The organism is Paenibacillus sp. FSL H7-0442, assembly GCF_038593105.1.
Classification (GTDB): Bacteria; Bacillota; Bacilli; order Paenibacillales; family Paenibacillaceae; genus Paenibacillus; species Paenibacillus polymyxa_D.
Map to the genome: position 1 here is coordinate 185,001 of NZ_CP151963.1, position 57,671 is coordinate 242,671.

The 57,671-nt window shown below is 46.0% G+C and carries 51 protein-coding genes, 9 tRNA genes, 1 rRNA gene and 1 other RNA gene (2 of these 62 cut by a window edge); 57 read left to right on the plus strand and 5 right to left on the minus strand.

The window, feature by feature from the left end:
* The 34 genes from MHH57_RS00775 to MHH57_RS00940 all read left to right on the plus strand — a co-directional run.
* A 23S ribosomal RNA gene (locus MHH57_RS00775) occupies positions 1–1,630 on the plus strand; it begins 1,299 nt to the left of the window's first position.
* Between the two features lie 128 nt (positions 1,631–1,758).
* Positions 1,759–1,850: transfer RNA gene (locus tag MHH57_RS00780), tRNA-Ser, on the plus strand.
* A 31-nt stretch (positions 1,851–1,881) separates the two neighbouring features.
* Positions 1,882–1,958 (plus strand) — tRNA-Met (locus MHH57_RS00785).
* Positions 1,959–1,968: 10 nt separating this feature from the next.
* Positions 1,969–2,044, plus strand: a tRNA-Val gene (locus MHH57_RS00790).
* 4 nt (positions 2,045–2,048) lie between these two features.
* A tRNA-Thr gene (locus MHH57_RS00795) sits at positions 2,049–2,124 on the plus strand.
* Positions 2,125–2,147: 23 nt separating this feature from the next.
* Positions 2,148–2,224: transfer RNA gene (locus tag MHH57_RS00800), tRNA-Asp, on the plus strand.
* A gap of 78 nt (positions 2,225–2,302) precedes the next feature.
* A tRNA-Phe gene (locus tag MHH57_RS00805) sits at positions 2,303–2,375 on the plus strand.
* Between the two features lie 9 nt (positions 2,376–2,384).
* A tRNA-Tyr gene (locus tag MHH57_RS00810) sits at positions 2,385–2,470 on the plus strand.
* A 7-nt stretch (positions 2,471–2,477) separates the two neighbouring features.
* A tRNA-Lys gene (locus tag MHH57_RS00815) sits at positions 2,478–2,550 on the plus strand.
* A gap of 160 nt (positions 2,551–2,710) precedes the next feature.
* Positions 2,711–3,853, plus strand: coding sequence for a helix-turn-helix domain-containing protein (locus MHH57_RS00820; protein WP_342434706.1), 1,143 nt, complete (start codon positions 2,711–2,713; stop codon positions 3,851–3,853).
* A gap of 103 nt (positions 3,854–3,956) precedes the next feature.
* Positions 3,957–5,081 carry a sn-glycerol-3-phosphate ABC transporter ATP-binding protein UgpC gene (gene ugpC, locus MHH57_RS00825; RefSeq protein ID WP_029519022.1) on the plus strand — a complete coding sequence of 375 codons (1,125 nt, stop codon included), beginning with the start codon at positions 3,957–3,959 and terminating at the stop codon, positions 5,079–5,081.
* 337 nt (positions 5,082–5,418) lie between these two features.
* On the plus strand, positions 5,419–6,357 hold the full coding sequence (gene hprK, locus MHH57_RS00830; RefSeq protein ID WP_029519020.1) for an HPr(Ser) kinase/phosphatase: 939 nt from the start codon (positions 5,419–5,421) through the stop codon (positions 6,355–6,357).
* A 43-nt stretch (positions 6,358–6,400) separates the two neighbouring features.
* Entirely contained in the window at positions 6,401–7,456 is a 1,056-nt protein-coding gene (gene lgt / locus MHH57_RS00835) for a prolipoprotein diacylglyceryl transferase (protein WP_029519019.1), read from the plus strand.
* Positions 7,453–8,106, plus strand: a complete 654-nt coding sequence (gene ppaX / locus MHH57_RS00840) for a pyrophosphatase PpaX (protein WP_029519017.1) — start codon at positions 7,453–7,455, stop codon at positions 8,104–8,106. The genes lgt and ppaX overlap by 4 nt, the downstream gene beginning before the upstream one ends.
* The gene (locus MHH57_RS00845; RefSeq protein WP_029519016.1) at positions 8,103–8,597 is read left to right on the plus strand and encodes an acyltransferase; all 495 of its coding nucleotides are present in this window, start codon (positions 8,103–8,105) and stop codon (positions 8,595–8,597) included. The genes ppaX and MHH57_RS00845 overlap by 4 nt, the downstream gene beginning before the upstream one ends.
* Positions 8,598–8,744: 147 nt before the next feature.
* Positions 8,745–9,896 carry an acyltransferase gene (locus tag MHH57_RS00850; protein WP_069012131.1) on the plus strand — a complete coding sequence of 384 codons (1,152 nt, stop codon included), beginning with the start codon at positions 8,745–8,747 and terminating at the stop codon, positions 9,894–9,896.
* A 231-nt stretch (positions 9,897–10,127) separates the two neighbouring features.
* On the plus strand, positions 10,128–11,375 hold the full coding sequence (locus MHH57_RS00855) for an ATP phosphoribosyltransferase regulatory subunit (RefSeq protein WP_342434707.1): 1,248 nt from the start codon (positions 10,128–10,130) through the stop codon (positions 11,373–11,375).
* Entirely contained in the window at positions 11,329–11,973 is a 645-nt protein-coding gene (gene hisG / locus MHH57_RS00860) for an ATP phosphoribosyltransferase (RefSeq protein ID WP_061830205.1), read from the plus strand. Before MHH57_RS00855 ends, hisG begins: the two co-directional genes overlap by 47 nt.
* A 69-nt stretch (positions 11,974–12,042) precedes the next feature.
* On the plus strand, positions 12,043–13,356 hold the full coding sequence (gene hisD, locus MHH57_RS00865) for a histidinol dehydrogenase (RefSeq protein ID WP_069012128.1): 1,314 nt from the start codon (positions 12,043–12,045) through the stop codon (positions 13,354–13,356).
* Positions 13,340–13,948, plus strand: a complete 609-nt coding sequence (hisB, locus tag MHH57_RS00870) for an imidazoleglycerol-phosphate dehydratase HisB (RefSeq protein WP_029519009.1) — start codon at positions 13,340–13,342, stop codon at positions 13,946–13,948. The genes hisD and hisB overlap by 17 nt, the downstream gene beginning before the upstream one ends.
* Before the next feature lie 3 nt (positions 13,949–13,951).
* On the plus strand, positions 13,952–14,581 hold the full coding sequence (hisH, locus tag MHH57_RS00875; RefSeq protein ID WP_029519007.1) for an imidazole glycerol phosphate synthase subunit HisH: 630 nt from the start codon (positions 13,952–13,954) through the stop codon (positions 14,579–14,581).
* Positions 14,582–14,676: 95 nt separating this feature from the next.
* Entirely contained in the window at positions 14,677–15,408 is a 732-nt protein-coding gene (gene hisA, locus MHH57_RS00880; protein WP_318628133.1) for a 1-(5-phosphoribosyl)-5-[(5-phosphoribosylamino)methylideneamino]imidazole-4-carboxamide isomerase, read from the plus strand.
* A gap of 11 nt (positions 15,409–15,419) precedes the next feature.
* On the plus strand, positions 15,420–16,178 hold the full coding sequence (hisF, locus tag MHH57_RS00885; RefSeq protein ID WP_318628134.1) for an imidazole glycerol phosphate synthase subunit HisF: 759 nt from the start codon (positions 15,420–15,422) through the stop codon (positions 16,176–16,178).
* Entirely contained in the window at positions 16,175–16,915 is a 741-nt protein-coding gene (hisIE, locus tag MHH57_RS00890; protein WP_069012126.1) for a bifunctional phosphoribosyl-AMP cyclohydrolase/phosphoribosyl-ATP diphosphatase HisIE, read from the plus strand. The genes hisF and hisIE overlap by 4 nt, the downstream gene beginning before the upstream one ends.
* Positions 16,916–16,951: 36 nt before the next feature.
* Positions 16,952–17,776 (plus strand): histidinol-phosphatase HisJ, encoded by an 825-nt coding sequence (hisJ, locus tag MHH57_RS00895; protein ID WP_069012124.1) that lies wholly within the window; start codon positions 16,952–16,954, stop codon positions 17,774–17,776.
* Positions 17,777–18,011: 235 nt separating this feature from the next.
* The gene (locus MHH57_RS00900; protein ID WP_165149358.1) at positions 18,012–19,781 is read left to right on the plus strand and encodes a tetratricopeptide repeat protein; all 1,770 of its coding nucleotides are present in this window, start codon (positions 18,012–18,014) and stop codon (positions 19,779–19,781) included.
* Positions 19,782–19,820: 39 nt separating this feature from the next.
* On the plus strand, positions 19,821–20,774 hold the full coding sequence (trxB, locus tag MHH57_RS00905) for a thioredoxin-disulfide reductase (RefSeq protein WP_029518998.1): 954 nt from the start codon (positions 19,821–19,823) through the stop codon (positions 20,772–20,774).
* A gap of 291 nt (positions 20,775–21,065) precedes the next feature.
* Entirely contained in the window at positions 21,066–22,016 is a 951-nt protein-coding gene (locus MHH57_RS00910; RefSeq protein WP_029518997.1) for an ROK family glucokinase, read from the plus strand.
* Positions 22,017–22,081: 65 nt separating this feature from the next.
* Positions 22,082–22,981, plus strand: a complete 900-nt coding sequence (rapZ, locus tag MHH57_RS00915; RefSeq protein WP_013308254.1) for an RNase adapter RapZ — start codon at positions 22,082–22,084, stop codon at positions 22,979–22,981.
* Positions 22,982–22,993: 12 nt separating this feature from the next.
* The gene (locus MHH57_RS00920) at positions 22,994–23,980 is read left to right on the plus strand and encodes a YvcK family protein (protein WP_023986485.1); all 987 of its coding nucleotides are present in this window, start codon (positions 22,994–22,996) and stop codon (positions 23,978–23,980) included.
* Positions 23,981–23,985: 5 nt separating this feature from the next.
* Positions 23,986–24,930: a DNA-binding protein WhiA gene (gene whiA, locus MHH57_RS00925; protein WP_029518996.1), complete on the plus strand. Its 945-nt coding sequence runs from the start codon at positions 23,986–23,988 to the stop codon at positions 24,928–24,930.
* Positions 24,931–25,066: 136 nt separating this feature from the next.
* Entirely contained in the window at positions 25,067–25,336 is a 270-nt protein-coding gene (locus tag MHH57_RS00930; protein ID WP_013308257.1) for an HPr family phosphocarrier protein, read from the plus strand.
* Positions 25,337–25,607: 271 nt separating this feature from the next.
* Positions 25,608–26,369 (plus strand): SIMPL domain-containing protein, encoded by a 762-nt coding sequence (locus tag MHH57_RS00935; protein ID WP_342434708.1) that lies wholly within the window; start codon positions 25,608–25,610, stop codon positions 26,367–26,369.
* A 242-nt stretch (positions 26,370–26,611) separates the two neighbouring features.
* Positions 26,612–27,718, plus strand: a complete 1,107-nt coding sequence (locus MHH57_RS00940) for a DUF4163 domain-containing protein (RefSeq protein ID WP_069012119.1) — start codon at positions 26,612–26,614, stop codon at positions 27,716–27,718.
* A gap of 127 nt (positions 27,719–27,845) precedes the next feature.
* On the opposite strand, the gene clpP is transcribed toward MHH57_RS00940, so the two are convergent.
* Positions 27,846–28,442 (minus strand): ATP-dependent Clp endopeptidase proteolytic subunit ClpP, encoded by a 597-nt coding sequence (gene clpP / locus MHH57_RS00945; RefSeq protein WP_013368815.1) that lies wholly within the window; start codon positions 28,440–28,442, stop codon positions 27,846–27,848.
* A gap of 210 nt (positions 28,443–28,652) precedes the next feature.
* Positions 28,653–28,727: transfer RNA gene (locus MHH57_RS00950), tRNA-Arg, on the minus strand.
* Between the two features lie 269 nt (positions 28,728–28,996).
* Between MHH57_RS00950 and MHH57_RS00955 the strand changes: the two genes are divergently transcribed.
* From MHH57_RS00955 to MHH57_RS01015, 13 genes are all read left to right on the plus strand, one after another.
* Positions 28,997–30,034, plus strand: a complete 1,038-nt coding sequence (locus tag MHH57_RS00955; protein WP_029518990.1) for a sugar-binding domain-containing protein — start codon at positions 28,997–28,999, stop codon at positions 30,032–30,034.
* Positions 30,035–30,128: 94 nt separating this feature from the next.
* Complete coding sequence (gene gap / locus MHH57_RS00960) at positions 30,129–31,139, plus strand: type I glyceraldehyde-3-phosphate dehydrogenase (RefSeq protein ID WP_023986488.1); 1,011 nt, start codon at positions 30,129–30,131, stop codon at positions 31,137–31,139.
* Between the two features lie 120 nt (positions 31,140–31,259).
* Positions 31,260–32,441 carry a phosphoglycerate kinase gene (locus MHH57_RS00965; protein WP_029518988.1) on the plus strand — a complete coding sequence of 394 codons (1,182 nt, stop codon included), beginning with the start codon at positions 31,260–31,262 and terminating at the stop codon, positions 32,439–32,441.
* A gap of 59 nt (positions 32,442–32,500) precedes the next feature.
* Entirely contained in the window at positions 32,501–33,253 is a 753-nt protein-coding gene (gene tpiA, locus MHH57_RS00970; protein WP_023986490.1) for a triose-phosphate isomerase, read from the plus strand.
* A 1-nt stretch (position 33,254) separates the two neighbouring features.
* On the plus strand, positions 33,255–34,799 hold the full coding sequence (gene gpmI, locus MHH57_RS00975; protein WP_013308265.1) for a 2,3-bisphosphoglycerate-independent phosphoglycerate mutase: 1,545 nt from the start codon (positions 33,255–33,257) through the stop codon (positions 34,797–34,799).
* A 63-nt stretch (positions 34,800–34,862) separates the two neighbouring features.
* On the plus strand, positions 34,863–36,149 hold the full coding sequence (gene eno, locus MHH57_RS00980) for a phosphopyruvate hydratase (protein WP_013308266.1): 1,287 nt from the start codon (positions 34,863–34,865) through the stop codon (positions 36,147–36,149).
* A 340-nt stretch (positions 36,150–36,489) separates the two neighbouring features.
* Positions 36,490–36,723 carry a preprotein translocase subunit SecG gene (gene secG / locus MHH57_RS00985; RefSeq protein ID WP_103048372.1) on the plus strand — a complete coding sequence of 78 codons (234 nt, stop codon included), beginning with the start codon at positions 36,490–36,492 and terminating at the stop codon, positions 36,721–36,723.
* Between the two features lie 189 nt (positions 36,724–36,912).
* Complete coding sequence (rnr, locus tag MHH57_RS00990) at positions 36,913–39,534, plus strand: ribonuclease R (protein ID WP_342434709.1); 2,622 nt, start codon at positions 36,913–36,915, stop codon at positions 39,532–39,534.
* Positions 39,535–39,813: 279 nt separating this feature from the next.
* Positions 39,814–40,293: an SsrA-binding protein SmpB gene (smpB, locus tag MHH57_RS00995; protein ID WP_013308270.1), complete on the plus strand. Its 480-nt coding sequence runs from the start codon at positions 39,814–39,816 to the stop codon at positions 40,291–40,293.
* Positions 40,294–40,543: 250 nt separating this feature from the next.
* Positions 40,544–40,908, plus strand: a transfer-messenger RNA (tmRNA) gene (gene ssrA / locus MHH57_RS01000).
* Between the two features lie 237 nt (positions 40,909–41,145).
* Positions 41,146–41,373 carry a DUF896 domain-containing protein gene (locus MHH57_RS01005; protein WP_029516934.1) on the plus strand — a complete coding sequence of 76 codons (228 nt, stop codon included), beginning with the start codon at positions 41,146–41,148 and terminating at the stop codon, positions 41,371–41,373.
* A 66-nt stretch (positions 41,374–41,439) separates the two neighbouring features.
* Positions 41,440–41,838, plus strand: coding sequence for a DoxX family protein (locus MHH57_RS01010; protein WP_029516933.1), 399 nt, complete (start codon positions 41,440–41,442; stop codon positions 41,836–41,838).
* Positions 41,839–41,912: 74 nt separating this feature from the next.
* Positions 41,913–42,863, plus strand: coding sequence for a ring-cleaving dioxygenase (locus MHH57_RS01015; protein ID WP_165149352.1), 951 nt, complete (start codon positions 41,913–41,915; stop codon positions 42,861–42,863).
* Positions 42,864–42,938: 75 nt separating this feature from the next.
* On the opposite strand, the gene MHH57_RS01020 is transcribed toward MHH57_RS01015, so the two are convergent.
* Positions 42,939–43,271 (minus strand): helix-turn-helix domain-containing protein, encoded by a 333-nt coding sequence (locus MHH57_RS01020; RefSeq protein ID WP_340931164.1) that lies wholly within the window; start codon positions 43,269–43,271, stop codon positions 42,939–42,941.
* A gap of 175 nt (positions 43,272–43,446) precedes the next feature.
* On the opposite strand from MHH57_RS01020, the gene MHH57_RS01025 reads away from it, so the two are divergent.
* Positions 43,447–44,094, plus strand: coding sequence for an NAD(P)H-dependent oxidoreductase (locus MHH57_RS01025; protein ID WP_165149348.1), 648 nt, complete (start codon positions 43,447–43,449; stop codon positions 44,092–44,094).
* A 46-nt stretch (positions 44,095–44,140) separates the two neighbouring features.
* Here MHH57_RS01025 and MHH57_RS01030 read toward each other — a convergent pair whose 3' ends face one another.
* The gene (locus MHH57_RS01030; protein ID WP_165149346.1) at positions 44,141–44,647 is read right to left on the minus strand and encodes a tautomerase enzyme; all 507 of its coding nucleotides are present in this window, start codon (positions 44,645–44,647) and stop codon (positions 44,141–44,143) included.
* A 284-nt stretch (positions 44,648–44,931) separates the two neighbouring features.
* On the opposite strand from MHH57_RS01030, the gene MHH57_RS01035 reads away from it, so the two are divergent.
* Positions 44,932–45,489 (plus strand): PadR family transcriptional regulator, encoded by a 558-nt coding sequence (locus MHH57_RS01035; RefSeq protein ID WP_165149344.1) that lies wholly within the window; start codon positions 44,932–44,934, stop codon positions 45,487–45,489.
* Between the two features lie 190 nt (positions 45,490–45,679).
* Here MHH57_RS01035 and MHH57_RS01040 read toward each other — a convergent pair whose 3' ends face one another.
* Positions 45,680–46,831 (minus strand): glycosyltransferase, encoded by a 1,152-nt coding sequence (locus tag MHH57_RS01040; protein ID WP_342434710.1) that lies wholly within the window; start codon positions 46,829–46,831, stop codon positions 45,680–45,682.
* A gap of 353 nt (positions 46,832–47,184) precedes the next feature.
* Between MHH57_RS01040 and MHH57_RS01045 the strand changes: the two genes are divergently transcribed.
* From MHH57_RS01045 to MHH57_RS01080, 8 genes are all read left to right on the plus strand, one after another.
* Positions 47,185–47,907, plus strand: a complete 723-nt coding sequence (locus MHH57_RS01045) for a GntR family transcriptional regulator (RefSeq protein WP_043882022.1) — start codon at positions 47,185–47,187, stop codon at positions 47,905–47,907.
* 294 nt (positions 47,908–48,201) lie between these two features.
* Complete coding sequence (locus MHH57_RS01050; RefSeq protein ID WP_069010176.1) at positions 48,202–50,586, plus strand: phosphoketolase family protein; 2,385 nt, start codon at positions 48,202–48,204, stop codon at positions 50,584–50,586.
* Positions 50,587–50,859: 273 nt separating this feature from the next.
* Positions 50,860–51,702, plus strand: coding sequence for an aldo/keto reductase (locus MHH57_RS01055; RefSeq protein ID WP_342434711.1), 843 nt, complete (start codon positions 50,860–50,862; stop codon positions 51,700–51,702).
* A gap of 183 nt (positions 51,703–51,885) precedes the next feature.
* Complete coding sequence (locus MHH57_RS01060; RefSeq protein ID WP_342434712.1) at positions 51,886–52,506, plus strand: PspA/IM30 family protein; 621 nt, start codon at positions 51,886–51,888, stop codon at positions 52,504–52,506.
* A 27-nt stretch (positions 52,507–52,533) separates the two neighbouring features.
* The gene (locus tag MHH57_RS01065; protein WP_342434713.1) at positions 52,534–53,568 is read left to right on the plus strand and encodes a TFIIB-type zinc ribbon-containing protein; all 1,035 of its coding nucleotides are present in this window, start codon (positions 52,534–52,536) and stop codon (positions 53,566–53,568) included.
* Positions 53,565–54,359 carry a TPM domain-containing protein gene (locus MHH57_RS01070; protein ID WP_342434714.1) on the plus strand — a complete coding sequence of 265 codons (795 nt, stop codon included), beginning with the start codon at positions 53,565–53,567 and terminating at the stop codon, positions 54,357–54,359. Before MHH57_RS01065 ends, MHH57_RS01070 begins: the two co-directional genes overlap by 4 nt.
* A 141-nt stretch (positions 54,360–54,500) precedes the next feature.
* Positions 54,501–55,493 carry an SPFH domain-containing protein gene (locus tag MHH57_RS01075; RefSeq protein ID WP_341071499.1) on the plus strand — a complete coding sequence of 331 codons (993 nt, stop codon included), beginning with the start codon at positions 54,501–54,503 and terminating at the stop codon, positions 55,491–55,493.
* A gap of 223 nt (positions 55,494–55,716) precedes the next feature.
* Positions 55,717–57,671, plus strand: partial view of an alpha-L-arabinofuranosidase C-terminal domain-containing protein gene (locus tag MHH57_RS01080; RefSeq protein ID WP_342434715.1) — the 5' portion only. 1,795 nt of this gene lie beyond the right edge of the window; the window shows 1,955 of its 3,750 coding nt (coding positions 1–1,955); its start codon is at positions 55,717–55,719; its stop codon lies off the right edge, out of view.

Below are 57,671 nucleotides of genomic sequence, written 5' to 3' on the forward strand. Positions count from 1 at the left end.
GCCGGTATGAGTAACGAAAAGATCTGTGAGAATCAGATCCGCCGAAAGCCTAAGGGTTCCTGAGGAAGGTTCGTCCGCTCAGGGTAAGTCGGGACCTAAGGCGAGGCCGATAGGCGTAGTCGAAGGACAACAGGTCGAAATTCCTGTACCACCGTAATCCGTTATGAGCGATGGGGTGACGCAGTAGGGTAGTGACGCGGACTGATGGATGTCCGTCTAAGCAGTGAGGCTGGTGTGTAGGCAAATCCGCACATCGTTAAGGCTGGGCTGTGATGGGGAGCGAAAATTGTAGTAGCGAAGGTCATGATCTCAGACTGCCAAGAAAAGCCTCTAGCCAGGAGAAGGTGCCCGTACCGCAAACCGACACAGGTAGGCGAGAAGAGAATTCTAAGGCGCGCGGAAGAACTCTCGTTAAGGAACTCGGCAAAATGACCCCGTAACTTCGGGAGAAGGGGTGCCTCGGTAGGGTGAATAGCCCGAGGGGGCCGCAGTGAAAAGGCCCAAGCGACTGTTTAGCAAAAACACAGGTCTGTGCGAAGCCGCAAGGCGAAGTATACGGGCTGACGCCTGCCCGGTGCTGGAAGGTTAAGGGGAGTGGTAAGCCCTTCGGGGCGAAGCTATGAACCGAAGCCCCAGTAAACGGCGGCCGTAACTATAACGGTCCTAAGGTAGCGAAATTCCTTGTCAGGTAAATTCTGACCCGCACGAATGGCGTAACGACTTGGGCGCTGTCTCAACGAGAGATCCGGTGAAATTTTAATACCTGTGAAGATGCAGGTTACCCGCGACAAGACGGAAAGACCCCATGGAGCTTTACTGCAGCTTGATATTGAATTTGGGTACGATCTGTACAGGATAGGTGGGAGCCGTCGAACTTTGAGCGCCAGCTTGAAGGGAGGCATCCTTGGGATACCACCCTGATCGTATCTAGGTTCTAACTTGGTACCGTAATCCGGTGCGAGGACAGTGTCAGGTGGGCAGTTTGACTGGGGCGGTCGCCTCCTAAAGAGTAACGGAGGCGCCCCAAGGTTCCCTCAGAATGGTTGGAAATCATTCGAAGAGTGCAAAGGCAGAAGGGAGCTTGACTGCGAGACCTACAAGTCGAGCAGGGACGAAAGTCGGGCTTAGTGATCCGGTGGTACCGCATGGAAGGGCCATCGCTCAACGGATAAAAGCTACCCTGGGGATAACAGGCTTATCTCCCCCAAGAGTCCACATCGACGGGGAGGTTTGGCACCTCGATGTCGGCTCATCGCATCCTGGGGCTGAAGTAGGTCCCAAGGGTTGGGCTGTTCGCCCATTAAAGCGGTACGCGAGCTGGGTTCAGAACGTCGTGAGACAGTTCGGTCCCTATCTGTCGTGGGCGTAGGAAATTTGAGAGGAGCTGTCCTTAGTACGAGAGGACCGGGATGGACGTACCGCTGGTGTACCAGTTGTTCCGCCAGGAGCACCGCTGGGTAGCTATGTACGGAAGGGATAAGCGCTGAAAGCATCTAAGCGTGAAGCCCCCCTCAAGATGAGATTTCCCAGTATGTAAGACCCCTTGAAGACGACGAGGTAGATAGGTTGGGGGTGGAAGTGCAGTAATGCATGGAGCTGACCAATACTAATCGGTCGAGGGCTTATCCTAAGATAAAACGCAATGAGTTTCGGATCCAGTTTTCAGGGTGTAACCTTGAAATTGCGCTTGATATTCCAAATCACTTTGTTGAGATACAGAATAACTTGCGGAGTTTTGCTAAGTGAGTCCATTTATATGGAGAGATACCCAAGTGGCTATAAGGGGACCCTCTGCTAAGGGGTTAGACTGCGAAAGTGGTGCGAGGGTTCGAATCCCTCTCTCTCCGCCATTTAGGACAAGCTAGCGAAATATTATGTTATGGCGGTGTAGCTCAGCTGGCTAGAGCGTACGGTTCATACCCGTGAGGTCGGGGGTTCGATCCCCTCCGCCGCTACCATACATACCCAGGAGGCTTAGCTCAGCTGGGAGAGCATCTGCCTTACAAGCAGAGGGTCGGGGGTTCGATCCCCTCAGCCTCCACCATTGTGCCGGTGTAGCTCAACTGGTAGAGCAACTGACTTGTAATCAGTAGGTTGGGGGTTCAAGTCCTCTCGCCGGCACCATTTTTGAATTTTGAAAAATTCAGGGAACTGTGGTGTAGAGGCCTAACATGCCTGCCTGTCACGCAGGAGATCGCGGGTTCGAATCCCGTCAGTTCCGCCATTTTTCAATTCAATAGTTTTACCGTACTAAAGTGGGAAGGGGTATCCCTCCGCACTTTATTTTTTTGTTAATGGATATGGCTCGGTAGCTCAGTCGGTAGAGCAGAGGACTGAAAATCCTCGTGTCGGCGGTTCGATTCCGTCCCGAGCCACCTTTATATGGAGGATTAGCGAAGTGGCCAAACGCATCAGACTGTAAATCTGCTCCCTTACGGGTTCGGTGGTTCGAATCCATCATCCTCCACCAGTTTTACGAGCCATTAGCTCAGTTGGTAGAGCACCTGACTTTTAATCAGGGTGTCGAAGGTTCGAGTCCTTCATGGCTCATCAGAAGTCATCAACTATAGGTTGATGGCTTTTTTTGTATTGTTTTAAGTTATGTTTTTATATAGCTTTTTTATTTTACGGTATCGACAGGTTATAATGAGTTCATTATGTTCGCTTAGTGCTTATTCTATATTCTAAAAAAAAGTGAAGTGGTGATCGCGTGACTCTGGATACAGAATGGATTCAGCAACAGCTTCAGAATATTATTCAAGCGCCTTTTACCATAGTGCCTTGGTGCCCGGAAATGATGGCAGAGGGAGAGACAGCCGATTCAGTTATTCCGGATAGATCGTTTGTCCGTGACAACAAGTTATATTTTCCATTTCGTGCGTCGGCAGGTGAACTGGCTGCATTTGTGGTAGAGGCCAGATATTTGACGGATCGAGAACGGAAACTGGTAGAAGCGCTATTGGGGAACATGGAGCAGGTCTGGCAGAACGGTCCACAATTGTCGGATAACCCGGTTTATAGCGAGGAAGAGCGCATGAATCGTTATGGACAATGGCTTATACAGCAGGCTGCCAATCTAAACAAGGAAGAAGAGATTCCAGATGAATTGCAGCTTCGTGATTCGCTATCAGCGTGTATGGTTCCGATTTTACTGAATGGCGAGGGAACACAGGAGGGGGCTATTACTTATACCCAGCTCCATCGATTGTTCGCGAGCTATTTTGGAGGGGATGTGCTGCTTACTCCATTGGACAAACAGTCTTGGCTGATTATGGCTAAAAAGGAGCTTTTATTAGGAGCGGACGATGAACGGGATAAAGACACTGAGTCCAGGGATGCAGATTTTACGGAATCGTTGGAGGAGGTTCTCACGGCTTTTAGCTTGGGTCTATATGAGCTTATTGCGAATGAGTGGGTGGGTGTATTCCATTTGGCGGTTTCTAAGCCTTCAATCCCTTTGCAAAGTCTTCCCCAAGAGCTGAATTTGTTATGGGAGACCATACATTTGGGCAAGATTTTTCATGTAACAGAGCACATCCACTTTTCATGGGAGCTTCATTTGGAAAGGCTGTTAAACCGCATTTCCAAGGAACAACGCGTATTATTTTTAGAGCAGGTAATGAAGTCATCTGTCATACTGGAAGACTCAGAAACGATGGCCACATTAGACATCTTTTTTCAACTGGATTGTAATGTGAGTGAGACAGCTAAGCGTCTATATGTGCATCGAAATACGTTGATTTACCGTTTGGACAAGATCAAACAGGAGACTGGATTGGACGTGCGGACGTTTAATGATGCGGTTTTAGTCAAGCTCTATCTTCTATTGTACAAAGTGACAAAAAGGAAATAGCATTTTTGTGCAGTTTGCGAATAGCCATGCTACGGGGACTAGGATAAGATACAAGTAAGAAATGTATTCGATTTCATAACTTGATCTTAGGGAGGCAAAAGCTATGGCTGGTGTACGTTTAGAGCATATTTTCAAAAAATATCCGGGTGCAGATAAAGCTACGGTTGTTGATGTCAATTTGGACATTCAAGATAAAGAGTTTCTCGTGTTGGTTGGTCCTTCCGGTTGTGGTAAATCTACTACGCTCCGTATGATCGCTGGTCTAGAGGAAATTTCAGACGGTAAATTGTACATTGGAGATCGTGTTGTGAACGACGTGGCTCCAAAGGACCGCGATATCGCGATGGTATTCCAATCCTATGCCTTGTATCCGCATATGAATGTATATCAAAACATGGCTTTTGGTCTGAAACTCCGTAAGGTGAAGAAAGAAGAAATTGACAAACGTGTACGTGAAGCGGCTAAAATCCTTGATATTGAGCATCTGCTGGACCGCAAGCCGAAAGCGTTATCAGGTGGTCAACGCCAGCGTGTTGCCTTGGGACGTGCGATTGTGCGTGACCCGCAAGTGTTCTTGATGGATGAGCCACTGTCCAACTTGGATGCCAAGCTGCGTGGTCAGATGCGTGCGGAAATCACGAAGCTGGCTAAGCGTCTGGAAACGACTGTTATCTACGTAACCCATGACCAGGTCGAAGCCATGACGATGGGTGACCGGATTGTAGTTATGAAGGATGGTATTATCCAACAAGCTGCATCCCCAGATGAACTGTACAACCGTCCAGTGAATCTGTTCGTAGCTGGTTTTATCGGCTCTCCTACGATGAACTTTATCACAGGTAAGCTGGTTGAAAAAGAAGGTGCATTGCATTTTGCTGCGCCGGGTCTGGATCTGTTTGTACCAGAAGGTAAAGGACAGATTTTAAAAGCGAAGGGCTATATCGGGAAAGAAGTGATCTTGGGTATCCGTCCTGAGGATATTCATGAAGAGCCTGTATTCTTGGAGGCTTCTCCGAATACGATCTTTACATCCACTGTGGATGTAACGGAAAACCTCGGTCATGAAATGCTGTTGTACCTGAGCGGTGCTGGAAATGATACGATTATTGCCCGTGTAGACGGACGCTCCAATACTCGTGATGGTGTCAAAGCGAAGTTGGCTGTTGATATGAACAAGGTTCATATTTTTGATAAGGAATCGGAATTGAGTGTTCTGGTTGGCGAATAAAATTTGCCTCTGGAAGAGAGTCGCAGTTTTCCCCGAGCGGAGAACTGCGACTCTTTTTATATATCGCATACGGCTACTAGCTTCGGCATTGCATTCATTGGAAAATTCCGATACGATGGGTACAATGGACAGGTCTAGATGTAGGTTCGTTGGCAGGAGTCCTAGATGGGATCAACCCAGCTGGCGGAATGGAGCTAGCCTGGAACCATATGTTAAATCAAGTGGAGTGTGCATTGGCGCAGGATAGACTGGCGTTGGGGTGTATGGTTAATAGGGTAAAGCTACATAAATCAAGTGACGTATAGAATCTGGTTTTGCAGATGAAGGGGAGAATAAAATGGCTAAACAGGTAAAGGTATCCGAGCTTGTACAGCAGTTTCAAATGGAAGTTATTTCCGGTGAAAAAGGTCTGCGAAGACTGATCACAGTGGACGATTTAAATCGCCCAGGTCTGGAGATGGCCGGGTATTTTGAATATCATACACAAGAGCGGGTACAGCTTCTGGGAAGGTCTGAGTTGGCTTTTCTGGGAATGCTTCCTCCTGAGGAACGCCGGGATCGGATGGAGCGTCTGTGTACAGAGCTGACTCCATGCATTATCGTCACACGTGGTCTAGAGGTACCGGCTGAGTTAGTGGAGGCGAGCGCAGAGCGAGATATTCCTGTACTGCGCACTAATATGGCGACGACGATTTTATCAAGCCGCATCACAGGCTTTCTCGAAAGAAAGCTGGCTCCTACAGCAACTATTCATGGTGTACTGTGTGACGTGTATGGCGTGGGAATGCTTATCACAGGAAGTAGTGGAATTGGTAAAAGTGAAACGGCACTGGAACTGGTTAAACGTGGACATCGCTTGGTAGCAGATGACGCGGTAGAAATTCGGCAAACGTCCGATTTTCAGCTGCATGGTACAGCACCTGAGCTGATCCGTCACCTGTTGGAAATTCGTGGCGTGGGCATTATTAATGTGATGACGCTGTTTGGGGCCGGTGCAGTTCGTAATAACAAACGGATTACATTGGTTGTTCGTCTGGAGGCATGGCAGCAGGACAAGCAGTATGACCGTCTTGGTCTCGATGAGGAAACGACACGCATTATTGATACAGATGTTCCACTGGTTACGATTCCAGTTCGTCCGGGCCGAAACTTGGCTGTTATTATCGAGGTGGCGGCGATGAACTATCGTTTGAAACAAATGGGTGTTAATGCAGCCCTGCAATTTACAAACAAGCTGACTGCTACAATTTCCGAAGATATGGAAGAGATGGATTAAGGTTTGTTCGTTTGCAAGGAAGAACGAGGAGTGAGAGAAACATATGTCAACGGCAACATTACTGCTGAATCCGATCGCTTTTTCAATCGGGGCAATCAAGGTCCACTGGTATGGGCTTATTTTGGGGCTGGCGGCGCTTGTGGGTTTATATCTTGCCATCCGTGAAGGAAAAAGATTCGGTATTTCGCAGGACTTTTTTATGGATATGCTGCTTCTGGGTGTTCCCTCAGCTATTATTGGAGCGCGTATTTATTATGTAGCCTTCAAATGGGAAGACTACCGAGATAATCTATGGGATGTTTTTAAAATTTGGAATGGCGGTATTGCGATATACGGTGCCTTGATCGGGGCCATTATATGTGCGGTCATTTATTTCCGGTATAAAGGGTATAACTTCTGGCGTATCGCTGATATTTGTGCACCAGGCCTACTGATCGGTCAAGCGATTGGACGCTGGGGTAATTTTGTCAATCAGGAAGCCTACGGTGGACCGACGGAAGAGATATTTTTGCGGAATCAGCTGCATCTGCCGGATTTCATTGTGAATCAGATGAACGTTAACGGGGTGTTCCATCACCCTACATTTTTATATGAATCACTGTGGAGTATTGTAGGTGTGATTTTGCTGCTCGTCATTCGTCGTATGAAATTTGTGCGTGCAGGCGAAATGTTTGCATTTTACTTCATTTGGTACTCAATTGGCCGTTTCTTCATCGAGCGTGTACGGACGGACAGTTTGGCTTTTCAGGGACCGGATTGGCTGGCTTCCTTTGTGAATGCTTTGTGGTCTCCTATGGTATGGCTAGGGTTTGAACCAGGGCATCTGGACCCGAGTTACGGTAATGTACGGATCTCGCAATTGCTGCCTATCTTTATTGTTGTAGCTGCGGTGATTTTCATTTTGGTTCGTCGCCGGAAGGGTACATCTGTTGCTCGATATAGCGATCCGATTATCTCCAGCAAAGCGGGGATTGATCAGGTACCTGACGTGATGCCAGAGCAGGTATCCCGTCCAGGACAGGACGCGGTTCCTCCAACAGCTACGGCGGATAAGCTACCTAAGGAAGACACGGACGAGGACAAGAAGGAGCATCTATGATAAATACGATTTTGTTTGATTTAGACGGCACCATCATGGATACGAATGAGCTGATCATCAGCACATTTCTACACATTTTGAATCATCCGGATGCTGATCCGCTGACGCGGGAGCATATTATTCCTCATATGGGTGGAACGCTGGACGATCAACTCCGTACTTTTTCGGGATTAACGGATGTATCTAGGCTGGTTAAGGACTACCGTGCTTATAATCAGATTCATCATGACCAAATGGTGAAGCCATTTCCATATGTCATTGAGGTCATTCAGGAGTTGCGTGCGAGAGGGATTAAGCTGGGGGTTGTGACAACCAAAATACGACCATCCACGATACGTGTACTTAATCTGTTCAATCTGACTTCCTCAATGGACTATATTGTAACGGTAGACGATGTGGAACATCCAAAGCCACACGCTGAACCAGTGCTCAAGGCCTTGACAGGTTTGAATGCTGAAGCAAAGCATACATTGATGGTCGGAGACAGTTCTTTTGATATTTTGTCAGCTCAGGCAGCAGGTGTGAAATCGGCTGGTGTAGCTTGGTCGCTCAAGGGCGAGGAAACTCTGCGCGGATATGGGCCTGACTACATGTTGCATGATATGCGGGATTTGCTGAAGCTGGAGCTTCAAGGTGTCAATGTATCGTGAGAAGGGTGAACCGCTATCCTGTAGAAGGTCCCAATGCGTTGTGGCAGATTTATCGGACGGTGAGCCGCTGGAAAGGCATTAAGAACTTTATTTTTATACAGATTGCCCGGTATTGTCCTGTGCTTTCTCTGAAAAACGTCATTTACCGCAGAGTGCTGGGGATGAAGGTGGGGCAACATGCGGCCTTCGGCCTGATGGTGATGGTGGATGTTTTTTTTCCGGAGCATATTACGATAGGGAACAATTCGGTCATTGGATATAACACAACGATACTGGCTCACGAATACCTCATACAAGAGTATCGTATCGGTAAAGTGGTGATTGGTGATCATGTGCTGATCGGCGCCAACACAACCATTTTGCCGGGTGTCACCATCGGTGACGGAGCTATCGTAGCAGCCGGAGCGGTCGTGCATAAAGACGTGCCCGCAGGTGCATTTGTAGGTGGCAATCCGTTGCGTGATTTAAGACGCTCTGGTGTGGATGAGTAGGAAATAGCACAATAAGGAAGACCCCTTATGTATTAAGGGGTCTTCCTTATTGTTGTTTTTCTGTATAATAAGTGGGGTAATGCATGTTAATTATGTTTAAAAATTGATAACAGACATATTTGCAAAGCGATATGGGAGCGTGTTGATTTGGTCAAAAAAGAACGTATACCAGAGCTTGATGTTTACCGGGGAATATTAATTGCAGCCGTTGTTACCATTCATGCGACTTCAATGGCTTTAATTGATGCGCGCCATTCTCTATTGTTTTACCCTTTTCTATTTTTAAATATGTTTAGTAGCTTTGCGGTGCCAGTATTTATTTTTGTGAGCGGGTTTGTTTTATTTTACAATTATGTCGATAGGCCGCTTCGTGGTAAGAATATGCTTATATTCTTCCGAAAAAGACTGATGTTTATTGTGTTGCCGTACGTTTTGTTTTCTCTTGTGTATTATTTGACCTTGGTAACACGCGGGTTGATGCCGCTCAGTGATCTTCCGCTCGTGCTGTTAACGGGAAAGGCGTACACGCATTTGTATTATGTCATCATCATCATCCAATTTTATTTGGTCTTCCCACTGTTGTTGTGGGGAGTGCAGCGCTTATGTCATTGGATATCGAGTCCACGGAGAGCAGCCTGTATCATTTTGGCAGTAGGGTTAGTCATTCAATGGGGGTTTGTATTGCTGAACAAATATGTTTGGCAAGAGGAAAGAGGAAGTCTCGCGATTACGTATATCAGTTATTTTGCCTTGGGCGCAGCTGTAGCGATTGGATATGAAGGGTTTAAAAAGTGGCTTTTTCCGGTGTCAGGTACAGTAATTAGACGCGGACAGTTGATCAGTTGGTGGGGCTTGTGGGTGGCTTGGCTACTCCTGGGTATAGCATATGTACAAATATGGTTTGTAGCATATCGCGAAGCCATCTATGCAGACTCGCTGATCTATGAACTGCTCCATAATGCATATGCCCTCGTCTCAGCGCTGGTGCTGTTTCAGTTCTCGGTTTTATTATATCGTCATGCTAACGATAGGCTGCGAATGTTAATCAGCTGGCTGGGCTCATGCTCATTCGGCATTTATTTACTTCACCCGGCGTTATTGAGAGTATATCGCAAGCTGGATTTGCACGGAACGCCAGTAGAATATATCTTCTCTGTTACGGGTGGATGGTTGTTGGCGTTGTTTGGCTCATGGTTGATTGTGACGTTGTGTTTTCGATATGTACCATTTGCATGGATCGGTTTGGGCACGGTTCCGAAGTTTCCTTCCCGGAGTAAAGATGAACAAATGAATAGCTAAATATTTTGATTGATTGGACTGTTGGCTTAGGGCTGGCAGTCTTTTTTTTAGGATTCGTGTATTTTGCATTGGATAAAATATAGAAAGGGGCAGCGGCTTGGCGAATCTGTAGAAAAGGGCTGCTCCGTTCGGTTGACGTTCACAAGTAGAGCATGATAATATATCGAATATACTTTAGTTTGTTAGCACTTTACCATGATAAAGATATTGTGAAATCATGAGGTGATAGAGATGTCTAAGCCAAAAGGATTCGAAATCCCTGTAGGGGTTCGAGATTATCTTCCACGTGCAGTGTCGAAGCTGCGGGCCATCGAACTGAATGTACTCGAATGCATGGAGCGCTGGGGTTACCGCCAGATCATGACGCCTACGATGGAATACTACGATACGGTAGGAGTGGCTAGTTCTACTTCCGATCGAAAGCTGTTTAAATTACTCAATAACCGGGGAACCACGTTGGTGCTGCGATCGGATATGACCGCTCCCATTGCGCGGGTGGTATCTTCGTTGCTAAAGGAAGAGGAAGTACCACTCCGACTTTCCTACCACGCAAATGTATTTCGGGCGATTGAGGAAGAGGCAGGAAGAGAAGCGGAGTTTTTTCAGACAGGTGTGGAGCTGGTAGGTGATGATTCGCCTGAGGCTGATGCAGAAGTTGTAGCATTGGCTATTGCATCATTACAGGCGGCAGGAGTGGCCTCTTTTAAAATTGCCATGGGACATGTGGGATTTCTGAACGGCTTATTTGAGGGAATCATTCCAGGCCGTCAGGCTGAACAACAAGCGCTAAAGGAACTGTTGCTCAGTCGTGATGTAGTGGGCTACCGAACAGCGATTGAAGCTTTGGGCTTGGCTCCCGAACATCGGGATAAGCTGGAAGCTATTCTTCGGTTGCGCGGTGGAAAAGAAATTTGTGACCAGGCTACCCGTCTTAGTGTGGAGCAGCAGACGATTCGATCCATTGCACATTTGTGCGAGGTGTGGGAAGTACTGGAGGCATACGGCGTATCTGAGCATGTGTTAATCGACCTTACCATGATCGGGGATTTTTCATATTATACAGGAATGACTTTTGAGGGCTATGCGGCGGAGATTGGGTTCCCGGTATGCAACGGGGGTCGCTATGACAATCTGCTTCAGCAGTTTGGTCGATCCGTACCTGCAACGGGATTTGCATTGAAGACAAACCGGATCGTCGATGGTGTGGATGGTATCCAAATGGAGACGAAGCTTCCTGTACTTATCCGTTATGACGAACAGGGACGCCAAGAGGCGTTATCCGCAGCCGCACAGCTACGCGCAACAGGTCTTACTGTGGTGACAGGACTCACGGGCGGACCGGAAGATCGACGTCGTGAGCAGCAGGGGCTGTACGCAGAGGTATACAGCTATACAGCCGAAGGAAGAGAGCCAGTACAAGGGGGGAACTGCCATGACAGAAACATTGAAAGTAGCCATGCCCAAGGGAAGGATTTATAAGCAGGCTTCTGAGCTATTTCGCCGAGCAGGGGTTCCCATTCCGCTGGATGTGGACGAGACGCGCAAGCTGGTCATTCCACTGCCTGAGCTAGGCATGGAATTTATTATGGCGAAGCCCGTCGATGTTCCTACGTATGTGGAATATGGGGCAGCGGACATCGGCATTGTGGGCAAGGATGTTTTGCTGGAAGAGAACAAGGATGTGTATGAACTGCTGGATTTGGGGATCGCCCGTTGTCGGATGTCAGTGATTGCTTTACCAGATTGGCAGCCAGGTATTCGTCAGCGGGTCGCTACAAAGTATCCGAATGTGGCTTCCCAGTATTTTCGGGAGCAAGGCCAACAGGTGGAGGTTATTAAGCTGAATGGCTCCATTGAGCTGGCGCCGTTAATTGGTCTGGCAGACCGCATTGTTGATATGGTAGAAACGGGGCAGACCTTGCGGGAGAATGGATTGGTCGAGCAGATCAGCATACTGGATATTACCAGTCGTCTGATTGCGAATCGGGTCAGCTACCGGATGAAAAACAGCTCGATTCAGGCTTTGTGTGATCGATTGCATCAGGTGATTCCCAATGCGGTGGCACCCCGGGAGTAAATGAACTAAAGGAATAAGCCAAGGGTTAAAGGAGCATTCTGCAAGCTGCAAGTAAGGGGGAATGGACAAATGAAGATTGTATCAGCCCGTGATTTCAGTCTCCAACGGGAGGTGGATTACGGCACACCTGAGCAAAATGAGGCTGTGCGTACCATTATTCAGTCGGTACGCCAAGAAGGGGATGAGGCTGTCCTGCGGTATACGCAATCGTTTGATGGTGTATCGCTGATCGCAGAGCAGCTTCGTGTGACGGAGGAAGAATTGAAGGCGGCATATGACAAGGTAGAGCCTTCTTTTTTACAGGCGATTCGAGAAGCGGCGGATAATATCCGTGCTTTTCACATGAAGCAAAAACGTAATTCGTGGATGGATTTACAGCCAGACGGTAGCTTGCTCGGCCAAATTATCCGACCGTTGAAACGTGTAGGCGTGTATGTTCCGGGCGGTAAAGCGGCCTATCCATCCTCTGTGCTGATGAATGTCATTCCCGCTCAGGTGGCTGGTGTACCTGAGATTGTCATGGTGACACCCCCGGCGACAGGCGGCAAGGCAGGGATAGATCCATATACACTGGTAGCTGCGGCAGAGGCTGGTGTAACGGAAATATATAGGGTTGGCGGAGCGCAAGCGATTGCTTCCCTCGCTTACGGAACACATAGCATTGAACCAGTCGATAAAATTTGCGGTCCCGGTAACATTTATGTAGCGCTGGCGAAGCGCGAGGTGTACGGCGCGGTGGATATCGACAGTATAGCTGGACCAAGTGAAATTGTCGTGTTGGCTGACGACACGGCGAATGCCTCATATGTAGCGGCTGACCTGCTTTCACAGGCGGAACATGACGAGATGGCCTCAGCCATACTGGTTACGCCCTCGCAACGCTTGGCCGAAGAAGTATCAGCTGAAGTACAGCGCCAATTGGCAGAGCTACCGCGCAGAGATATTGCTGCTGCATCGGTGGAGGCATACGGGGCTATCATTGTCGTCGACACTTTGGAAGAGGGCATCCATATTGTAAACCGACTGGCACCAGAACATTTGGAAATTATGACAGAGCAGCCGATGGAGCATGTAGGTCTGATCGAAAACGCGGGAGCTATTTTCCTGGGAGCGTACAGCTCGGAGCCAGTAGGCGATTATTTTGCCGGACCTAACCACATTATTCCGACGAATGGAACGGCACGTTTTTCCTCGCCAGTGGATGTTGATGATTTTATCAAGAAGTCGAGTATGATCTATTACAGCAAAGAAGCGCTACTGCGCAATGGTGAGACGATTATGCAGCTTGCCCGCCATGAAGGACTGGAAGGTCACGCACGGGCGATACAAGTTCGATTGGACAATGAAAAGAAGGCGGTGGATGGCGATGGGGAACGAAAATAACGTAGCAGGACGTACAGGCAGCGTCAGCCGAAAGACGAACGAAACGGACATTCAGCTATCTTTTGCAGTAGACGGCACAGGGCAAGCTGAGATTGAAACGGATGTTCCTTTTCTGAATCACATGCTGGACTTGTTCACCAAGCACGGACACTTTGATCTGAATGTGCAGGCCAGAGGGGATGTGGATATCGACGATCATCATACCGTAGAGGATATTGGTATTTGTCTGGGACAGACCTTGCTGGAAGCATTGGGTGATAAAAAAGGAATTAAGCGCTATGCCAGCGTCTTTGTACCAATGGATGAGGCGCTCGCACAGGTTGTCATTGATCTGAGTAACCGACCTCATTTTGAGTATCGTGCGGAGTATCCATCACAGCAGGTAGGGAGCTTTTCGACAGAGCTGGTGCATGAATTTCTGTGGAAATTTGCGTTGGAGGCTCGCATGACGCTACACGTCATCGTTCACTACGGGCAAAATACCCACCATATGATTGAGGCGGTGTTCAAAGCGCTGGGACGTGCACTGGATGAAGCGACATCCATTGATCCACGGGTGACGGGAGTGCCTTCAACGAAGGGAGTGCTGTAGCCCATGTCCATTGCCATTGTGGATTACGGCAGAGGCAATCTGCATAGTGTGAGCAAGGCAGTTGAGCGTCTTGGCTATGAGGCTGTAGTAACGGGAGATGCCCAAGTGATTCGTTCCTCCAGCGGTGTGATTTTGCCGGGTGTAGGGGCATTCGGGGATGCTATGGAGCATTTACGTTCCAGCGGATTGGATCGGGTGATTCAGGAGGTTGCAAGCGCTGGACAACCACTGCTCGGTGTTTGTCTAGGAATGCAACTGTTGTTCACTCGTGGTGAAGAATACGGCAGTCACGAAGGGCTTAATATCTTACCAGGTGAGGTCGTTCGGTTTGCTCCTGATCTGGGGGTTAAAGTGCCGCATATGGGCTGGAATCGTCTGCGTATGACTCAGCCGAACCACCCGTTGTTACAGGGCTTGGAGGAAGGACATGTGTATTTCGTACATTCCTATCATGCGAAGCCGGAGGCCGAAAGTGACCTACTGGCGGTGACTGACTACGGTGGGCCCGTAACGGCTATCGTGGGCAGAGGCCATGTATATGGCATGCAGTTCCACCCGGAGAAAAGCGGGGAAATGGGGATGCGGTTGCTTCGACAGTTTTTGGAACTGGCGGAAGCGGAAAAGCGAGCGTAACGATTCATGTGTCTATAGTTGAGGGTACGCCAACTTTGGTCGTTGATGGATGTAAAGGCATATAGATGTTGAATAGCTCACAAGGGGGTCATACTTTGTTCACGATATACCCAGCGATTGATATTCGCGATGGCAAATGTGTACGACTGGTACAAGGAGATTATAGCCAGGAGACGATATACAACGAAAACCCGGTGGAGGTTGCCCAAGAATGGGAGCGTATGGGCGGCTCCTACATTCACTTGGTTGATTTGGACGGTGCTAAAGCAGGTCAACCGGTGAACGATGAGCTCATTGGGCGCATCGCTTCTGCGGTGCAAGTGCCTGTACAAGTGGGTGGCGGCTTGCGTACACGTGAACATGTGGAGCGGCTGTTGTCGCTGGGCGTGAGCCGTGTGATCTTGGGTACGGCAGCGATTGAGGATCGTGCTTTTACGGAAGCGGTATTGGGTACCTACGGTGATCGGATCGCCATTGGTCTGGATGCACGGAATGGCTATGTGGCCACGCGCGGATGGCTTGAAACCTCGGAGGTTCGAGCGGATGAATTGGCTGCTGAGTTGGCCTCCAAGGGAGCGGAAACGTTCATTTTTACAGACATTTCCCGCGACGGAATGATGCAAGGCCCGAATGTGGAGGCTATCGTAGCGCTTGCGAAAAGCAGTGGACGAACCGTGATCGCTTCCGGCGGTGTCAGCAAGATGGACGATCTGGTCACGCTGAGCACCTATGCGAAAGAGGGTGTAGGCGGTGCTATTGTGGGTAAGGCATTGTATACAGGCAGCATTGATTTACAGGTAGCCGTACAAGCTGTAGCAAAGGCATAGGGGGAGTAGGCATGCTGGCTAAACGTATTATTCCCTGCTTGGATGTAAAGGATGGCAGGGTGGTTAAGGGCGTTAATTTTGTGAACTTACGCGATGCAGGCGATCCGGTGGAATTGGCGGCGCTTTATAACCGGGAAGGGGCAGATGAAATCGTATTTCTGGATATTTCTGCTTCAGTTGAAGGGCGTGCCACCATGGAAGAAGTAGTTCGTCAGACAGCCGGAGAGATAGCCATTCCTTTCACCGTAGGTGGCGGGATATCTCATGTCGATGATATGAAACGCATTTTGCGTGCCGGGGCTGATAAAATCGGCGTAAATACGGCGGCTGTCCGTAATCCTCAGCTGATTGCGGAGGGTGCGCGCAGCTTTGGCTCACAATGTATCGTTGTTGCCATTGATGCCAAGTACAACGAGGCGTGGGGCGAGTGGGAAGTATATACCCACGGAGGCCGCACGCCATCTGGTATTCGCGCCTTGGCCTGGGCCAAGGAAGCTGAACAGTTGGGAGCCGGTGAGATTCTGCTGACCAGCATGAATGCGGACGGAACCAAGGACGGCTTTGACCTGCCGCTGACTTCTGCGGTATCGGATACCGTCGGAATTCCAGTTATTGCTTCTGGCGGAGCAGGCAAACAGGAGCATTTCTATGACGTGTTTACGGCGGGCAGAGCGGATGCTGGATTAGCAGCAACGATTTTTCACTATAAAGAAATAGGAATCCCTGACCTAAAACGGGATTTGAAGCGCAGAGGAGTGGAGATACGATGAGCAACGAATTGAACCAACAGCTATCTCTGGAGCAGATACTGGATAATGTCCGCTGGAATGAGGTGGGTCTTGTCTCGGCGATTGTGCAGGATGATGCCACCCTTCAGGTGCTTACGCTGGCCTACATGAACCGCGAGTCGCTGAAACTGTCTTTGGAGTCGGGAGAGACCTGGTTCTGGTCTCGTTCCAGACAGGAGCTGTGGCACAAGGGGGCTACTTCAGGGAATACGCAAAAAATCACTTCCATCCAGTTGGATTGTGACGGTGATGCTCTGTTGATACGTGTCATTCCGAACGGTCCTGCCTGTCATACAGGAGCAACGAGCTGCTTTTTCCGTGATATTTCCGCGCCAGGGACGGCTGTAGCACCTGTTGCAGGAAATGCAGGAGACCACACGCTGGTAAATCAAACCGATGATATTTCCAATGCTTCAGCAGACCGCTTTGAGGTACTTGCCCAGCTGGAGGCGATTATTAAGGAGCGCGAAGAGACACGTCCTGAAGGGGCCTATACGACCTATCTTTTTGATAAAGGTGTAGACAAAATCTTGAAAAAGGTTGGCGAAGAAGCATCCGAGACGATCATTGCCGCCAAAAATAAAGATAATGATGAACTGCGCCTGGAGGTTAGCGACCTGATTTATCACCTGCTGGTGCTGTTGCAGGAGCGCAAGCTACCGCTAGATCACGTGCTGGCTGAGCTGAATCGCCGTCATGAACGACCTCGTCGTGATTAGTACGATTTGTTGTAGTGTTGAAAGGGGGAGGATCGCATGAAAATTGACTATCATACGCATCACGCCCGCTGTGGGCATGCCATAGGGAGTCTGGAAGAGTATGTACAGCAGGGAATTCGGCTGGGGCTGGATCAGCTCGGCTTGTCCGATCACATGCCACTACTGCATGTAAAACCGGCTGACTATTACCCGGAAATGGCGATGCCTATGGAGGAGCTGCCCCGATACGTGGAAGAATGTTTGGAACTGAAGGAACGTTTTAAAGAGCAAATTGATATTCGTGTTGGCTTGGAAGGCGACTACATTGAGGGCTGGGAACGAGAAATCGAAGATATCATCACCGCGTATCCCTGGGATTATGTGATTGGTTCCGTCCATTTTCTAGGTGAATGGGATATCACGGACTTCCGTCAGGTACACCATTGGGAAGGCAAAAATGTGCTTGAGGTGTACCGCACGTATTATAATGCGGTTTCTAAGGCGGCAGCTACCGGTTTGTATGACATCATGGGGCATTTGGATGTCATTAAGCGCTTCGGCTATCATCCGAAGCCGGAGGAAATGGAGGAGCTGCGTGAACTGGAGCGCTCCGCACTCTCAGCCGTTGCCCGCAGCGGTCGGGCGATGGAACTGAATGCATCAGGGCTTTCGAAGCCCTGTGCTGAGATGTTCCCGAGCCGCCGCATGCTGGACGAAGCTTTTTCGCTAGGCATCCCGCTGACCGTAGGATCGGATGCCCATGATCCGGCGAAGCTGTCCGAGCACTTGGAGAAGGCACGCGCGCTTCTATATGAAGTCGGCTATCGCGAGCTTGCCGTATTTCAGCATCGCGAGCGCTCGCCGGTGCCGCTGACGCTTTAATTATTACGTTTATTGGGTCTAAGTATCATATCCAGTGGCTAGCCGAACGCTCCTTATTTATACAGGGAAAAGCGTTCGGCTATTTAGCGTATTCTTGTATATATATCTATCGTATACGAGCATATATCCGTTTTTTGGAATGAGGTAGGATCGACTGTCAAGTCGTTTTGAAGTTGTGGTATACTGAAGGGTATGAACATGTCAGTTACTTTTAAAGGAGGTGCCTTGGTTATTTATGAAAGGGAAACATCTGCGAGTATCGGAACCTAGCCCTAAGATTATTGCTTTGCGTTTCGACGCATCTTTCTTTTTTGAGAAAGCTGTGCGCTCGCTTGATCGCAATCATTATGACAAGGCATTGAAATATTTTCGCAAAGCCGTTGAATATGAACCGGATAATCCGGTGAATCATTGCAATATGGCGGGTATATTATCAGAGATGGGGGATTATGCAGGTTCGAATGAGATCCTGTCCTCTGTTCTGAGTGACGTAGACTCGTCGATGACAGAGTGTTATTTCTATATGGCGAATAATTACGCTAATATGGAGCAGTTTGAAGAAGCGGAGAAAGCATTGGTCACGTACCTGGAGGAGGACGAAGAAGGCCAGTTTCTTGATGAAGCGGAGGAAATGATGGAGCTGCTGTATTATGAGCTGGACCGTCCAACGAAGCTGAACCGCATTAAGGCCCGGCAGGGAGTAGTAGAGCATGATCAGGCTCGTGTCCTGCTGGAGGAGGGGAAATTTGCTCAGGCAGCCCAGTTGCTCAAGCAAATTTCAGAGGAACAACCGGATATGTTCGCTGCGCGAAATAATCTGGCGTTAGCGTATTACTACATGGGATTGTTCCAAAATGCTAAGGCTACCATTATTCAAGTGTTGGAGGATGAGCCGGGGAATTTACACGCATTGTGCAACTTGGCGATCTTTTATCAGCACGAGGGCGGCGGCCCGGAATTGGATCGTCTGGTGCAGACTTTGGCGGTCACTATACCGTTTCAGGAGGAGCAGGTATTCAAGCTGGCGACCACTATGGGCATTCTCGGACGCCATGAGGAGGCCTACAGACATTTCCGCAGGTTGCTTCATGGCGATGGAGAGAACAATGCGGACGCTTCTTTGTACCATTACACGGCGGTAGCTGCCAGCAATACGGGAAGATATGCGGAAGCACGGCGGTTGTGGAGTCATTTGCAAAAGCAGGATGCTTCCTCGGAAGTTCCGCGGTTTTTCCTGTCCCGACTGGAGGAACTCCAGCAGGAGGGTACACCGCTGCAAGTGCTCAGCTATCATTATCATCTCCCGTTTGAGGAGCAATTCCGCATGTGGGAGAAGTTTGGTGCTGACCAGGTGCCTGACAGCATGAAGAAGGACCCGCTAATCCGGTCATCCTTCTTCTGGGCCTTGCGCCACGGGGACCGGGCGACTCAGCTTCAGGTCATTCAGGCGTTAAGCTTGATCGGTGATGATGAGGTGCGTCAGGCACTGGAGTCCTTCGTAGAAGACCCGGACCAGGAGGATGAGCTGAAACGCCGTGCCTTGCAAGTATTGCAAGAGCTGGCGGAGCAGGGTGAGCAGAAAATGTACCCGGAAACGGAACGTTCTGATCAGTTGGAGGTTGAGAACGATCCTCATACAATTGAAGGTGATGTATCTGCCTCCCCGGTTGATCCACAATGGCAGGCAGTGCTGGATAAGGTACTGACCGTTATGAGCAAGCCATCCGATCCGGTCATGCAGCACGACTTGAGATCGCTGTGGCTGGAGTATTTGGATCGGCTTGCCCCGGAAGTTCCGATGGTTCAGCATACTGAGGGATGGGCAGCGGCGCTGGAATATTTGACTGCCAAAATGCATCATCATTCAGTCACCTATCAGGAAGTAGCCGATCGCTATGGTATTTCCGTATCGACCGTAAGCCGCTATGCACGCCAGATTGACAGCGTGTGTGGTATCAAACAGAAGCTGAAGCAGCCGCTCTCCACGTTTAAAAAGCAGGTCTGAGACCTGCTCCAAACATCACTTAAAGGAGGCAACAAACGTATGTATAAATCCATAATTATTGGTACAGGTCCTGCAGGCTACACAGCGGCTATTTATTTGGCACGTGCTAACATGAATCCGCTGATCATTGAAGGGATGCAGCCCGGTGGGCAGCTTACTACAACGACCGAAATTGAAAATTTTCCGGGTTTTGAGCAAGGTATCCTCGGGCCTGAACTGATGGATAATATGCGCAAGCAGGCTGAACGTTTTGGCGCTGAATTTACTTCCGGTTGGGTAGAGGAAGTGGATTTTAGCAAACGTCCTTTTAAAGTGAAGGTAGAGGGTAAAGGCATCATTGAGGCGGAGTCGGTCATTATTGCTACAGGTGCGTCCGCCAAATATCTTGGTATTCCGGGTGAGCAGGACAATGTAGGTCGCGGAGTCAGCACTTGCGCAACTTGCGATGGCTTCTTTTTCCGCGGGAAAAAGATTGTCGTGGTTGGCGGTGGCGATTCAGCCATGGAGGAAGCGAGCTTCTTGACCCGTTTTGCTTCCAGTGTAACCTTGGTCCATCGTCGCGATGAGTTGCGGGCATCCAAAATTATGCAAGATCGCGCGCGTGAGAACGAAAAAGTACATTGGGCATTAAACCGGACTCCTCTGGAAGTTGTGACGGGAGAATCTGGTTTAAAGGGTTTGAAGGTACACAATAATGAGACCAATCAGGATGAGCTGATTGAGGTAGATGGCGTGTTCGTAGCCATCGGGCATACACCGAATACAGGTTTCCTGAACGGACAAATCCATACCGATGAACACGGCTATATTGTAGTGAAGCCAGGCACAACGGAAACGAACATCCCCGGAGTTTTTGCCTGTGGGGACGTACAGGATAATCGTTACCGTCAAGCGATTACGGCTGCGGGAACGGGCTGTATGGCGGCTATGGACTGCGAGAAATATCTCGAAGGCAGTGCTGTTCACGACTGGAGCGAAACACTGGATCAATAAAAGCGTGTCTATAGTACACAAAAAGGCTAACGGGAGAGCGAAGGAACCTCTGTTATGCCGCATCTTTTGTTCAGGAAGAGAAAGCCTGCTGCGTTTGCACAGGCTTTCTCCTTTTTATGGGTGCATAAGGTTAAAAGTTCCTCTAATCGTACACTTTTCAACAAGGAAGTGTCCTTGACCGTAACGAGGGCTTCAATTATAGTTGGAACGTAGGATTACTATTATGAAGTAGGAATTATAAGCATATATTTCATACCAGGTTTTTAAGTAAACATAAAGGTGGCTTGGAACATGTCTGAAAGTATCTATGTGGGTGTCGATTTGGGCGGTACAGCGATTAAAGTAGGCATTTGTAATGAGAACGGACAGCTTTTGCACACATACGAGGGACCAACCGAAACCGATAAAGGTGTAGATGTTGTCATTGGTAATATCGAAAAATATGTGCGGCACATTGTTGAGGAATCTCCTTATGAGTGGGATCAACTCAAGGGTGTCGGTGCAGGCGTTGCAGGTTTTACGAATGTTCGTGATGGTATTATTGTCCTCGCTCCTAATATTGGCTTTCGTGACGTACCGATCCGTGCGCTCCTAGAGAACCGGATTGGCAAGCCTGTGAAAATAGACAATGATGCGAATGTTGCTGCGCTAGGTGAGGCTTGGGCTGGTGCAGGCAAAGGCATCGAAAACTGCGTATGCTATACCCTGGGAACAGGAGTAGGTGGCGGTATTATTATAAACGGTAGAATATACCAAGGTTCTTCAGGCATGGCCGGGGAAATTGGTCATATCAGCGTCGTACCTGATCTGGAGGCAATTCAGTGTGGATGCGGCAAAATGGGTTGCTTGGAAACTGTATCTTCTGCAACAGGCATCATTCGTATGGCCAAGGATGCTGTGGAACGTGGCGACCGGACCTCTCTGGCGCTGGAGGATCAAATTGCCGCCAAGGAAGTATTTGATGCTGCTAAAGCCGGGGATGAAGTCGCGCTGCGTATTGTGAACCGGGCTGCCTTTTATTTGGGGAAATCCATGGCAGCGGTTGCCGCTGTGCTTAATCCAGAGTTGTTTATTATAGGCGGCGGTGTTTCTAAAGCAGGCGACTTTTTGTTTGAAGAGATGCGTCGCGTATACGCCAAGCTGGCACCTGAACCGCTTCAAAAAGGTGTATATATCGTACCAGCGGTGTTAGGCAATGACGCGGGTGTTGTAGGGGCTGCAGGGTTGCTGCTACGCTCCTGACCACAGGTTACTGATAATACGGGTACTGGCATAGAGCGAAGAAGCAAAAGGAGAGGGAAGTCCATATGACAGATAACCTAAAAAATGCTGCGCCGTGGGCAACGCTCATTATTATTACGGGGATGTCAGGCGCAGGGAAGACCATTGCGGTTCAGAGCCTGGAAGACTTGGGCTTCTTCTGTGTTGATAATTTGCCCCCTGTACTGATTCCCAAATTTGCAGAGTTGATTGAGCAGTCTAATGGTAAAATAGGCAAGGTTGCACTCGTCATTGATTTACGCGGACGAGAATTTTTCACTGCCTTGTCGGAATCGTTGAATTATATTAAAGATCATTTTACGATTCATTGTGAAATTTTATTCTTAAATGCGAATGATGGCGTTCTCGTACAGCGGTATAAGGAAAGTCGTAGACGTCATCCGCTGGCTCCAGACGGTATGCCTTTGGATGGGATTCGGTTGGAGCGCAAGATGTTGGAAGAACTAAAAAGCTCGGCTACACAGGTTATTGACACAAGTGTGATGAAGCCTGCAACTTTAAAGGCAAGGATTATTTCACGATTTTCTCATCTGGAGAGCAGTATGCTTTCCGTGAACATTACTTCTTTTGGCTTCAAGTATGGTATTCCCATTGATGCCGATCTTATATTCGATGTGCGCTTCCTGCCTAATCCCCACTATGTGGATCAACTACGTCCCCACACTGGACAGGATAGCGATGTATATGATTATGTCATGAAATGGCCCGAGACTCAGGCATTCTTGACCAAGTTGCTGGATATGTTACACTTTTTGATTCCGCAATATCGCAAAGAAGGCAAAAGCCAGGTCATTATCGGCATTGGCTGTACTGGCGGTAAGCATCGTTCTGTTGCAATATCGGAGTATTTAGGAAAAATGCTGGGTGCCAGCGAGACAGAATCTGTTTCTGTTTCGCATCGGGATGCTGATCGGGACCGGCATTAATGAGGTGAAATCATGAAAGAGACCGGATCACAACGGGAGCGCCCACGTATAGTTGTTATGGGCGGCGGAACCGGCTTGTCCGTCATGCTGCGGGGCTTAAAGCAAAAGCCGCTAGATATTACGGCTATTGTTACAGTCGCTGACGATGGCGGAAGTTCCGGGATTTTGCGCAGTGAGCTGCAGATGCCCCCCCCAGGGGATATTCGCAATGTGCTGACTGCCTTGGCTGACGTGGAACCAGTGATGTCAGATATGCTGAAATACCGTTTCGGTGCGGGATCAGGATTGTCAGGCCATAGTCTGGGCAATCTGATTTTAGCAGCGATGACCGATATATCGGGAGATTTTGTAACGGCGGTGCGTGAGCTTAGCCGTGTATTTGCTGTCCGGGGACGTGTGCTGCCAGCAGCCGAGGAAGGCGTTGTGCTAAGCGCCGAAATGGAGGATGGCACGGTGATTACCGGAGAGTCCAAGATCCCAGAAGCGGGCGGACGAATCAAACGCGTCTTTCTTGAACCGACTCACGTGGAGCCGTTGCCTGAGGCTGTAGAGGCCATTAATGAAGCTGATGCGATTTTGATTGGCCCCGGCAGTCTATATACCAGCATATTACCGAATTTGCTTGTACCTAAACTCGCTGAAGCTGTAGTGAAATCAGACGCTATCAAAATATTTGTCTGTAACGTTATGACCCAGCCTGGTGAAACCGATGGCTATACAGTAGGAGACCATCTGCAAGCTATTTTTGAGCATGTAGGGCATCATCTCTTCGACTATGTCATTGTAAATAACGGAGAAATTCCACCCCAAGTACAGGAAATGTATGCCGAGCAGGGAGCCAAGCCAGTTCAAGTAGACATGGGCGAGCTGACCGACCGGGGATATAAAGTGGTGGCAGATACATTAGTTCTGTTCCGCACGTATTTACGGCATGATGCAGACAAATTGAGCCAGCATATTTACCAATTGGTACAAAACTGGATATTAAGAAGGAGGTGAGTCCCTTGTCCTTTGCGGCACAAACGAAAAAAGAGCTTACGATGATTGAAAGCCAGTCCTGCTGTGAGAAAGCGGAACTATCTGCGCTCATACGTATGCTCGGATCCGTACAACTGTCGAATAAAAGGGTGATATTGGACGTGTCCACAGAAAATGCCGCGATTGCAAGGCGGATTTACTCCTTGATCAAGAAGCATTTTCAACTTCATATCGAACTGCTTGTACGGAAAAAAATGCGCTTGAAAAAAAATAATGTGTACATTGTCCGTATTCCTAATGATGTGCAACAACTGCTAAAGGATCTTTATATCGTCTCAGAAGGTTTCTTGTTCACTGACGGGATTAATCGGGATATTGTTCGGAAAAACTGTTGTAAGAGAGCTTATTTACGGGGCGCCTTTATGGCAGGTGGCTCTGTCAACAATCCTGAAGGATCATCTTACCACCTTGAAATTTCTTCGATGTATGAGGAGCATTGTCAGGCACTCGTTGATCTTGCGAATGAGTTTCATCTAAATGCTCGCTGTATTGAGCGAAAAAAGGGTTTTATTCTCTACATCAAGGAAGGCGAGAAGATCATTGAGCTGCTTAGCATCATTGGGGCGCATCAAGCCTTGTTCAAATTTGAAGATGTACGCATTATGCGCGATATGCGCAATTCCGTGAATCGTATTGTCAATTGTGAAACGGCTAATTTGAACAAGACAATTGGAGCTGCTGTCCGGCAAATTGAGAATATTAAGTTGCTGGAGAGAGAAGTTGGCTTGGAGACCTTGCCGGATAAACTGCGTGAAGTGGCAGAAGTTCGGCTCGCTCATCCCGATTTGAATTTGAAAGAAGTCGGGGAAATGCTCAAAGGGGTCGTGAGTAAATCGGGTGTAAATCATCGGCTTCGCAAAATTGATGAGATGGCTGACAAAATCAGGGGCGAAAATGGCCTGATTCCGTAAAAAGAATGTCGGTGGGGCTTTTAGCCCCGGTTTTTTTAGTTTTTTTTCTAGTGTCTGTCCCGGGTTAATGTTATAATGTGATAAATAAAATGGAGTAAGTAGTGTCCAGATTTATTTGATGAGGGGGTAAGCTGACATGTCAAAACATCCGGTAGTCGTACGTTTGAAAACAGGACTGCACGCCAGACCTGCTGCGTTGTTCGTACAGGAAGCGAATAAATATTCATCTGAGATTTTTGTGGAAAAAGATGACAAAAAGGTTAATGCCAAGAGCATCATGGGTATTATGAGTCTTGCCATCAGCACAGGTACTGAAATCAATATTAGTGCTGAAGGTGCGGATGCCGAACAGGCTGTAAACGCTTTAGTAAGTCTGGTTAGTAAGGTAGAGCTGGAAAATCAATAAACAAAGAATTGCTTGTAATATAGTGTATGATCTTAGTGAAAAGCCCCTTTGGGGCTTTTTTTATATCCAGAAAAAAATCCTTCGAACACTCCTCAGCTAACTGTTTTATTGTGGATTTATTGGATATAGAGGCCGTATTAAGTTCAAACTATAAATAATGAAAATCCTCGTGGTCATGCTCTGTTTCGGAAATTTGTACGCTTGGCTGCAACCTTTTTCCGTCTTTTCCGTCTGGAAGGTACAAACATTTACTAGAAAGAGGCTGAATTCAATGAGACTTTGGACAAAAACAGTAGCCACAGCAGTTCTCACAGGTGCATTAATAGCAGGGGGAGTAGCAGGAGGATTATGGACAGGGGCAGAGCGTGCTTATGCTGGATCAACAGCTTCGACGGTAAACGGTGTAATTAATGTGATTGGAAGCGGGGAAGTATTGGCAAAGCCCAATATTGCTTATCTCTCTATCGGTGTACAATCGGAAGGGAATACGGCAGCCGCTGCTCAAAAAGCTAATGCTACAAAATTGAACAAGGTTACACAACTGCTGAAAGAAAAGTGGAGCATCAGCGGAGATGACATTCAGACCAGCCAGTTTTATGTACAGCCTAACTACACCTATAACGAAAAAGAAGGGCAGAAGCTCAAAGGCTACACTGCCAACCATACACTTTCCGTTAAATACCGCGATTTGGATAAAATAGGTCAGTTGTTGGATGAGGCGACCAAGTCCGGAGCCAATAACGTAGATAATGTTCGTTTTTCGGTGGAAGATCCTTCGACTTATGAGGAAGAAGCCATTACTAAAGCATTGGGAAGCGCACAATCTAAAGCCAGTGCTGTAGCTAAAGCGGCCAAACGCGGATTAGGTGCTCTTGTGAATGTGACGGTAGATGGCGGAGAAGCACAAGTCTTTACACAACGTGAAAATGCCATGTCAAAATCGCTCATGGATTTAGCAGGTAGCGGGACAGACATACAATCGGGGCAAGTAACAGTGAAAGTTCAGGTGTCGGCTCAATACGAAATGAACTAATATTAGATCATCAAACGAAGCCACAAGCGGCCTGCATCATGCGCAGGCTGGCTTGCTGGCTTTTTTTGTATACCGAAACCTTTTTGTAATGAGTCTGTCATAGCTAAGGGTTATTAGGTGTACAGATTGAAATCGGGGAGTGTACAGATTGTAAACTACATACAATGGGGTATAGATATAATAAGTAAAGTGATTATTTACACATAGACAATACAGAAATAATAACAGGAGGAATACTTAATATGAATAAGCATACGAAAAAATGGGGTTCAGCACTGCTGGCAGCAGGGATTTTAGCAGGAGTTGCAGCTGTTCCCGTTTCATATATCCAGGCAGCATCGATTAAACAGCAGCAAGCGGCAACACAGCAACCAGGAATCACTATCCAATGGAATGGTAAAACGTTGCCCGCTAAAGGTGTTCAAGTGAACGGGAGTACAATGATTCCGGTGGCCGCACTGCGTGACAGCTTGGGGATTCCAGTAAGCTATGATGCGAAAGCAACGACCTATACCGTAGGTAGCGGGTACAATAAACTTTACATTATGGCTTCTTCCTCGGATGCCTACGTCAACGTCAATGGAATCAATACACGTAGTATGGATGCCAAACAGATCGCTGGGAAGCTATACATTCCTATGAGTCTGTTGAAAGACTATCTAGGCATAGATGCTCAATGGAACGCAGCTCAGAAGACAGTAACGCTAAGTAAAAGTCAGCTAAACCCGATCACAATTGCGTCTCAAACACTTCCAGCTTCGAGTAATGCGAAGGTATCTTACAAAGTTAAGTATCCGCAAATCAGCGGCAGCCAGCTGAATCCTGAGGCAGAGCAGGCCATTAACCATGTGCTTAAAAAGCATGCAGAGGGTATATTGGCAGCAGGCAAAAAGATGGTGGCTGAGGGAGAGGCTACAACAGAAAGACCATATGATTTCGAAAATGATTTTGCAATTGCCTATAACAAGGACGGTATTCTAAGTGTGATTATGCAGGATTACTCGTATATGGGTGGCGCACATGGAATGACGGTACGTAAAGGATATACGTTCTCGCTCGCTGATGGTAAACTGCTGCAGTTGTCTGACGTATTGAAGGCGAATCCAAATTACAAAAAGTTCCTCAATGCTGATTTGAAGAAAAAAATCGATGCGCTTCAGGCTGGTGAAGGATTCGGTAAATTTAAAGAGTTGGCGGCAGATCAGAATTTTTATGTGACGAACAGTGGAGTAACAATCGTGTTTGATTTGTATGATTATGCGCCATACGCGTATGGAATTCCGGAGTTTACCTACTCGTTCGGTCAACTGCTGCCTCAAGGCGGAAAGCCTTTTGCGGGACAGATTTAATAGTAGAAATGAGTAAGTTGGACTGTCTATACTCTAAAAAACAATAAAGCAAAAAAGCTGCCTACCGGATAATAACATCCGGAGCAGCTTTTTCATTTACCAGCTATCGAGAGGCAAATTTTTTCTCTTATACACCTTCTGGAGAGGAGCTAGTTAGCACTTTATCAATAATACCGTATTCTTTGGCATCATCAGCAGACATGAAGTAGTCACGGTCTGTATCTTTTTCAATACGTTCCAGTGGTTGGCCTGTGCGATCTGCGAGAATGCGGTTCAGTTTATCACGCATTTTCAGAATGCGGCGTGCGCGGATTTCGATATCCGTTGCCTGGCCTTGTGCACCACCCAGAGGTTGGTGAATCATAATTTCACTGTTTGGCAAAGCGAAACGTTTACCTTTGGCGCCTGCATTCAGCAAGAACGCGCCCATGGAAGCCGCCATACCTACACAAATCGTAGATACATCAGGTTTAATGTATTGCATCGTATCGAAAATGGCCATACCAGCTGTAATGGAACCGCCAGGACTGTTAATATACAAGTGAATATCTTTTTCAGGATCTTCGGCAGCCAAAAACAGCATTTGCGCAATTATAGAGTTGGCTACAACGTCATTGACGTCCGAGCCTAACAAAATAATGCGATCCTTTAACAGTCTGGAATAAATGTCATAGGCGCGTTCGCCGCGGTTACTTTGTTCTACTACCATAGGAACATAGCTCACGTCAAAAAACCTCCCTTAAATATCGTTAGTGGATTTGGTGGACATGCCGAGTACACGTCCCTTATTTATAAACTGTTACCGTATTAACCACATGATAAACAATTTCAAACAAAAAGTCAAAGAAAGTCAAACTAATGATTAAAAAAAAGAGCCCTCAGCGCTCTTATTGGTTAAAACATTATATAGAAGCATTTAAGCGTTCATTTAAAATGGCGCGCCCGCGAGGAATCGAACCTCGATCTCAGGCTCCGGAGGCCTACGTCATATCCGTTGGACCACGGGCGCATAGTTGATTCAATGCAAACAACTAACTAATTAAACAGCTAATTGGAAACAAAGATGATTATATGATATACAGCAGTGAATTGCAAGCTTTTATTAAATGCGCATATTCAGACAAATGGTTGAGAAATATAGGTTCAGATAGACTTGCATATGGAGCAAATATTGGTTAAGATATACGTGGGACTTAAAAAGTTATCCCGGGACGTTTTAAGACCAGTTAGAGATAGAGCATTAGAGACAGAACTTAGAAGTGTGCGGGAGTGGAAAGCATGCGAAAGATATTAGAAATACAGAAGCAGCTTCTGCCCGACCTCATGGATGTTTTGAAAAAAAGGTACACGATCCTGCATCAGATTATGCTGTCCGATGTTGTTGGACGCAGAACACTGGCAGCTTCACTGAACATGACCGAGCGCGTGTTGCGCGCCGAAACCGATCTTCTTAAAGCTCAGGGGCTAATTGAGATTGAGAGTGTAGGCATGAAGGTGAGCAAAGCAGGACTGGATCTGCTGGAACAGCTGGAGCCGATTGCGAACAACTTGTTCGGCCTGTCCCAATTGGAGGACCAGATTCGTCAAGCCTATGGTTTGAGGAAGGTGGTTGTCGTTCCAGGGGATTCGGATGTTTCTCCGTTAACAAAGCAGGAGCTGGGGCGCGCTGGAGCAAAAGCGTTGCTAAGTGTTATGGACGACGAGGATGTGGTCGCTGTAACAGGTGGCACGACGATTGCAGACGTGGCGGAACAACTGGCATTGCCTTCTAATGGCCCCCTTAAGGGTGGGTGGTTTGTACCGGCACGCGGGGGTTTGGGAGAAAGCATGGAAATGCAGGCCAACACAATTGCTTCCACAATGGCTCGCAAGGTCGGCGCTCAATACCGTCTGCTCCATGTACCGGATTTGCTCAGCAATCATGCTTACAACTCCTTGCTTGAAGATACGAACATTCAGGATATATTGAGCCTGATTCGCGAGAGTCGTATCATCATTCACGGGATAGGCAACGCCATAGCGATGGCACATAGACGTAAACTTGATCCCGAAACCTTTGCCCAGATCAGCAGTGAAGGGGCGGTAGCCGAATCGTTTGGTTATTATTTTAACGAAGATGGCGTCGTTGTTCACAGAATGCTGACGCTTGGACTCCGATTGGAGGACATTAGGCGTACCGATACGGTTCTAGGTGTAGCTGGAGGCAAGAACAAGGCGGCCGCTATTCATGCGGTACTGCGTTTCGGGCAAGAAGACATTCTAGTCACCGACGAAGGCGCTGCTGTTGAGATTGTAAGTCGTTATTTAAATGATTAATATAGGATTTATGAATCGTGTTGTCTTGACAGGCTTTCGGGTCTGTCTTGAATATATAAAACTAAACTAAACGAACTTTGGGAGGAACTCACTCATGACAGTTAAAGTTGGTATTAATGGTTTCGGACGTATTGGACGCCTTGCTTTCCGTCGGATTCAAAACGTGGAAGGTATTGAAGTAGTAGCAATCAATGACTTGACAGATTCCAAAATGTTGGCACATTTGTTGAAATATGATACAACACAAGGTAATTTCCAAGGACAAGTAGAAGTACATGATGGCTTCTTCAAAGTAAACGGTAAAGAAGTTAAAGTTTTGGCTAACCGCAACCCTGAAGAACTCCCTTGGGGAGACCTGGGTGTAGACATCGTTCTGGAATGCACAGGTTTCTTCACAACTAAAGAAGCTGCTGAGAAACATTTGAAAGGCGGCGCTAAAAAAGTTGTTATCTCCGCTCCAGCTACTGGCGACATGAAAACTGTCGTTTACAACGTAAACCATGAAATTCTGGATGGAACTGAAACTGTAATCTCTGGTGCTTCTTGCACAACGAACTGCCTGGCTCCTATGGCTAAAACACTGCAAGATAAATTTGGTATCGTTGAAGGTTTGATGACTACAATTCATGCTTACACTGGCGACCAAAACACTTTGGATGCTCCACATGCTAAAGGTGACTTCCGTCGTGCTCGTGCAGCAGCTGAAAACATCATTCCTAACACAACTGGTGCTGCTAAAGCAATCGGTTTGGTTATCCCTGAGTTGAAAGGTAAATTGGATGGCGCGGCTCAACGTGTTCCAGTACCTACAGGTTCCCTGACTGAGTTGGTAACAGTTCTGGAGAAAAACGTAACTGCTGAAGAAATCAACGCAGCGATGAAAGAAGCTTCCGATCCTGAAACTTATGGATACACTGAAGATCAAATCGTTTCTTCCGACATCAAAGGTCTTACTTTCGGTTCTTTGTTTGATGCAACTCAAACTAAAGTTCTGACTGTTGGCGACAAACAACTGGTGAAAACTGTAGCTTGGTATGACAATGAAATGTCCTACACTGCACAATTGATCCGCACGTTGGAATACTTCGCTAAACTGGCTAAATAAGAACTTCCTTATTAGCAACATCATAGAGCGGAAACAGGTTATTGTTTCCGCTCTTTATATATCAAAATGTGCCTTAAATTCCTGTTTCGTAAAATTATAAGGGTGCGGAGGAATATGGAGATGAATAAAAAGAGCGTACGTGATATAGAACTGAATGGAAAACGGGTGTTTGTTCGTGTAGATTTTAACGTTCCGGTCGAAGACGGTAAAATTACAGATGACAAGCGTATTCGTGAAACCTTGCCAACGATTAATTACCTGATTGAAAAAGGTGCAAAAGTTATTTTGGCGAGTCACTTTGGACGTCCAAAAGGTCAGGTTGTTGAATCCATGCGTCTGACTCCTGTTGGTGTACGTTTGTCTGAACTGCTGAAAAAGCCAGTAGTTAAAGTGGACGAAGCAGTAGGCGAAGCTGTTAAAGCGAAAGTGGCTGAACTGCAAAACGGCGACGTGCTGTTGCTTGAAAATGTACGTTTCTATGCAGGAGAAGAAAAGAATGATCCTGAGTTGGCGAAGCAATTTGCTGAATTGGCTGACGTTTTCGTGAATGACGCATTCGGCGCAGCACACCGTGCTCATGCTTCCACTGAAGGTATCGCTCATATTCTTCCGGCTGTTTCCGGCCTGCTGATGGAAAAAGAATTGTCTGTTATTGGTAAAGCTCTGTCGAATCCAGATCGTCCTTTTACAGCCATTATCGGCGGTTCCAAAGTAAAAGACAAAATCGACGTGATCGACAACCTGCTGAACATTGCAGATAACGTAATCATTGGTGGCGGTTTGACTTATACATTCTTCAAAGCTCAAGGTTATGAAGTGGGTCAATCTTTGCTGGATGAATCCAAACTGGACGTAGCTCTTGGATTTATCGAAAAAGCGAAGAAACTCGGCAAAAACTTCTATCTTCCGGTGGATATTGTTGTGTCTGACGATTTCAGCGCTACGGCGAACACAGATATTGTGGATATCGACGGCATTCCTGCAGCTTGGGAAGGCGTGGACATCGGACCAAAAACACGTAAAATCTATGCAGATGTGATCAAAAACTCCAAACTGGTTGTATGGAACGGACCAATGGGCGTATTTGAAATCGAACCTTTCGCTGGTGGTACTCGTGAAGTAGCGGAAGCTTGCGCAACAACAGAAGCATACACCATCATTGGTGGCGGTGATTCTGCGGCTGCGGCTGAAAAATTCCACTTGGCTGACAAGATGGACCATATCTCCACTGGCGGCGGCGCATCTCTGGAATTTATGGAAGGCAAAGCACTTCCGGGTGTTGTTGCACTGAATGATAAATAATCAAACGCACTATGCGTGAATAAAGCTTTAGGGCACCTAATAGTTAGGAGTTGAAACCATTGAGAACACCGATTATCGCGGGTAACTGGAAGATGTTTAAAACCGTACCAGAAGCTAAAACTTTCATCGAAGAGATCAAAGGCAAAGCAGAGGTTGCAGGAGTGGAAAGCGTGATTTGCGCACCATTTACGAATCTTCCTGCTCTGGTTGAAGCAGTAAAAGGCACGTCTATTAAAATTGGCGCACAAAACCTGCACTTTGCAGAAGATGGTGCATTTACAGGTGAAATTAGCGGCGGAATGCTGAAAGATCTGGGCGTAGACTACGTTGTGATCGGACACTCCGAACGTCGTGAATATTTTAATGAAACAGACGAAACGGTGAACAAAAAGGTTCATGCGGCATTCCGTCATGACCTGACTCCAATCGTATGTGTAGGCGAAAAGCTGGAAGATCGTGAAGCTGGACAAACCAAAGAAGTTGTAAAAGTGCAAACTGTAGCAGCTTTTGCTGGTTTGGCTAAGGATCAGGCTGCACAAGTAGTTGTTGCTTATGAGCCAATCTGGGCCATCGGAACAGGCAAATCCTCCACTTCGCAGGATGCGAATGAAGTGATTTCCTATATCCGCAGTCTGATTAAAGAGCTGTATGATGAAAATACAGCAAATGCTGTACGTATTCAGTATGGTGGTAGTGTAAAACCTGAAAATGTTACTGAGTACCTGGGTCAAAGCGATATCGACGGCGCGCTCGTGGGCGGTGCCAGTCTTCAACCGGCGTCGTACATCGCGCTTGTTGAGGGGGCGAAGTAAGATGACAGCACCAAAACCGGTAGCTTTAATTATTATGGACGGGTTCGGACTGCGTGACACCGTGGAAGGCAATGCGGTTGCACAGGCCAACAAACCGAATTACGACCGGTATTTACAACAGTATCCTCATACGACGCTGACGGCTTCTGGCGAAGCAGTAGGTTTGCCGGAAGGACAAATGGGTAACTCTGAAGTGGGTCACTTGAACATCGGCGCAGGCCGTATCGTATATCAAGACTTGACTCGTATTTCGAAGTCCATCCGTGAAGGTGAATTCTACGACAATGAAACACTGGTTAAAGCAGTGCAACATGCCAAGAAGAACAACACGAAACTTCACCTGTACGGACTTCTGTCCGACGGCGGCGTGCATAGCCATATCAGCCATCTGTTCGCTATGCTGGACTTGGCGAAAAAAGAAGGCCTAACAGAAGTGTACATTCATGCTTTCATGGATGGACGCGACGTTATGCCAGACAGCGGCGTAGGCTTCATGCAGCAGCTGATCGCTAAAATTCAAGAAGTGGGCGTAGGTAAAATTGCGACTGTACAAGGACGCTATTATGCTATGGACCGCGACAAACGTTGGGAACGTGTAGAGAAATCTTACCGTGCAATCGTATACGGAGAAGGACCTCAATACACAGATCCAATGGAAGCATTGAAAGAATCGTATGAAAAATCAGTGTTCGACGAATTTGTGGAGCCAACTGTTATTGTGAAGGCTGACGGAAGTCCTGTAGGGCTGGTCGAAAGCAATGACTCTGTTATCTTCCTCAACTTCCGTCCTGACCGTGCGATTCAACTGTCTCAGGTATTTACAAACGCGGACTTCCGTGGTTTTGACCGTGGCCCGAAATGGCCTAAAGATTTGCACTTTGTTTGCCTGACGTTGTTCAGCGAAACGGTTGAGGGCTTTGTAGCTTACGAACCGAAAAATCTGGATAACACGTTTGGTGAAGTGTTGGTTCAAAACAACAAGAAGCAATTGCGTATTGCTGAGACTGAAAAATATCCGCACGTTACTTTCTTTTTCAGTGGCGGACGTGATGTGGAGCTTCCTGGCGAAACTCGTATTTTGATCAACTCGCCTAAAGTGGCTACATATGACTTGCAGCCGGAAATGAGTGCGTATGAAGTAGCGGATGCTGCTGTTAAGGAAATCGAAGCCGACAAGCATGATGCGATTATCCTGAACTTTGCCAATCCGGATATGGTTGGACACTCCGGTATGCTGGAGCCAACGATTAAGGCGGTAGAGACGACGGATGAATGTGTTGGACGTGTTGTAGATGCGGTTAAAGCCAAAGGTGGCGTGGTTATTATCATTGCCGACCATGGTAATGCGGATATGGAAATTGATGAGCAGGGACGTCCGTTCACAGCTCACACAACGAATCCGGTTCCGTTCATTTTGACTGACGAGAATATCGTTTTGCGTGAGCATGGAATACTGGCTGACGTAGCTCCAACGCTTCTGGATTTGATGCAACTTCCGCAACCTGCGGAAATGACAGGAAAATCTATGATTGCATCCCGCAAGTAAGCTTGATTTAATAAGTATAGGCTTGACCAATAAATCATGATTCACAAAGGAGATTAAGTACAAATGACTATTATTTCTGACGTGTACGCTCGCGAAGTCCTCGACTCCCGTGGTAACCCTACGGTTGAAGTTGAAGTATATCTGGAATCCGGTGCTATCGGTAGTGCTATCGTTCCTTCCGGTGCCTCCACAGGCGCTCACGAAGCTGTAGAACTTCGTGATAACGACAAATCCCGTTACCTGGGTAAAGGCGTTCTGCAAGCTGTTAAAAACGTGAACGAAATTATTGCTCCTGAAGTAATCGGCTTGGATGCTGTGAACCAAGTAGAAATCGACACGCTGATGATCAAATTGGATGGTACACATAACAAAGGTAAATTGGGTGCAAACGCAATTCTGGCAGTATCCATGGCTGTAGCTCGCGCTGCTGCTGAAGCTCTGGGCTTGCCACTGTACACTTACCTGGGCGGATTCAATGCTAAACAATTGCCAGTACCAATGATGAACATCGTTAACGGTGGCGCTCATGCCGACAATAACGTTGACGTACAAGAGTTCATGGTTCTGCCTGTAGGCGCTCCTACATTCAAAGAAGCTCTGCGTGTAGGCGCAGAAATCTTCCACAACCTGAAATCCGTACTGAACTCCAAAGGTTTGAACACAGCTGTTGGTGATGAAGGTGGTTTTGCTCCTAACTTCAAATCTAACGAAGAAGCTCTGTCCACTATTATCGAAGCGATCGAAAAAGCTGGTTACAAACCAGGTGTTGACGTATTCCTCGGTATGGACGTTGCTTCCACTGAGTTCTTCAAAGATGGAAAATATACTTTGGAAGGCGAAGGCAAATCCTTCACTTCTGCTGAGTTCGTTGACCTGCTTGCTTCTTGGGTTGATAAATACCCAATCATCACTATTGAAGATGGTTGCTCCGAAGATGACTGGGAAGGTTGGAAATTGCTCACTGAAAAATTGGGCAACAAAATCCAATTGGTTGGTGACGACCTGTTCGTAACAAACACAGAGCGTCTGGCTAAAGGTATCGATGAAAACATCGGTAACTCCATCCTGATCAAAGTAAACCAAATCGGTACGCTGACTGAAACATTCGATGCTATCGAATTGGCTAAACGTGCAGGATACACAGCTGTTATCTCTCACCGTTCCGGTGAATCCGAAGACAGCACAATCGCTGATATCGCTGTTGCAACAAATGCAGGCCAAATTAAAACAGGTGCTCCTTCCCGTACTGACCGTATTGCGAAGTACAACCAATTGCTCCGCATTGAGGATCAACTGGGTGAACTGGCTCAATACCACGGCCTGAAATCTTTCTACAACCTGAAAAAATAATATTGCGCAAAAATGCTGATGGCGTCTCTGACCCATGGTTTATGATCATGAAGTCTGAACGCTCAAAGCTTTTACGCATGAATAAAACAGGCCTACTCGCCACCGCGAGCAGGTCTGTTTTTTGTTATTATGGATGTGTATGAGAATTTATAACTTTGCAAAGGCTTAATGGCTGAGTGACTTGCTATAGCTGTTGTTATCTACTGGAAGCTGTGGTAGAATAAAAATAGTGTTTTGCGTTAATCTCCGGCTATTTATAACATGATATGTACATGTTTTCATAAAAGAGGCTGTGTTGTTTTGCAAAACAGATGTATAAGCTCAGGAGGTGGGATTTTTCATGGAAATCTTTTTGAAAGTGCTGCTCGTTGTGTTCTCGATTGCTGTTATTGCGGTTGTTTTACTGCAAAAGGGGAAAAGCGCAGGTTTGTCCGGTGCCATCTCTGGCGGTGCTGAGCATCTGTTCGGCAAGACAAAAGCTCGCGGTATGGATTTGATTTTACAACGCGCAACTGCTGTTTTGGGTGCGGGTTTCATGATCATTTCTGTTTTAGTTGCATTTTTTGCAAAATAAGATAAATATGTACCTTAAGCCTTCGTTTCGCGGGAAACGGGGGCTTTTTTTAGATTTTGGACAGGCAGGGATGCCGTCGATTAAATTCGTGTATACTAGGGTATGAGTATATTAAGAGCCTTGTATCAGGAGCAAGGACATGCGGATTTTATTACTGAAAATTAAAGGTCACCCGAGGTGGACAATATTATGATAACAGAGCAACAACTACTCGATTTTATGCGCGAGACCGCATACAAACCCATGACTTACCAGGAGCTGGAGCAGCATTTTGATATTAAGGATGCCGAAGATTTCCGTGAATTTCTTAAGCTTTTGAATGCCTTGGAGGAAGAGGGGAAAATTCTGCTGACCCGCACAAACCGTTATGGCGTGCCGGAACGGATGGATTTGCAGCGTGGGCGTTTGCAGGCTCATGCCAAGGGATTTGCTTTTTTGATTCCAGAGGACCGGGAGCACCCGGATGTATATATTCATGCTAACGACTTAAAGAGTGCGATGAATGGAGATACGGTACTGGTAAGAGTGACGTCGAAGGGACCTGCGGGTGGCCGATTAGAAGGCGAAGTTGTGCGGATCGTGAAGCGCGCAGTGCTTCAAGTAGTAGGCGTGTTTCAGAGCCACGAAGCATACGGTTTTGTTTTGCCGGATGATAAGCGCATTAACCGGGATATTTTCATTCCAAAGGATAGCTTCAACGGAGCTGTGAACGGGCAAAAGGTCGTTGTGCGCATTGTGAGCTATCCAGAAGGACGAGCTGCGGCGGAAGGCGAAGTGTTGGAGGTTTTGGGTCATAAGGATGATCCAGGCGTTGACATTTTGTCCGTTATTCGCAAGCATCAGCTTCCGGAAGCTTTTCCAGATGAAGTGACAGAGGAAGCCGAGAATGCTCCCGACGCGATTACAGAAGAAGAGATTGTACGTCAGGGGCGGCGCGATCTGCGTGATAAGATCATTGTTACCATTGATGGTGAGGATGCCAAAGACCTGGATGATGCTGTAAATGTAGAGCGCTTGCCGAACGGAAATTACCGTCTGGGCGTTCATATTGCCGACGTAGGTTATTATGTGCGTGAGAACTCCAAGCTGGATCAGGAGGCATATAACCGCGGTTGTAGCGTGTATTTGGTTGACCGTGTCATTCCTATGCTTCCACATCGACTTTCAAACGGAATATGTTCTTTGAATCCACAGGTGGATCGACTGACTTTATCCTGTGAGATGGAATTCAATGAGCATATGAAGGTTGTAAAGCATGATATTTTCACCAGTGTGATTAAAACGAAGGAACGGATGACGTACACTAACGTTCGCAAAATCCTCGAAGAGGAAGATGCTGAACTGATGGAACGGTACAAGGATCTGGTTGATGTATTCGGCACGATGAAGGAATTGGCATTGAAGCTGCGTGCTAATCGAATGCGCCGAGGTGCAGTTGATTTTGATTTTGATGAAGCCAAAGTGATTGTTGATGATGAAGGTAAAGCTGTCGATATTGTGAAGAGGGATCGTACGATAGCTGAACAAATTATTGAAGAGTTTATGTTGGCGGCCAATGAAACGGTAGCTGAACATTTCCATTGGCTCAAAGTACCTTTCTTGTACCGGATTCATGAGGACCCAGATCCAGAGAAGCTGCAAAACTTTATGGCTTTCGCAGCTAATTTTGGGCATCAGATCAAAGGTAGAGGGAATTCCATTCATCCGCGTGCACTGCAAACGTTGCTGGAAGACATTCAGGGTACGAAGGAGCAAACCGTGCTTAGCACGATGATGCTGCGTTCGATGAAGCAGGCAAAGTATGATGCGGAGTCGACAGGACATTTTGGATTGGCAGCGGAGTATTACTCTCATTTTACATCGCCGATCCGTCGTTACCCTGACTTGGTGATTCACCGTGTCATTCGTGAGGTATTGGAGAATGGCGGGGCTTTAACAGCCGAGCGTCAGGAATATTTGACTGCACGTATGCCTGATATTGCGCAGCAATCTTCCGAGCGTGAGCGTGTAGCTGTGGATGCAGAGCGTGATACAGAGCAGATGAAAAAGGCTGAGTACATGCTGGATAAGGTCGGCGAGGAATTCGAGGGAATCATCAGCAGTGTAACCAGCTTCGGAATGTTCATTGAGCTCGACAATACAGTGGAGGGTCTGACGCGTCTGAGTGCGCTTACGGATGACTATTATCATTTTGACGAGCAGCATATGGCGTTGATCGGCGAACGCACCTCCAAGGTGTTCCGCATTGGAGATGAGGTTAAGGTTCGGGTCGCACGTGTGAACATGGAAGATTACACAATTGACTTTGAACTTGTCGATATGAAGCAACGGCAACGCCGTGAACGGACGGGCGGTACAGGACAAGGCGGAGACTTTGCGCGTGGCGAGAGCCGTGGTAAAGGCAAAGGCCGCGAAGGGCGTGACCGCAAGGGCGGCAAGGACAAGGCTGGCAGGGAGCGTAAAGGCGGTCGTGATGCTGCCGGGAAGCCTAAAGAAGCTGGTTCAGGCGTAGGTGGCGGAGGTATTAGCACCGCAGGTCGTTCAGGGCGCGGCGGTGGAAACGGAGCTGGAGCCGGCTCAGCTAGCAGCTTCGGCTTTGGCAGTGGCAAGGGCGGGTATAACTCGCCAGCATCCGGGGCAAGCAAGCGTCGGAAGAAGACGTCTGCCAGCGGTATTTTCATCGGGGGAGCAGCTACACCAGGTAGTGATGCCAGACCAAACGGTGAAGGCGCAGCACGTCGCAAGCGGAAGAATAAGGGCGGAAGTGGCGGCAATAGCACCGCGGGCTTTGTGCGGAAAAAGAAGAAGTAGGTAGCTAGAGCTTACTTACTTTGAAGGCTGGAGCTTTCATTGCAGTGTATGAAGCTGATTTGAAGCATAGGTATACGTGCGGTTTCTGTCTGCTGTATTGGATGGAAGCCGCTTGGTTCTAAGTGTGATATAAGTGCAGTTAGAAATGTAGAAGGCTTGACCTTTCTTGCTTTTACCATCTGAAATTTGTTACAATATATTTCTAGGTGGCTCTTTGTAGCCGGATTTTGATGCCTGGATTTAAAGAGTGAATTACGTTATTCATAAGGAGTGGTATTCATGGGTAAGAAGGCAGACGGGAAAGTGCTCGCCCAGAACAAAAAAGCTTCCCATGACTATTTTATTGAGGACACTTACGAGGCGGGCATGGTGCTAACGGGAACAGAAATTAAGTCTCTACGGAATGGTCGCTCTAATATAAGTGATGCATTTGCTACGATCCGTAATGGCGAAATTCATATTCACAATATGCATATCAGTCCTTTTGAGCAAGGTAATCGTAATAATCCTACTGATCCGACGCGTACGCGTAAGCTACTGTTGCATAAAGAGCAGATTCGCAAACTTATCGGATTGTCCAAACAGGAAGGCTACACGATTGTTCCGTTAAAGATTTATGTTCGAAATGGTTATGCCAAGCTTTTGCTCGGACTGGGTAGAGGTAAAAAGCAGTATGATAAACGTGATGCTGCCGCTAAACGCGATGCACAACGTGATATCCAACGTGCTTTACGTGAGAAGCAGAAAATTGCGAGATAAGTTATTGTATTATTGGTTATGGTACAAATTACGTGGAGAAGTTACTTGTTCCTGTAATGGTGCTATTTTATAAGGCTTAAATGGCTTCATTTCGTTTCGTAATGACCTGTAATATGGTATACTAACGAAGTAGTCAATTTTAAAGCTTTTAACTTTGTTCGAGTGTTGAATCTTAGAATTCAGCTTTTGATATTATGCATGCTTATGCTCCGGTATTTCCGGATTTATCCGTGGAGCCCTTTTATAATAAGGGGGCGTTTATGGATTCGACGGGGATAGTTCGAGCATGGGTAGCGGGTAGTGGGGACGCGTCCGCTTCATCAACGCTAAAGCCTATTAAACGGCAAACAACAAAACAACTACGCTTTCGCAGCCTAAGAAACTGTGTGCGTGCTTCTACTCTGCATCGCCCATGTGACAGGGATAGGGGCTAACAAATAGTGGGATACGCTGTCTCATCTCCGCCTGCGGTGAGCTGAAGAAGATAATCAGGCTGACCCAACGTATAGCCGGTTACGGGGCGATACTCGGGTGACATCAAAACTGTGACTACACCCGTAGAAGCTTATGTGTCGTTATCTTCGGACAGGGGTTCGACTCCCCTCGCCTCCATTTGAGTAAGACAAGAAAGCCATCAGCCCGTGATTCTGGTTGGTGGCTTTTTATTATGGCTCTAGTAATTGAGTTGAAAGGTTTTACACAACTTGTAGCTTAAAGGTGTCTCTAAGTGTTCTGGCTGCTTTTCTTTTCGAAAAAGTATTGACACGGATAGAAAAGTATTATATCTTTATATCAAGATAAATAAATTAAAGATAAAAGTGATCATAAAATTTTGAATAGGGAGGTATATACATGATTACCATTTTAGAAAGAATTAATCAGCTTGCAAAAAAAGCGAAAGAAGTTGGGTTGACTGAAATTGAAAAAATGGAACAAACCGATCTTCGCAAAGAATACCTTCAAATCTTTCGGGGCTCTGTACAAAGCATTCTCTTGAATGCTACGATCTATGATCCGAATGGAGATGATGTTACTCCTGAAAAACTTAGAAAAGAACAGGCTCGAGTCGCTAAGCAATAGATTTAATTTTATTTAATATCTCTAATTTAATAATCTTAAAATAATATAATATGGAGAGTGATTCTTATGTTGGCAAGTGGATTGTTATTGATACGTTTGGTGGTTGGATTATTATTGGTGGGGCATGGAGCGCAGAAGCTTTTTGGGTGGTTTGGCGGCTATGGTCCAAAGGGTACGGGCGGTTGGATGGAATCGATTGGCATTAAGCCCGGAGTATTCATGGCAGTGGCTGCTGGGTTGATGGAATTGTTGGGAGGAGCTCTATTTGCTGTGGGATTGCTCACTCCACTGGCTGCATTGTTGATTACGGCGACTATGCTCGGAGCAATTTTCAAAGTACATGGCCAAAACGGGATCTGGGCAACGGCTAATGGCTATGAATATCCGCTAGTTCTTATTGCAGTTGTAATCGGTATTGCGTTGACAGGAGCAGGTTCATATTCCATTGATGCAATACTTAGATAAAACATGATGTTTAGGTCATTAAAAGTCATCAATAACAAAAAATAAAGGTTCCTACGATTAAAGGAGGGTTTCATATGTCACTTCAAACTACAGGTATCCATCATATTACTGCTTTTGCCGGTAATCCGCAGGAAAATGTCGACTTCTATGCCGGCGTCCTGGGACTTCGGTTAGTGAAGAAAACGATCAACTTCGATGCTCCTGAGGTTTACCACTTGTACTTTGGCAACGATGCAGGGAGTCCTGGAACGATCATTACCTTTTTTCCTGCACCAGGAACTCCCAAAGGGCGAATCGGAGGAGGCCAGGTGGGCATAACCTCGTATGTAGTACCCCCAGGTTCACTTGATTTTTGGCAGCATCGTTTGCAAAGCTTGGATATTCAAGTTACGAAAACGAGCCGTTTTTCTGAACAATATCTTCAATTCGAGGATAATGAGGGTTTACGTCTTGAGCTTGTTGAACGTGAAGAGGGAGCGAATAGTACTTGGTCTTACGGTGGCATTTCAGCCGATAAAGCAATTAAGGGGTTTGGAGGTGCCGTGCTATTTAGTGTCAATCCACAGAGAACGATGGATGCATTGGAGAGCATACTCGGATTTACGAAAATCGCTGAAGACGCCGAATATGCGCGTTATCAGTCCGTAGGAGAAATCGGCAACATCGTGGATGTCCCACTCGCCAAAATAGGTCTAGGCTTTGGTGGAGCAGGCACGGTACATCACATTGCATGGCGTGCAAAAGACTTCGAACAACATGAAGAATGGAGAAGCGCAGTCCAGCATTATGGCTATCAGCCGACTCCAATCATAGACCGCCAATATTTTAATGCTATATATTTCAGAGAAGCGGGCGGCATCCTATTTGAAATTGCTACAGATCCACCGGGATTTGCTAACGATGAACCTGCTGAATCTATGGGGCAGAAATTAATGCTACCAGAGTGGTATGAACCGCAACAGGCTCAAATCGAGGCGAATCTGCATCCTATTAAAGTGAGAACATTAACTGGAAAACAACAGTAAACGAAACGGCTATTGTTTCGCCCCCAGAGGAAACAGGATTAAACCTACTTTGACAAAATTGGTCATAGTGGGTTTTCATTTTTTCGAGTGCTCCAGATGAACCTCCCCCCAATCATACATACTGCGCAATATGGGGACGAAATTTGCTCCGTGAGCTGTTAGCGAGTATTCAACACGGGGAGGGATTTCTTTGAATACTTCCCGATGCACAAACCCGTCTTCTTCTAATTCTCTTAGCTGCTTGGTTAACATCGCTTGTGTGATATCAGGAAAGGCGCGTTTAATCTCACCGAATCTTCTGGTACCACGGGACAGAAACCATAAAAGCACTATTTTCCATTTGCCTCCAATGATTTTCTGAACCTTTGTTAAGGGGCAATCTGTAAAATGATTCAGATTCTCACTCATTTATTCCATCTCCTCCTCGTTTGTATCCCAGAAAACCCTATGAAATCAATTAGTATGATTTTTGATAGTATCTACTATAAATATGCCTACTTGTTGTTTCGATACCTTTGGCTTAACATTACATTAGCATTAAGGCTTTGACAAGCCATATGGAAATATTCTGGGGGCGAAGAAGATGAACATTAATATTCTATACGGTCACCCTTATCCTAAGAGCTTTAACAAAGCGATTTTGGAGCAGGTGATCGCTCATCTAAACGTACGAGGGGCGAATGTTAAGGTAAAAGACTTAATCCAAATGTCATTTAATCCGACGGTAGGCTTAAAGGATTTAGAGGCTAAGGTCACAAACGTATTGCCAGAGGAGATAGTAAAAGAACAGGAGGATTTATTGTGGGCAGATGCCTTGATTATTATTTCACCGGTATGGTGGGGCGGATTTCCCGCTGTTATTAAAGGATATATAGATAGAGTGTTCACAACAGGACTCATACGCTCTTCTGATGGTGTATATGGGCTTGAGGGCAAGAGGGCCTACTCGATTTTTACAACAGGATCGTCAGAAGACTATATTCGTATATCACGTCAGAAAGATATGCTCTACGCGGCGAACGATAATTTGTTTGGGTTCGCTAAGTTTTCGGATGCTGAGATTAAGCTTCTTTACTCGGTGCCGCGTGTAACCTTGGAGGAACGAAAAGCAATGCTGTTGGATGTCAATCGATTTGTCGATCGTATTTTTGATATGAGACCGGGAGAGGGGGGCAGTACGAGGGATAGCCTTTCTCTTCAAGCTTTGGAGCATGATTTGGCTAGCCATTAGATTATGTAAACTGAAGGGTGTTACTTTGGAAAAATGAAGAACACCCTTATGGGTGTTTTTTCGTTAGATTTCCCGGTGTTACCCGTGTAATATTTTGCTTGATAGACTTAATTTTCTCCTCAGTAAAGACTCCTGAATCCAGCAGGTCCAGAATGGAGAGCACGCCGCCGCGAGAACCCCAGCTGCCTTCTTCAATGACCTGGAAGGATACCCACCAAGTCGGGGATGGTTCCGGTACGCCAAGTACTTGAGTCAAACTGCCAAGAATATTTTCAAGCACTTTTTTGCGAACGTCGTTAGGCCAGTCACCATCCATCACCAGAACATTGATAGTAATTACATCACGTTCTGGCTGATCCGACAGCAATTGCCCGCCAATTGCCATGTAATCTATTGGACGTTCAGTGAAATGGACCTGAAACCCTTCTCTTGCTGGCGGACAATATTGACCTACCTCTGGAACGAGAACTGCATCCGTCAAACCTTCTGCCAAAAGACGACGCTGTTCAAGCGTTATGCGGCCTGCTTGATAATTTACATTGATCATGGTCATGGTCTGATATCTCCTTATTGAGGTTTAACTAAGCGATGTCTTGGAATTCTTTATGATATCTGTATCCAAGGCTTCATCTTGGCAAACTCATTGGTATTTGTTGATATCGTTAATATAAAATGGTGATAAGCCCTTGTCAACACTAATTATTATAATAATATATATTTATATAATATATTGATTAGATGTGAAGCTAGTTTAAATGGGCTATAATTATGTCTAGTCTAATGAAAGCATGACATACTACAGAGATTTGCTAGAGGTACTAGGAGGCATAATTTACAATGGCGAGACAGTCAGGAAAAACCAATACAATGTTTGCGGTATTAGGCATTCTGAGTCTGGGTCCTCATACCGGTTATGATATAAAGCAACATATGGAGCAGAGCACTAGTTATTTTTGGAATGAGAACTATGGTCAGATCTATCCCAGCCTTGCAGAGCTACTGGATCGAAAAGATATTGCAGTCGAGGTCATTCGACAGAAAGGCAAGCCTGACAAGAAACTCTACAGCATTACCGATCAGGGAAGGCACACGTTGTCAGACTGGCTTTCTCAGCCAATGGAGCATGTGGTGATGCTTAAAAAAAATGAGCTGCTGTTGAGGGTGTTTTTTGGCGGCAATTCTTCGCCTGAAACGATTATAAAGCACATACAGGAGTATAAAGAAAAGCTAGTGGAAAGCTTGCATATTTTTGAAGAACTTGAACGTTGGCTTATCAACGTAGAGCATAAAGACCATAACCACAAATATTGGATGATCACAATGAGCTATGGTAAGAGTCAGTTTAGCAGTTTAATTAGTTGGTGCGATGATAGCATTAAAATATTGAGTTCTTAGCAGTAGGTAAAAACTCATATGTAATGAATAATCAGAAAGCATGCTGAACTATCATGAGGAATAGAAAACTAGTAACGACAATTCTTGTCGTCTTCTCCGCATAGGGCCTTGACTCCTCCATAAAGCTGCTTTGCCAAGTTGGGCTCGCACCTTTATGGAGGAGTTTTTTTATCCCGTAAGGAGGATGCAATTATTCCACCAGCTTTTCAGACTTCACTAGCATTTCTCGTAATACGTGAGCGACTCGACTTTTCCGGTTCGCTGCTTTCCTTTTTATCAAGTGTAATGATTTTTTGTATGCATGAGTATTGCTTTGATCGTAGAACTGCTTGGCTGCAATGCGTAGTGTTCTTCTTAATAACAGTGCTGATGAGCGTGTTAACCTAGAGCGGAATCCCCTGCGCAATACCCGCAATGTATTTTTGTAGGTCTCGAAATCCTCGGATGGAGGGATAAGGGCAAATAAATTCAACGAGGAGTCATTGAAACCGTAGGTTTCATACATGATCCTCAGATTTTCCGTATTTAAGACGTTTCCTCTGAGATAGGTTGGATGTTCCTGATGATACCCGACCACCTCTTTGATGCAATAAAAAGGGATCTTCAAGCGATGCAGTCTATAGCCAAGGTCCCAGTCCTCGAGTCCATAGAGCACAAACCGTTCATTGAAACCTCCAATACGAATCAAGTGACTGCGTCTGATGGCTACACAACGAGTAACCAGCAGCATCCAGGGGGCTACGTCCGTTGAGGCAAATTGTTTCTGCGTATTCGGAGGAACCCTTGTGGGACTAACTACTTTAGACAGTGCACCCGTTTGGTGAAGGATATCTTCTGGGGTTATGATCGGAGTAATTTCGCTCGCTGCTTCATAGTCAGCATTCCATAAGTTGGATTGGGTAAGTATGTTGCGACATTGTTCTTTTTCTTCAGGAGAAAAGTCAGGGTAATAATGGGTAAAAGCATCGTCCCACGAGTGAGGAATGCCTGAAAGCACGGACTTGGGATATTTACGGTGATAACGACTCACAATCCTAATGAATTCCGGTAATACTACAAAGTCAGCGTCGCAGAAGATGATGTACAGCCCCTTTGCACGGCGCAGCCCCAAATTTCGAACGGCAGATCGACCGCGTTGTTCCGGGTGTGACACATAGATAAGAGGATAGGATGCTTTGAAGCCTTCGACCATTTCTTTCGTTCCGTCTGTAGAACCGTCATCAGCTACAATGACTTCAAATAGTTGCTTTGGATAGGTTTGTGTCTCAAATGAAGCGAGTGTAAGCAACAATTGCTGGACTCGATTATAGGTTGGAATGATGACGCTGTAGCGGATAGCCAATATGATCTCCCCCCCACCATTTTTATTAGTGAACGTATGAACAAGATAAATAATAACAATGTATTCAAGGATTTTAGCCTGGTCTAGTCAAACATCCCTCAAGGTTCGAAACAGGCTTGGTCTTATCGCGGAAGTTAAGGTGGGAGTTCTGTATTTTCTGCTAATTTGCAGGTACGTTCAGTGGTGTTATGTATGTGTAATCATGGTATTATGCATAGAGATGTAAAGTAAAAGCGAGGGCGCTTCCCATCCGTTGAAAGCCCCCCTTAGCATACAGAAACAAACAAGAGATGAAATGGGCAAGTTATGGTAAACTATATGGAGTTATAGAAGACCTGAAAGAGGAGTACTATATGACACAATTTGTCTATAAGCAAATTATTGACGATCTCAAGATGAAAATCTTTGCGGGAAAGTTTGCAGATATGAGATTGCCAGATGAACGTAGTCTTAGTGAGACTTACCAGGTTAGTCGTAGTTCAATTAAACGTGCTCTGACTAAAATGGAGAGTGTCGGAATTATTTTCAAAAAACAAGGTTCCGGGACATTTATTAATCCATTATACATAAGAAATGAATCTATCTTTAACTACGAAGGCTCTAATCTAGGGGTCACTGATAATTTTCAAATGCATGGTAAAAAGCCTAAGATCAAAGTATTGAGTTTTGAGGTCATTCCGCCAACAGAAGAATTACAGCGCGATTTGTTCTTGGAGACTCATGATTTTGTTTACAAAATTGTCCGCTTACGTCTGTTTGATGATGATCCTTTTATGATTGAAACAGGCTATATTCCCATTAAAATTGTCCAGAATTTAAATCAGACAATTATCGAGGGGTCCATTTTTAATTATTTGGAGGACTCGCGGAACTTGGCCGTCACCAAATCTTTTTTATCCATTTTTGCAGAACCGTCTCAAGAGAATGATCAAAAGCTGCTACATTTAAATGAAAATGAGCCTGTAGGTATTATGGAAGGTGTGTTCTTTTTAGATAACGGTACGCCATTTGAGTTTTCTCATATGCGATTTCATTACAAATATTTAAAATTTAATACCTTTGTATCGGTTCACTAATGATAAGACTGGAGAATTCTCCGGTCTTTTTTTTATAATTTTGAGAAAAGGATTGGAGCCTGCGATTGCAACGTTTATTACAAATTTTATTGGTTTATACTTCTATATATTTTAATGTAAGAGCTTTTTTACTGTCTTTTTAATTTATATTTCATAGTATGTTCAAAATTTCACAAAATTGGACCGTATCACTTGTGAAAAAGGTTGAATTTAATCGGCGCGGCGTTATGATGTACATGTAGATGAAATTTCCGGAAATAAATTACAAACAATACTACTTAGGGAGTGGACACCATGTCATTATCACCCGTGTTAGCAGATTATTCATCTAAAACATATTTAGAAAAACTTGATGCATATTGGCGTGCAACGAACTACATTTCGGTAGGTCAGCTTTATTTAAAAGATAATCCTTTGTTGAGAGAGCCTTTAAAAGATTCAGATGTGAAGGTTAAGCCTATTGGACACTGGGGCACAATTCCAGGACAAAACTTTATTTATGCACATCTAAATCGTGTTATTAATAAATATGATTTGAACATGCTTTACATTGAGGGCCCTGGTCACGGCGGTCAGGTTATGGTTTCAAATTCATATCTGGATGGAAGTTACACCGAAATCTATCCGCAAATTACGCAAGATATCCCAGGTATGAAGAAATTGTTCAAACAATTCTCTTTCCCTGGCGGTATTGCTTCACATGCTGCTCCTGAAACACCTGGATCTATCCATGAAGGTGGAGAATTAGGCTACTCCCTTTCTCATGGTGTAGGTGCCATTCTGGATAATCCTGATCTGATTTCGGCTGTTGTTATTGGTGATGGCGAAGCTGAAACGGGTCCATTAGCCGCTTCGTGGTTCTCTAACAGATTTATCAACCCGATCACGGATGGTGCAGTGCTGCCAATCTTGCACTTGAATGGCTTTAAGATTAGTAACCCAACGATTATGTCTCGTCAATCGAAAGAAGAATTGACCTCATACTTTAAAGGTTTGGGCTGGGAGCCATTCTTTGTTGAAGGTGAAAATCCGGATCACATGCATCCAGAAATGGCGAAAGTATTGGATACGGCCATCGAGAAAATTGAAGCTATTCAAAAGAATGCGCGTGAAAATAATGATCTTACTCGTCCAGCGTGGCCGATGATTGTATTCCGTTCACCTAAAGGCTGGACGGGTCCAAAGGAATGGGACAACGTGCCGAATACAAATTCATTCCGTGCCCATCAGGTTCCAATTCCGGTTGATCAAAAAAATATGCAGCACGCACCTGCTTTGTTAGAATGGTTGAATAGCTACAGACCAGAGGAATTGTTCGACGAAAACGGTCGTTTAAACTCTGAGCTTGCTGAAATTCTGCCCACAGGCGATAAACGTATGGGAATGAACCCTGTTGCGAATGCGGGGAACCTCATTAAAGACTTGAAATTGCCGGATTTCCGTAACTATGCGCTGGATAATTCCGTACCTGGTAAAGTGATTGCGCAAGATATGTCGGTTTTAGGGAAATACGTTAAAGATGTGGTTGTCTTAAATGAACAAAATCGTAATTTCAGAATCTTCGGACCGGATGAAACAATGTCTAATCGCTTGGCTCCTGTTTTTGAAGTAACCAAACGCCAATGGATGGACCAAATTATTGAACCTAATGATGAATTTTTGTCGTCCTATGGCCGCGTAATTGACTCCCAATTATCCGAACACCAAGCTGAAGGATTGCTGGAAGGTTATGTGTTAACTGGTCGTCATGGTTTCTTTGCAAGTTACGAAGCTTTCCTGCGTGTGGTTGACTCAATGATCACCCAACACTTTAAGTGGCTGCGTAAAGCAACGGATCAAGGATGGCGTGCAGATATCCCATCATTGAATGTCGTAGCAACTTCAACGGTGTTCCAACAGGATCATAATGGGTATACACACCAAGATCCAGGTTTGTTAGGTCATTTGGCTGATAAAAAACCGGAATTTATTCGGGAGTATCTGCCAGCGGATGCCAATTCCTTGTTGGCTGTTTTCGACACTATTTTAAACGACCGTCAAAAGATCAATTTGATTGTTTCGTCCAAACACCCACGTCCACAATGGTTTAGTGCTGATGAAGCGAAAGAATTGGTGGATAAAGGGTTGAAGATCATTGACTGGGCAAGTACAGATCAAGGTGGAGAACCTGACCTTGTCATTGCTTCTGCTGGCACAGAACCAACGATTGAAAGTTTAGCTGCAATTTCTATTTTGCATGAAAAACTGCCTGAATTGAAGATTCGGTACATCAACGTGGTAGATTTGCTGAAACTGAGAAGTCAAAAGCTAGACCCGCGTGGATTATCTGACGCCGAGTTTGATCATTTTTTCACAAAGGATAAACCAGTAGTTTTCGCTTTCCATGGTTACGAAGGTCTGATCAAAGATTTGTTCTTTGATCGTCACAATCATAATTTACGTGTACATGGTTACCGTGAGAACGGCGATATTACGACACCATTTGATATGCGTGTATTGAATCAAATGGATCGTTTTGACTTAGTGAAGGAAGCTGTTCTAAACTTACCTGACGCTGGGAAGTACACAAATATTGTGGATGAAATGGATGCTACGGTTAAGAAACATCATCAATTCATTCGCGAAGAGGGTATTGACTTGCCAGAGGTAGAGAACTGGGTATGGAAAGGCTTGAAATAAAAATTAAGACGCTTCAACTTTGTGTTGGACAACCAAGCAATTCAGCATGAAGTGGATTATATGATTTGGTAGTGGTATACAAGTGCCTGACTCCTTGACTTCAAGTATGATTTCAACGGGGATCAGGCACTTTTTGATGTAGCATACAGAGAATTTAATAGGAAAGTCACGAACTGGTGGGTAATAAGTATAGGAGGAACCGAGTCATTCGCTGTATTTTTCTGAGCATTAAAGGCGTTACGGTATAAGAGAATAGTAAGGGAGGCTGTTAATATGAACGAGCCAATTCCGGCGAAGGTATTGAATGATGGTACTAAGGTGCCTGTGATTGGGTTTGGAACTGCTGGATTGAAGGGTGCAGATGGAGTAACAGCGATAGCCAGCGCGATTGATGCAGGTTATCGTCTAATTGACACAGCATTCAACTATGAAAATGAGGGTGCTGTCGGGAAAGCGATCCGGCAGAGTTCTGTGCCCAGAGAAGAATTGTTGATTTGCTCCAAACTACCGGGTCGTCGACATGTTTATCAAGAAGCCATTGTAACGATCGAAGAGTCATTATACAGAGGAGGTCTGGACTATTATGATCTGTATCTGATCCATTGGCCGAATCCCCAAATTGATCGTTATGTTGAAGCTTGGCAGGCGTTAATTGAGGCGAAGAAAAGGGGCTATATTCGTTCCATCGGGGTCTGCAATTTTCTGCCCGAGCATAATGAACGTTTAATTCGGGAAACAGGTGTCACGCCGAGCTTAAATCAAATTGAATTGCATCCATTGTTTAATCAGGAACATCAGCGTGCAAAGGATGCTGAACAGGGCATCGTGACGGAATCGTGGAGCCCCTTGGGTCGTGGTCACAGTATGCTGGAGAATGAAGAGATTGGGAAAATTGCTGCTGCTCATGGTAAAACGAATACACAAGCGATTTTACGTTGGCATATCCAACTTGGAGCAATCCCGATCCCGAAGGCCTCTTCTTTAAATCACCAAACGGAGAATTTGGATATTTTTGATTTTGAGTTGTCTCCAGAGGAAATGAACATGATTTCGGCATTTAGCAGTGAGGATGGACGGATATGGGGGCAGGACCCCAAGTCCTATGAAGAACTATAATCAAGACAATAAAATAAAAGGGTTCAAAAATCTGTAGCGGGTTTTTGGACCCTTTGCTTTTATCATAAAACGAACACACATCCGAAAGTGATCAGTGGGTCAGTATATAGAGCTATAATGAACATTTTTTACTGGATTTGATGTATGATATGGTGGAATGTAGTCCTTTCGAAGGAGGTCATCATGGGAATTTTGTCGAGGTTTAGGGATATTATGAAAATGAATGTTAACGCCTTAATGGATAAGGTGGGAGATCCGGAGAAAACCATTAACGATTATATGCGGAATTTGAACAGTGATCTAGGCAAGGTGAAAGCGGAGACGGTATCAGTATTGGCTGATGAGAGAAGGGCGAAAAGAGCACTGGATGAATGCAAAGCCGGGATCAAAAAGCTCCAGCATTATGCCAGTAAGTCTGTGGAAGCTGGTAATGAAGAGGAAGCTCGAAAGTTTCTGGAGAGAAAAGGTTTGCAAGCGGAGAAATTGGAACAATTACAAACGTCCTATGATGTAGCTTCGACAAACGCCGTAAATATGAAGATAATGCAGGAGAAGTTGGTGTCCGATATGGGGCAACTAGAAGCGCGGCACGCTGAACTTAAAGGGAAGATGGCGGTTGCCAAAGCACAGCAAACCTTGAATTCTATCGGCAACGGGAATTCTGCTTTTGAGGTTATGGAAGAGCAGGTGAACAGAGCGTATGATGAAGCGATGGCTATAGCCGAGCTTCGGGCAGGAACGAAGGACGACCTGGATGCCTTATTTGCACAATACGAGAAGAGTACGAATACAGAAGATGAATAACAAGTATCTACATGAAGAGGTGAGCAGATGCCGGTTATCGAATACAAATGCCCCAACTGCGGCAGCGGTATGGTCTTTGACAGTGAGACAGGGAGGTTATCCTGTCATAGTTGCGGAAGAGAGGACAATATCGAATCTATTCCTGATCCTCTGATAAATCGTATTTTTTCGGAGGATGAGGCTCATGAGTATCATTGTAATAACTGCGGAGCCGTGATTATGACCGAAGTGGAGACGAGTGCAACGGTGTGCAGCTTTTGTGGTTCTGCCGTGGTTCTCGGGGATCGACTGACTGGGAAGCTGGCTCCAGCGCAGGTTATTCCTTTTTCAATCAGTAAGGAAGAAGCCATAGCTGCTTTCAAAAAATGGTGCAAGAATGGCCGTCTGACGCCGAATCGGTTCATGATAGCAGACCGAATCAAGGGAATAACCGGGATGTATGTGCCTTTCTGGTTATATGAATTACATAATAAAATTGAGGTTCAAGGTGAAGGTACCCAAGTTCGAACCTATACGAGTGGAGACTACGAATATACGGAAACGAAGCATTTTGATGTATATCGGAAAATCCGTTTGAATTATGTAAAGGTTCCGATTGATGCTGCGGAGAAAATGAACGACGAGTTGATGGATAAATTGGAGCCATTTCCATACGATCAGCTAAAACCCTTTAAAACGCCATATCTAGCAGGTTATATTGCGGAGAAGTACAGTTATAACGAAGAAGAGCTTTTCCCGCGAGTTAAAGAAAAAGTGAAGGAATATATTGATGCTTATATTCATTCTACGGTGTCAGTGTATACGGCCGTGAGTTATACGGAAAAGCAAGTTGATACTACATTAAAACAAGCGGATTATGTCCTGCTCCCGGTGTGGGTCATACACTATGACTATAATCAATTGGAGCATACGTTTGCTATGAACGGACAGACGGGCAAGGTAGTCGGTAAGCCTCCGATTAGCAAGTTCAAAGTGACGGCTTGGTTTGCAGGCATTTTCGGCATTACTCTCTTCTCATTAAGGTTAATTACTTGGTTGATGATGGGAGGGGAATTCTATTGAAAAAGCATAGAGCCATTGTAGCCGTTTTGTTATTCTTTGCTGTTTTTCTGGCGGTTCCTATGGAAATGAAGGGCGAACCAGCTACGACAGAAATGAAGCCATTGATTTATGATGAAGCGGGTTTGCTCAATCAGGAAGAGTATGATGTGTTGAACGCTATGGCTAATCAATACGGAGCGGAAAGAGAAACGGACATTATTATTTATACTACCCTTAATCCCGACAATATGGATGTTATGAAGATGACGCAGGACTTTTATGATGACCATGGTCCGGGGTATGACAGAGCTCATGGGAACGCGGTTATTTTAACGATGGATATGAGAAATAGAGAGGTGTACTTGGCCGGATTTTATAAGGCAGAACGGTATCTGGATGATGACAGGCTTACTAAAATACGCCATGAGATTAGCCCGGATCTGACGAACGGCAACTATGGGCTGGCATTTCAAAAGTATATTCTAGGCGCGCACAAATATTTGGCGATCCGTCCAGGGGTGAACCCAGACAGTATATTTTTTAAAGGCTGGCTTCATTTGGCGGTTGCACTGGGATTGGCAGCGATGATCGTGGGTAAAATGGTTTCCAATTCTGGCGGTCGGGTTACGGTAAATCGGCAAACCTACGAGGATGCGAACGCCTCAGGAGTTCTGGAGCATCGAGATCAGTATCTTCACACAACGACAACAAGACGGAAGATTGAAAAGAGCAGCAGTAGCAGCAGCTCAGGCGGTGGTGGCGGAACTACCAGCGGCGGTCATTCGCATAGCGGCAGCAGAGGATCATTTTAACTGGGGATTTTGCAAAAATCCAATAAGCGACTTTCAATGAACAATATATAGATCGAAATGGTCTAGTTCGTCTATATATTGCACTTTGGAGCGACTGGAATCGAATTTTGCAAAATCCTGAATGGAAAGGATGGATACAGTATGGGATTCTTCAGAAATCAATTTGCAAATGTTGTAGAGTGGGAAGAATTTAGAGATGATATGATTTTCTGGAAGTGGAGTAATCGTGAAATTAAAAAAGGAAGTAAGTTAATTATCCGCTCCGGTCAAGATGCGATTTTTGTAAATAACGGCAAAATAGAGGGTGTTTTTGAGAATGAAGGGTCATATAACATGGACTCTGACATTATTCCATTTCTATCCACCTTAAAAGGGTTTAAATTTGGTTTTAACAGTGGTATGAGGGTAGAGGTCTTATTCGTTAATACGAAGGAGTTTACTGTCAAATGGGGGACGCAGAATCCGGTGCTGATCCCGACTCCCCAGCTGCCAGGCGGTATGCCGATCCGTGCCAATGGCACATTTAATTTTAAAGTGAACGATTATGTTACGCTCATCGATAAGATTGCCGGAGTGAAGGACAGTTATCTCGTTGAGGATGTGAAAATACGGATTACTTCGGTGTTGGATCAGTTATTGATGAAGTGGATCAGCAGAGAAGGAAAGGACATGTTCAATCTGCAGGCGAATGCTTCTGACATTTCAAAAGGTATTCAAGAAGATCTGGATATGCAAGTGATGGACAATGGTATGACGATTACTGGCTTTCATGTGATGAGCTTCAATTATCCTCAAGAAATCCAAGATATGATTACGAAGACCGCTTCACATGAAATGATCGGTAATCTGCAAAAGTACCAACAAGTGACGATGACGGACGGGATTGCATCGGGTAATGTAAAAGGCGGCGGTGCAGCTTCGGATATGGCGAGTATGATGATGGGGATGAATATAGCAAATGAAATGATGAAAAATTTAAACCCGAACCCAAAGCCTTCGGCTGAGACTCAGCCTACACCTGCTGATCCCCCTTCATCTGGAGACGGGAATAAGCCCAATTTTTGTCCGAATTGCGGTACAAAAAACGAAGGAGCTAACTTCTGTCCGAATTGTGGACAAAAATTGAACGGATAACATAGCTACGGCCAAGCTTCTTTACAAGTCAAAAGGCAGTTATCGCAGAGTATCTTCTGTGATAGCTGCTTTTTTATGTAGTTCGTTCAAGTATTTTCTTTATAAATCTGATTTATTGGATTGAAAAAGGTACTCAGGATAAGGTACTATAGCTGTATAGTATGTATTTATATTAATTAATTAGTTATTACATTAATAAATTATAGGTATAGGAGCAACGAAGATGACCAAATTCCAAGATCAAATCATTGCGCGTTACAAGTTTGATGATGCAGAGAACGTCGGCAAAGATAGCTCAGGGCAAGGTAACGATGGGGTTGCTTCAGGCACAGTAACACCCACAATTTCCCATGCTACCGGTAGAGCGGCATTGACGCTTGAGGGAGGCCCCAACGGTACCTCGTATATCCAGCTTCCTTCCGATCTATTCAAAGATGTAAGCGATAACACCGGTGTGACGGTTACTGCTTGGGTCAACTTCGGCAGATTCACAGATATGTGGGAACGTGTTTTTGATTTTGGTAAAGCCCATACAGGGCCATATATGTTCATGACACGGAATCTGCGCGGAACCCTTTTCACCGAGGCGGATTTGTCCGTAGACCCGGGAAGAGGTTTTGTCAGGGATGAGTGGATGCACATAGCCTTGTCCGTAATCGGTACAGAAGGCGGCACATTAAGCAGTGCGGGTCCGGTGGTATATGTCAATGGTGAGGTGGTAGCGGACGGTTCCATCAGTCAAACTTCCAGCGGTAACTATGCCAAGCTGCGTAAATGGTTCGAAACGTTTACAGACTCGTCCAACTACAGCAACAATTTTATTGGTCGCTCTCAGCATGCGGCGGATGTAGACTTTGCCGGCTCCGTTTCAGACTTTCGAATTTATAAAGCAGGCTTGTCGGCAGATGAAGTCATTGAGGTCATGTGCGATTCGTTGACAGATGAAGAGATCGTGAAGCTTGCCAGAGATAAATATTTGTCCTTTCCGACGACGATTGTGACCAAGGACTTATCTCTGCCAACCGTTCTGATGGGTGGAAGAGTAGAAGTGACCTGGAAATCCAGCCAACCTGGTATACTCTCTGACAATGGTCAGGTGCAGGCGATTACCTCCGCACAAGGGGTTACCGTCACAGCTTTATTGACGAAGGGCCTAAGCCAGATTGAAGAAAGCTTTGAAGTATCCGTTCTTCCTGAACAGCTGCCTCCGTACACGCTGACCATTCATGGAAATAAGGAAGTGCTGGATGTCAGCGAAGTGATGTACGGCTTGTTCTATGAAGATATCAATAACGCAGCAGATGGCGGGATATATGCGGAACTCGTTCAGAATCGCTCTTTTGAATCTTTCGAGTTTGATACGTATTCCCATGCTTCCGGTGAATGCGGCTGCTCTACAGGACGGAACCGCAACCCGTTGTTCGCCTGGTCTGGTGATACGGACAAGATGACTCCACAACATAGCGGTGGATTAAATGAGTTCTTAGGTGCAAAAGACAAAGAAGTGAACTCCTATTATGTGACGGTAGCGGATGGTGCAACGATTCGGAACAAGGGCTTTTCGGATTCTAATCAGAATTGTGCCATGTCCATCCAAGAGGGTGATAAATATGAGTTTACCATCTGGGCGAAGGCCGATTCAGCGGGCACAATCACATTGCAACTGCAAGACTCGAATGAAAAGGCTATTAGTGATTCGGTTACGATACAGGTGGAAGGCGGTAACACGTGGAAGAAGTACGGCATCGATTCCAAGCTTGTGCTGACAGGCTCAGCTACGGTTCTCGGGCAGCTGGCGCTTACATTTGAAGGGGACATTTCGGTTGATATGGTTTCTTTATTCCCACAAGATGTATGGGGCGCAGGAGAGGAAGAGCAATCCCCATCGGCACATGCTAACTTCCAGGGAAATCCTAACTACCGATTGAGAAAAGATTTGGTGAACGCACTGGTCGGCATGCATCCGAAGTTTCTGCGTTTTCCAGGTGGTTGTATTTCCGAGGGTTCGTTTATATGGGAAAACGTATACGATTGGAAGGAATCGATTGGGGATATCGAGCTACGCAAGGAAAACTTTAATGTATGGGGCTATATGATGACCATGGGACTTGGTTATATGGAATATTTCCAGTTGGCAGAAGACCTGAATGCAGCTCCGCTTCCGGTTATGGCCTGCGG

What these genes read in the sequence shown, in the direction of transcription:
- hisH (WP_029519007.1), top strand. Translation starts at nt 13,952, where the DNA reads ATGTCCATTGCCATTGTGGATTACGGCAGAGGCAATCTGCATAGTGTG.
- MHH57_RS00940 (WP_069012119.1), top strand. Translation starts at nt 26,612, where the DNA reads ATGAATAAGCATACGAAAAAATGGGGTTCAGCACTGCTGGCAGCAGGG.
- secG (WP_103048372.1), top strand. Translation starts at nt 36,490, where the DNA reads ATGGAAATCTTTTTGAAAGTGCTGCTCGTTGTGTTCTCGATTGCTGTT.
- MHH57_RS01025 (WP_165149348.1), top strand. Translation starts at nt 43,447, where the DNA reads ATGAACATTAATATTCTATACGGTCACCCTTATCCTAAGAGCTTTAAC.
- MHH57_RS01060 (WP_342434712.1), top strand. Translation starts at nt 51,886, where the DNA reads ATGGGAATTTTGTCGAGGTTTAGGGATATTATGAAAATGAATGTTAAC.
- MHH57_RS01050 (WP_069010176.1), top strand. Translation starts at nt 48,202, where the DNA reads ATGTCATTATCACCCGTGTTAGCAGATTATTCATCTAAAACATATTTA.
- MHH57_RS01075 (WP_341071499.1), top strand. Translation starts at nt 54,501, where the DNA reads ATGGGATTCTTCAGAAATCAATTTGCAAATGTTGTAGAGTGGGAAGAA.
- ppaX (WP_029519017.1), top strand. Translation starts at nt 7,453, where the DNA reads ATGATAAATACGATTTTGTTTGATTTAGACGGCACCATCATGGATACG.
- MHH57_RS01055 (WP_342434711.1), top strand. Translation starts at nt 50,860, where the DNA reads ATGAACGAGCCAATTCCGGCGAAGGTATTGAATGATGGTACTAAGGTG.
- MHH57_RS00910 (WP_029518997.1), top strand. Translation starts at nt 21,066, where the DNA reads ATGTCTGAAAGTATCTATGTGGGTGTCGATTTGGGCGGTACAGCGATT.
- MHH57_RS01020 (WP_340931164.1), bottom strand. Translation starts at nt 43,271, where the DNA reads ATGAGTGAGAATCTGAATCATTTTACAGATTGCCCCTTAACAAAGGTT.
- hprK (WP_029519020.1), top strand. Translation starts at nt 5,419, where the DNA reads ATGGCTAAACAGGTAAAGGTATCCGAGCTTGTACAGCAGTTTCAAATG.
- hisG (WP_061830205.1), top strand. Translation starts at nt 11,329, where the DNA reads ATGACAGAAACATTGAAAGTAGCCATGCCCAAGGGAAGGATTTATAAG.
- smpB (WP_013308270.1), top strand. Translation starts at nt 39,814, where the DNA reads ATGGGTAAGAAGGCAGACGGGAAAGTGCTCGCCCAGAACAAAAAAGCT.
- MHH57_RS01005 (WP_029516934.1), top strand. Translation starts at nt 41,146, where the DNA reads ATGATTACCATTTTAGAAAGAATTAATCAGCTTGCAAAAAAAGCGAAA.
- hisD (WP_069012128.1), top strand. Translation starts at nt 12,043, where the DNA reads ATGAAGATTGTATCAGCCCGTGATTTCAGTCTCCAACGGGAGGTGGAT.
- hisIE (WP_069012126.1), top strand. Translation starts at nt 16,175, where the DNA reads ATGAGCAACGAATTGAACCAACAGCTATCTCTGGAGCAGATACTGGAT.
- lgt (WP_029519019.1), top strand. Translation starts at nt 6,401, where the DNA reads ATGTCAACGGCAACATTACTGCTGAATCCGATCGCTTTTTCAATCGGG.
- MHH57_RS00930 (WP_013308257.1), top strand. Translation starts at nt 25,067, where the DNA reads ATGTCAAAACATCCGGTAGTCGTACGTTTGAAAACAGGACTGCACGCC.
- MHH57_RS00900 (WP_165149358.1), top strand. Translation starts at nt 18,012, where the DNA reads ATGAAAGGGAAACATCTGCGAGTATCGGAACCTAGCCCTAAGATTATT.
- MHH57_RS00935 (WP_342434708.1), top strand. Translation starts at nt 25,608, where the DNA reads ATGAGACTTTGGACAAAAACAGTAGCCACAGCAGTTCTCACAGGTGCA.
- eno (WP_013308266.1), top strand. Translation starts at nt 34,863, where the DNA reads ATGACTATTATTTCTGACGTGTACGCTCGCGAAGTCCTCGACTCCCGT.
- MHH57_RS00920 (WP_023986485.1), top strand. Translation starts at nt 22,994, where the DNA reads ATGAAAGAGACCGGATCACAACGGGAGCGCCCACGTATAGTTGTTATG.
- MHH57_RS01015 (WP_165149352.1), top strand. Translation starts at nt 41,913, where the DNA reads ATGTCACTTCAAACTACAGGTATCCATCATATTACTGCTTTTGCCGGT.
- MHH57_RS01045 (WP_043882022.1), top strand. Translation starts at nt 47,185, where the DNA reads ATGACACAATTTGTCTATAAGCAAATTATTGACGATCTCAAGATGAAA.
- gap (WP_023986488.1), top strand. Translation starts at nt 30,129, where the DNA reads ATGACAGTTAAAGTTGGTATTAATGGTTTCGGACGTATTGGACGCCTT.
- rnr (WP_342434709.1), top strand. Translation starts at nt 36,913, where the DNA reads ATGATAACAGAGCAACAACTACTCGATTTTATGCGCGAGACCGCATAC.
- ugpC (WP_029519022.1), top strand. Translation starts at nt 3,957, where the DNA reads ATGGCTGGTGTACGTTTAGAGCATATTTTCAAAAAATATCCGGGTGCA.
- hisJ (WP_069012124.1), top strand. Translation starts at nt 16,952, where the DNA reads ATGAAAATTGACTATCATACGCATCACGCCCGCTGTGGGCATGCCATA.
- hisB (WP_029519009.1), top strand. Translation starts at nt 13,340, where the DNA reads ATGGGGAACGAAAATAACGTAGCAGGACGTACAGGCAGCGTCAGCCGA.
- MHH57_RS01035 (WP_165149344.1), top strand. Translation starts at nt 44,932, where the DNA reads ATGGCGAGACAGTCAGGAAAAACCAATACAATGTTTGCGGTATTAGGC.
- trxB (WP_029518998.1), top strand. Translation starts at nt 19,821, where the DNA reads ATGTATAAATCCATAATTATTGGTACAGGTCCTGCAGGCTACACAGCG.
- MHH57_RS01030 (WP_165149346.1), bottom strand. Translation starts at nt 44,647, where the DNA reads ATGACCATGATCAATGTAAATTATCAAGCAGGCCGCATAACGCTTGAA.
- rapZ (WP_013308254.1), top strand. Translation starts at nt 22,082, where the DNA reads ATGACAGATAACCTAAAAAATGCTGCGCCGTGGGCAACGCTCATTATT.
- gpmI (WP_013308265.1), top strand. Translation starts at nt 33,255, where the DNA reads ATGACAGCACCAAAACCGGTAGCTTTAATTATTATGGACGGGTTCGGA.
- hisF (WP_318628134.1), top strand. Translation starts at nt 15,420, where the DNA reads ATGCTGGCTAAACGTATTATTCCCTGCTTGGATGTAAAGGATGGCAGG.
- MHH57_RS00955 (WP_029518990.1), top strand. Translation starts at nt 28,997, where the DNA reads ATGCGAAAGATATTAGAAATACAGAAGCAGCTTCTGCCCGACCTCATG.
- MHH57_RS01065 (WP_342434713.1), top strand. Translation starts at nt 52,534, where the DNA reads ATGCCGGTTATCGAATACAAATGCCCCAACTGCGGCAGCGGTATGGTC.
- MHH57_RS00855 (WP_342434707.1), top strand. Translation starts at nt 10,128, where the DNA reads ATGTCTAAGCCAAAAGGATTCGAAATCCCTGTAGGGGTTCGAGATTAT.
- MHH57_RS00965 (WP_029518988.1), top strand. Translation starts at nt 31,260, where the DNA reads ATGAATAAAAAGAGCGTACGTGATATAGAACTGAATGGAAAACGGGTG.
- MHH57_RS01010 (WP_029516933.1), top strand. Translation starts at nt 41,440, where the DNA reads ATGTTGGCAAGTGGATTGTTATTGATACGTTTGGTGGTTGGATTATTA.